This window comes from Pseudorhizobium halotolerans (assembly GCF_902153235.2).
GTDB lineage: Bacteria > Pseudomonadota > Alphaproteobacteria > Rhizobiales > Rhizobiaceae > Neorhizobium > Neorhizobium flavum.
This window is the reverse complement of the sequence record NZ_CABFWE030000005.1, coordinates 559681-614897: the sequence shown is the minus strand read 5'-3', so window position 1 is coordinate 614897 and position 55217 is coordinate 559681. Positions and strand designations below refer to the sequence as shown.

The following is a 55217-nucleotide window of genomic DNA, read 5'->3' as shown; positions in this document are numbered from 1 at the left end:
CCTGAGGAAGATCGAGGCCTATAAGCGCCAGGAGATCGAAGCCGCCAAGACCCGCACGCCTCTGGCGGAGCTGAAGGCCCAGGCCGCGGAACAGGAGGCCCCGCGGGGTTTCTACCGCGCACTGAAGGCAAGGCAGGAGAATGCTGCGTTCGGCCTGATCGCCGAGATCAAGAAGGCCAGCCCGTCCAAGGGGCTCATCCGCCCGGACTTCGATCCCCCAGCACTGGCAAAGGCCTACCAGCAGGGCGGCGCTACCTGCCTTTCGGTCCTAACGGACACGCCCAGCTTCCAGGGCGCCCCGGAATATCTCGTCGCGGCGCGTAACGCCTGTTCCTTGCCTGCGCTCCGCAAGGACTTCATGTTCGATACCTATCAGGTACACGAGGCCCGCGCCTGGGGCGCTGACTGCATCCTCCTGATCATGGCTTCGCTGACGGACGATGAGGCGCGTCGCCTCGATGACGAAGCGATGGCGCTCGGCATGGACGTTCTGGTCGAGGTCCACGATGCCGAGGAGACTGAGCGCGCACTGAAACTCTCCTCTCACCTTATCGGGATCAACAACCGGAGCCTGCGTACTTTCGAGGTGAGTCTGGAGACCTCTGAGCGCCTTGCTCCGTTGGTCCCGGAGGACCGGCTGCTGGTTGGGGAGAGCGGCATCTTCAGTCGCGGGGACTGCCTGCGTTTGGAGAAGTCGGGGATCACCACATTTCTGGTCGGAGAAAGTCTGATGCGCCAGGATGACGTCGCGAAGGCGACGCAAGCGCTGCTCAGTGGCGACAGCGCGTCGACAGCGGCGGCTGAATGATGTCGGGCGGCGGCTCCCTCACCCACATCGGCGCATCCGGTGAAGCCAAAATGGTGGATGTCGGCGACAAGGCCGATACCGAGCGATCCGCCACGGCGGAGGGCTTTGTATGCATGTTGCCGGAAACGCTGGCGCTGATCCGCGAAGGCAATGCGAAGAAGGGTGACGTGATCGGAACGGCGCGACTCGCAGGGATCATGGCCGCGAAGAAGGCGGCGGACCTCATTCCGCTCTGCCACCCGCTGATGCTCACCAAGGTCGCGGTTGATATCACCGAGGACGCATCACTGCCGGGACTTCGTGTCGCCGCAACCGCTAAGCTTACTGGCAAGACCGGCGTCGAGATGGAGGCGTTGACCGCGGTTTCCGTCGCCTGTCTCACGATCTATGATATGGCCAAGGCCGCCGACAAGGGCATGGAGATTGGTGGCATCCGCCTCATCGAGAAGACGGGTGGCAAGTCGGGCGCCTATCGGCGAAGCGGAGGCTGAGCATGAGTCTTCTGCCAGTGCCCGAGGCAAAGACGAGGCTGCTTTCGCGGGCGCGCCCGATCGAGAGGACCGAGACGGTTCCGCTCGCCAAGGCCAATGGGCGGGTTCTTGCCAAGCCGCTGACCGCGCGACTAACCCAACCGCCCTTCGATGCGTCTGCCATGGACGGCTATGCGCTCCGCGCCGAAGATGCACCGACCGTCGGCGCAACGCTTGTGGTCACAGGCATGGCGGCCGCCGGTCATCCGTTCGAGGGTGCGGTTGCCAAGGGCGAGGCGGTGCGCATCTTCACCGGCGCCCCCGTACCCCCTGGAGCAGATACTGTCCTCCTCCAGGAAGACGCCGAACTGCTTGGGGGCGACCAGGTTCGCACGACGTTCGAGGTTCTCCCGGGGCGACACATCCGCCCGCGCGGCCAGGATTTCGTCGAAGGCGAAGCGGTGCTGCCGAAGGACACGCTCCTCGACTATTCACGCCTGACCGTCGCTGCGGCCATGAACCACCCCACGGTGGAGGTCTATCGCCGTCCGCGGGTCGCCCTCCTGGCCACGGGTGATGAACTCCTGCCGCCGGGGCAGACACCTCAAGCCGGCCAGATCATCGCGTCCAACATGTTCGGGATTTCGGCGCTCATCGAAGACAATGGCGGCGAAGTCGTCGATCTGGGGATCGTGCCCGACAACCAAGACGCGATAAGGAGTGCAGTGGACGCGGCAAAGGCTGCGGGCGTGGATGTGCTGGTCACTTCGGGCGGCGCCTCGGTGGGGGACCATGACCTCGTACAATCCACGCTGAAAGCGGCCGGGATGGAGCTGGATTTCTGGCGCATCGCCATGCGGCCGGGCAAGCCGCTGATGGTTGGATCGCTTGGGGACATGCAGGTCTTGGGCCTGCCGGGGAACCCCGTCGCCAGCCTGGTCTGCGGCCTGCTGTTCCTTGAACCTTTGCTCAGAGAGCTCGGCCGCCTCCCCGAGAGGAACCGGGAGGGGCATGCCGTCGTGGCGCGTGATCTTGCCGCCAACGACCGTCGGCAGGACTACCTGCGATCACGACTGAGCAGGGATAGCGAAGGAAATCTGGTCGCCGACGCCTTCGAAAAGCAGGATTCGTCGATGATGAAGATCCTCGCCCATTCAGATGCGCTGATCGTCCGGCCCCCGCACGCACCTGCACTGACTGTCGGCACCCCCTGCCCCATCCTCCTCCTGAGACCATGATCCGGGCCCGCTGATCAAGCGTAGAGCACTGTAGATCAATCTCCGGAGTTCGCCTTGCCTGCCGAGATCCCGCCTGTCATCGTCTGGTTCCGCCGGGACTTGCGCCTTGCAGACAACGCCGCACTGTCAGCCGCCGTCGAGACTGGCGCGCCGGTTATCGCCCTGTTCATCCGCGAAGGCAGTGCCGGCGGGGGTATGCCATTCGGACCAGCCCAGGCATGGTGGCTGCATCATTCGCTCTTGGCTCTGCGACAGGCGCTGCATGATCGTGGCGGTGATCTGCTCTTTTTCACCGGGGAGGCAGCGACCGTCCTAGTCCAGGTTGCCCAGCAGACAGGCGCCAGCCAGATCTATCTCAATCGCAGCTATGAGCGCGATGATCAGGATCGGGACATCGCCCGCCGACTGAAGTCCGCGGGCGTTGCGGTCAATGCGTTCCATGGCCAGCTTCTTCACGATCCCTCCCACATCCGTACCGGAGCCGGAAAACCCTTCCGGGTCTTCACGCCGTTCTGGAAGGCACTGCAGTCACTGGGAGAACCGCCCGAACCGCTCGCCGCACCCGATGCGATTAGAGGAGCCTCGTCCACGCCGCCATGGGAACAACTGGAAGATTGGGGACTGCTTCCGACCAATCCTGACTGGGCCGCTGGATTCGGTGACATCTGGACTCCGGGCGAAGCCGGTGCCCGGTTCCGCCTTGAGGATTTCGTCGGGAATGGCTTGCGCGATTACAAGTCAGGGCGCGATTTTCCCGCTCGCGATCTCACCTCGCGCCTTTCCCCGCACCTCGCCCATGGGGAGCTCACTCCGGCCCAGGCGTGGCATGCTGCAAGCGCGCTCGATGCCGGTGACCCAGCCCAGATCACGCATTTTCGCCGGGAGCTCGCCTGGCGGGATTTCAACTATTCGCTTCTGATCGAATTTCCCCGCCTCGCCACCGACAACTGGAACGCCGATTTCAATGGCTTTGCCTGGTCATTCGACGGTGCGCTCTACCGTGCCTGGAGTAAGGGCCTCACCGGCTATCCGATCGTCGATGCCGGCATGCGCCAGCTCTGGCGGGAGGGCTACATGCACAACCGCGTACGGATGATCACCGCGTCCTTCCTGATCAAGGACCTGATGATCGATTGGCGGAAGGGCGAGGAATGGTTCCGTGAGACGCTGCTCGACGCCGATCCGGCCAACAACGCCGCAGGCTGGCAATGGGTCGCCGGCTCCGGGGCCGATGCCTCTCCCTTCTTTCGTATCTTCAATCCGACGCTACAGGGCGAGAAGTTCGACCCGGACGGGGACTATGTCCGGCGCTACGTGCCGGAACTGAGTCACCTAAACAAGAAATACATCCACCGACCCTTCGAGGCGCCGGATCACATCCTGCAGAAGGCCGGCATCAGGCTCGGGGAGAGCTATCCGCGTCCCATCGTTGATCACGGGAGTGCCCGCGCACGCGCCCTCGCCGCCTACAAGGCGACGAGATAGTGAAGGAAAGGATAGCCGGCGGTTTCACCAGCCGGCATCGCCATCAGACCAGGCGGCTCTGCTCCAGCGCAGCTTCGATGAAGCTCGCAAACAGCGGGTGCGGGTCGAGGGGGCGGCTCTTCAGTTCCGGATGGTACTGGACTCCGATGAACCAGGGATGATCCGGGTACTCGATCGTCTCGGGCAATAGGCCGTCCGGCGACATGCCGGAGAAGACGAGGCCGCAGCTTTCCAGCTTGTCCTTGTACTCGACGTTCACCTCATAGCGATGGCGGTGTCGTTCCGAGATTGCGGTCGAGCCATAGATCTCCGCGATCTTTGTTTCCTTCTTCAGCGACGCATCATAGGCACCAAGGCGCATGGTGCCGCCGAGATCGCCGGAGGCTGCGCGCTTCTCCAGCGCATTGCCCTTGACCCATTCCGTCATCAGGCCGACGACCGGCTCTTTAGCCGGACCGAACTCGGTCGAGGAGGCATCCTCGATACCTGCGAGATTGCGCGCTGCTTCCAGAACCGCCATCTGCATGCCGAAGCAGATCCCGAAGTACGGGACCTTCCGCTCTCGGGCGAAGCGGGCTGCATTGATCTTGCCCTGCGCGCCGCGCTCGCCGAAGCCGCCAGGCACGAGGATGCCGTGCACCTTTTCCAGATAGGGCGCCGGATCCTCCTTCTCGAAGACCTCCGACTCGATCCATTCCAGCTTGACCTTGACGTGGTTGGCAATTCCGCCGTGATGGAGCGCCTCGATCAGCGACTTGTAGGCATCCTTGAGGCCCGTGTACTTGCCGACGATGGCGATCGTGACCTCGCCTTCTGGCGTATGGATTCGGTTGCACACCTCTTCCCAGGCCTGAAGCCGCGGCTTCGGAGCCGGCTCTATGCCGAATGCGGCGAGCACTTCAGAATCCAGGCCTTCCTTATGATAGGCCATGGGGACGTCGTAGATATTCGCGACATCGAGCGCCTGGATGACTGCGGACGGGCGCACATTGCAGAAAAGCGACAGCTTGCGACGCTCCGCCTCCGGGATCTCGCGGTCTGCCCGGACCAGCAGGATATCCGGCGCGATGCCGAGCGCCTGCAGTTCCTTGACCGAGTGCTGCGTCGGCTTGGTCTTCAACTCGCCCGCAGCCGGGATGTAGGGCATCAGGGTCAGATGAAGGTAGACGGCCGAGCCGCGCGGCAATTCGTTGCCAAGCTGGCGGATCGCCTCGACGAAAGGCATGGCTTCGATATCGCCGACCGTACCGCCGATCTCGCAGATGACGAAGTCGTAGTCGTCATTGCCCTCGACCACGAAATCTTTGATCTCATTGGTGACGTGGGGGATCACCTGGACCGTGGCGCCGAGGTAGTCGCCACGTCGCTCCTTGTCGATGATGTTCTTGTAGATGCGGCCGGTGGTTATGTTGTCGGTCTTGGTGGCAGAGCGCCCGGTGAAACGTTCGTAGTGGCCGAGATCAAGATCGGTTTCCGCGCCGTCGTCGGTGACGAAGACCTCACCGTGCTGCGTCGGGCTCATGGTGCCCGGATCGACGTTCAGGTAGGGATCAAGCTTGCGAAGGCGTACCCGATAACCACGGGCCTGCAACAACGCTCCGAGTGCCGCGGCAGCAATTCCTTTTCCGAGGGAAGAAACCACGCCGCCTGTGATGAATACATATCGCGCCATGGGAGTCACCGGATACCTGTTCATGAGCGATTCCGCCAGCCCTATAATTCACCTTGGTGACGCTGGCCCACGGAATCTGGACAAAAGAAAACCGGCAGGCTTTTGGCCTGCCGGAGATTGTTGCAGCGAGGGCGTTTATTGGCCCGTCGGCACGCCCGTCGAATTGGCGGGAGCAGCCGGCGTCGGGGCCTGGCCTGCAGACGGCGCTGCAGCCCCACCCTGTGCAGGTGCCTCACCACCGGTCGGGACGCCATCCTGTGCGGGAGCATCAGCCGGGGCTTCGGACGTCGGTGCCGGACCGAGTGCGTCGAGAATGCCGCTACCGGTACCCTGCGTTGCCGGAATGCGATCGAGGATGTCGGTCGGCCGCGACTCGTAGCGTGCCAGGATGCCGAGGGTCATGGACGTCACGAAGAAAAGCGTCGCGAGAATGGCCGTGGTGCGGGTCAGAGCATTGGCCGTTCCGCGCGCCGACATGAAACCGGAGCCGCCGCCAACGCCCAGTCCGCCGCCTTCCGAACGCTGAATCAGCACGACGCCGACGAGCGCGAGCACGATCATGAGGTGGATGACGATCAGAACGGTTTGCATGGCAAAATCCCTGCCCTTCGCAAAGGGCAATAACATAAGGTTGGCGGCTCTTTACATGAGGCTGTTGCGCATTCCAAGCCCTTGCGGACAGGTTTACGCCATCAGTTTTTCATAGACCCGGTAGATGGCGAGGAAATCCTCCGCTTTCAAGCTGGCGCCGCCGATCAGTGCACCATCGACGTTCGGGACGGCCATCAGCTCTTTCGCATTCGATGGCTTCACCGACCCGCCATAAAGGATGCGCATGGTGCTTCCTTGCTCCCCGAACCGCTCCGACAATTCTCTGCGCATGAAGGCGTGCGCCTCCTCCACGTCGGCAGAGGTGGGGGTCAGGCCGGTGCCGATGGCCCATACCGGTTCATAGGCGATGACGGTCCGCGCCGCGTTGGCTCCATCCGGGATCGAGCCGGCCAGCTGGCGCTTCAGCACGTCGAGCGTCTCGCCCTTCCTGCGCTGCTCCTCGGTTTCGCCGATGCAGATGATGGCGGTCAGATCGGCCGCATGGGCGGCCCCGGCCTTGGCGCGAACCAGCGCGTCGTCCTCGTCGTGGTCGGTGCGGCGCTCGGAGTGCCCGACGATGACGTAGGTTCCGAAACAGTCGGCGATCATCTCTGCCGAGATGTCACCGGTATGGGCGCCGCTTGCATTCTGATGGCAATCCTGGGCACCGATCGACAATGGGCTGTCGGTGCAGAGGGCCGTGGCCACGTAGAGCAGCGTCGCGGGCGGGCAGATCAGCGCATCGACCTTGCTGGACAGCCCTCCCCTCACGCCTTCGCTGATCGCCTTGATCTGGTCCAGGGAACCCCGGGTCCCGTTCATCTTCCAGTTTCCCGCCACCAGCGGCCGTACGTCAGGCGTCATGTGTCTGCTCCTTGCCCGCGGGCCGCAGCCCGCTGTTTCCCCAAAGCGTTTTAGTTCCTCAGACGGGAAAATCCACGAAAAAGGGGATGTTCGATCAGTTGCCGTTCAACAGGAAAGTGAGGAGCTTGCGCCAGTCCGTCATGCGGATCGGCGTCCCGTGTCCACCGGTGTTGAAAACCGTAAGTCGCACCGGGTAGCCGGACTGTTGCAGCTTGCGATACACGGCCGCCTGCCCCTCCAGGGAGTAGACGCTGTCGGAACTCCCGTGGGACAGGTAGAGCGGCAGCCGACGCTTCGCCGCAGGCGTGGTGGCGTAGCCCGGGTCGGGCGGACCGCCCAGAACCGCAAGCCCGCTCAGGTAATGTACAGCTTCCCGGTCCCGGGCAATATGCGAGCAGACCGTCCCGCCCATGGAGGCACAGGCAAGCAGCACCGGCCGCCCGCGTGACTGTTCGAAAGCGTGACGGATCAGGAGCGCGATCTCCTGTGCACCGCTCCCGTCAAAGGAGGTGACGCTCGGGGCATAATAGGTGCCGCCATTCATCACGGCGAGGTTCTTCAGGCGATTGAAGTTGCCGCCGAAGCTGTAGTCGTTTGCGCCAAGGCGTCTATCGCCGCCGCGGCCGTGGACGAAGATCACCGTAAAGGCGGCGTTTTTCTGCTTCCCGACGCGGGTGACGTCGATGAGACGACCGCCGAGCTGTAGCGTCTCGTTTTGCTGGTAACGCTTGACGCCCATCGACACGTAACTCGACTTCACACGTCGTTCCGGCACCTGGTCGCGCTCGTTGATGTCGCGCAGTTCCTGGTAGTCGATCACTTCGTAAGCACCGCCGTCGGCGGTTTCCAAGACGGGGAAGCGGGAGAACAGGGCATCTTTGTACGGCTTGATCGATCCTTCCTGTGGCAAGGCCGGTGCTGCGGAGAAGGCGGTCATGACGAGGGCAAAAGCTGTGGCCAATGCGAAATGAACTGTGGACATGCACCTCTCCGGCTGCCTGATCACGCCTCGGCGCCTTGCCATTCGCGGGCGGGCGCCGCATTGCTGCCTGAGCACCGTTTCCCTGCCGCATCGCGAAAAAGCCAGCTTTCTGGCAGAATTGCCGGTGATTCGAAACAGCATGAGATGGCGATGGCCTCACCTTCAGCCCCTCGACAGGTAGTACCGACTGACCCGATGGATGACAACAACGACCTTTTCGCCGACCTGCCCCTCACCAGACCGGCGGCTCCAGAGCAGGACGCGCCAAAGGACGCAGTGCCGGCTCCAGTGCCAGTAAAACGGTCGATACCGTCTACGGATGACTATGGCGCATCCTCGATCCGGGTCCTGGAAGGACTGGAGCCCGTGCGTATGCGTCCGGGCATGTACATCGGCGGTACGGACGAGAAGGCCCTCCACCACCTGTTCGCCGAGGTCATCGACAACTCGATGGACGAAGCCGTGGCCGGCCATGCCAATTTCATCGAGGTGCATCTGGACCGCGAAGGCTTCCTGACCGTCACGGACAACGGCCGCGGCATCCCTGTCGAGAACCACCCGCAGGTACCGGGCAAGTCCACCCTCGAAGTCATCATGACCAAGCTCCATGCGGGCGGCAAGTTCGACGGCAAGGCGTACGAGACCTCCGGCGGCTTGCACGGCGTCGGCGTCTCGGTGGTCAACGCGCTTTCGGATCTGCTCGAGGTCGAAGTCGCCCGGGACCGCAAGCTCTATCGCCAACGCTTCTCACGCGGCGTGCCCCAGGGCGGGCTGGAGGAACTCGGTCCGGTGCACAACCGGCGCGGAACCCGCGTTCGCTTTCATCCGGATCCGCAGATCTTCGGAGAGCACGCGAAATTCGACCCGGGCCGCATCTTTAGAATGGCGCGCTCGAAAGCCTATCTGTTCGGTGGCGTAGAAATTCGCTGGTCTTGCGATGACGGCATGGTGCCGCCAGGCGGTGACATTCCCGAAAAGGCGGTCTTCCATTTCCCCGGCGGCCTCAAGGACTATCTCTCGGCCACGCTCGGCAAGGATTTCACCGTTACCCGCGAGATCTTCGCCGGACGGACCGAGAAGACCGGGGGGCACGGCGCCCTCGAATGGGCCATTACGTGGTATGGCGGCGATCCGCAGGTCCACTCCTACTGCAACACCATCCCAACTCCTGAAGGTGGAACGCACGAGGCAGGCTTGCGAATCGCCCTGACCAAGGGGCTGAAAAACTACGCCGACCTGACGCAGAACAAGCGCGCGGCGCAGATCACGACCGACGACGTGATGATCTCTGCCGTCGGCATGCTGTCGGTCTTCATCCGCGAGCCGGAATTCGTCGGCCAGACGAAGGACAAGCTGGCGACTGTCGAAGCACAGCGTATCGTCGAGAATGCACTCCGCGACCCGTTCGACCACTACCTGGCTGGCAATCCGGGCGAGGCGGCAAAGCTGCTGGACTGGGTGATCGAACGCGCCGAGGAACGCCTTCGCCGGCGCAAGGAAAAGGAAGTCAACCGCAAGACGGCGGTGCGCAAGTTGCGCCTGCCCGGCAAGCTCGCGGACTGCTCGCAAAGCACGGCCGAAGGCGCGGAATTGTTCATCGTCGAAGGTGACTCGGCGGGAGGCTCGGCGAAGCAGGGCAGAAACCGCTCAAACCAGGCGATCCTGCCGTTGCGCGGCAAGATTCTCAACGTCGGTAGCGCGAGCCGGGACAAGCTCTCCGCCAACCAGCAGATTGCCGATCTGATCCAGGCCCTCGGCTGCGGAACGCGGACGAAATACCGCGAGGAAGACCTTCGCTACGAGCGCGTCATCATCATGACCGACGCCGACGTCGATGGCGCACACATTGCTTCCCTGCTGATCACTTTCTTCTACCAGGAGATGCCGGAACTCATTCGCGGCAATCACCTCTATCTCGCTGTCCCGCCCCTTTATGTCCTGCGGCAGGGTGCAAAGACCGTCTATGCGCGCGATGACGCCCACCGAGCCGAGCTGATGGAGACTGTCTTCAAGGGCAAGAAGGTGGAGATCGGCCGGTTCAAGGGCCTCGGGGAGATGATGCCGGCGCAGCTCAAGGAAACAACCATGGACCCCGCCAAGCGCACGCTCTTGCGTGTCGGGATCGACGAGGTGGATTTCGAGGGTACTCGTGAGGCGGTCGACAACCTGATGGGGACAAGAGCGGACGCCCGTTTCCGCTTCATCCAGGAACGCGCCGCCTTCGCTGACAATCTGGATATCTGAACAATCGTGACGGCGGGCCGGTGCGGCACCCTAGGCGTTGCCCTGCCGGCCCGCTAGAACGCGGCCGATCGCTCGTATGAGGACGGAACTCTCATACGGCTTGCGCAGGACCGGAACGTCAAGATGTTCGGGAATCGTGGAGCGGTCACTGTAGCCAGTGGCAAACATGAACGGGATGTTGCGACGTAGCAGTTCCTGCGCCACCGGTAACGACGTGCCACTGCCGAGGTTGACATCAAGGATCGCGAGGTGCGGCGTCAGCTTTTCGAGCCGCCGAAGCGCTTCCGCCGCGGACGGTGCCGTCGTCACCTTCTGCAGGCCATGCTCGGCGAGGATCATCTCGACATCCGCCGCGATCAGCATCTGGTCCTCCACCAGCAGCAACTCGACGTCCGAGAAATCGGGCTGTCCCTGATCGTGGCGATCTGCGGCAGCCTCGACCGACTGCGCCTCCTCGTTCTCGCTCTCGGCCTGTACATGTTTCGACGGGATGCAGAAGTATCCCTGAAGCCCAGTCGGCGCATAGTCGATCCGGCTGTTCCCACCAAGTTCGTAGGAGATGCTGCGGCCGATCAAAACGCTTCCGAAGCCAGTCCGCACGGGCGCCGTCACGGCAGGCCCGCCGTTTTCGCTCCACCAGATCTCGCATTCGCCCGCTTCGTCCTTCTGCCAGCGGACAGAGAGGTTACCGCCAGACATGGAAAGACCACCGTATTTCGCGGCGTTCGTTGCCATCTCGTGAAGCACCAGCGCCATGACCGAGAAGGCCCGGGCATCAAGCCAGACAGACGGTCCCTGCAGCAGGATCTGGCGGTCGCCAGCCTGGTAAGGCTGCAGTTCCGCCTGCAAAAGGTCGCGAAGAAAGCCTCCGTCGCCGCTACGGACGATCTGGTCATGGGCCAGAGAGAGCGCCTGCACCCTGCCCTTCAACGAGGCGATGTACGTATCCAGCCCCTGCTGCGTGTCGACGGGCCTGCCAATCAGGGACTTGATTACGGACAGGATGTTCTTGACGCGATGGTTGAGCTCTTCGTTGAGCATCCTCTGCCGGACATCAGCCTTGCCACGCTCATCCGCCATGAGCTCGTTGTGGTGAAGGACGATCTCGACCAGCACGCCGCGGATGACCTCGGCAACCTCCCGATCCGCTTCCGACCACGGCTGTGCCCGGTTGTGGACTGCCTCTTTCCAGATGGCAAAGCTCTTACGCGGCGTCAGCCGGTCACCCAGCGGTCCGCTCTCGTATGATTTCTCCGGGTTTCCTGCCCAGTTCAGGGTCTGAACCAATTCCCGTCGGAAGAAATAGAGATAGTCCCGGGACCGTTGTGAGAGCGGGATGGCGAGGACCCCGCAAATATCGGCGGGGGAGATGGTCGATCCCGGCAGATCCGCCGAAATCTGATCCGTCCACCATGTCCGACCGGCGGAGGCTTCGCCGCGAAGTTCAACAAGCTCCACCGCTTGTTCCGCCGAGGGCGCGGCCCCGGTGCTTGTCCAGGCGCCACCCAGCCATAGGCCCATGCCGTCGCACGCAAGCATCTCGCCGAATTCGCCCAGCGAGGTCCGGAGCAGGTCTCGAATGTCGGCGTGGTGAGAGGCGACCTGCAGAAAACGATCCAGAGCGACCCTCACCTCACGGTTCTTCTCGACCACCTGCTTCTGCAGCAAAGCCGCAAGGTGAAGGGAAAAGAACTCGCCAAAAGTCTCTGCCGCGATACGCTGAGGCATCGAAAGCGTCTTCGGCGAATAGTGGTGGCAGGCGATCAATCCCCAAAGATCACCGTCAACGACGATCGAGATCGACATCGATGCCGCCACGCCCATGTTGCGCAGATATTCGCAGTGAACGGAGGACACGCTTCGCAGATGGGCGAATGACAGGTCGAGCGGATGATCCCTTTCCTCCAGCTCGGGAAGGATCGCGACCCTCACGTCTCTCGCGTCGGAAATAACGCGGATCGTGTTCTTCAGATAAAGGACACGCGCCTGCTTGGGGATGTCGCTTGCGGGGAAATACTGCCCCTTGAAACTCTCGAGGTCACGCCGCTTGTGCTCGCTGATGACCTGGCCCGAGCCATCTTCCTCGAAGCGATAGATCATCACCCGGTCATAGCCCAGCAGGGCGTGGATCAGGCGGCTGGAACGCTCAAGCAATTGCTCCACATTGCTGATGTTCCGTATCCGGCTGATGAGCATTCGTGCGACTTCGAGCGGCTGGTCATTCGTTGCAGTGACCGGCTCGAACTCCATGACGGCGCCCGCATCATGGACATGCACAGCGACATCGAACCTCTTGCCGCTGGGCAGCTCCATCCCATGGCGAAGCGCCGGACGCGCAGGGTCACCTGCAGTCGCGATGGCGTTTCGCAGTGTGTGCGCAAGCTCACGCCCGAATATTTCCTCCAGCCGTGCTCCAGCAGTGAGGCCAGGAATCGATAGCATCTCAGGGGCATTGGCTGAAAACCGCCTCACCTCGGCACCCGCGTGGTCGCAGGCGATCAGGCAGCCATGGGCCTGGATGCTACCGGGGATCTGGATTGGTTCACGGTCGCAATTCGTGAGGTCGACAGTCTGAAACTCACGCATCCTGCAGTCTTTCGAAGGCTCCACCGACGGCGGCAAAGACTGTTTCGGACGCTGCCACCAACCTGTCCAGATCGAGTTCCGGAGCTTCGTCAAGCAGTTTGACGAGTTGCCGCCAACGAGTGAGGCTTTCGGACTGAGCGAAAAGGTGGCGGGCTCCAAATTCGCCGGTCAATCCCAAGCCCTGCGCCCGCCGATAGAGAATACGCGCACCGAGGGAGGATCCCTCGGTGACATAAAGCGCACCGAGAAGTGTCTCCCGATCCGATACCTGCAGCGGTGATTCATGCATTGCCGGAGGCTGCAATCCCAGATCGCCCAGATCCTGGCGCAGAAGGGGCAAAAGCTGAGGAGCGTGGTCGAGCGGCGGCAGGTCGGCAGGCCAGTCAAAGCCAGCCATAGCGTCCTCGTAAGCGGAACGAAATGCGTAGGTCCCCCTCAAGTAGCGATGATAGTCTGCTATCGTGGAGAAAGATCCGACAATTGCTTCGACCCGAGCATGGGACAGCGAAGTGCGATCCCTGACGAGGAACCGACGTGAAGATAAATTCATCAGAACAGTTCTATGAGTTGAATGTCCGTCATATTTAGCTCCTACCTCATCTGCGACAAGTGCGAGTTAGTGATTTTGTGATCGTCCTGCGTGTAACCTGTGCAATAGTCATCAGATACCGCAATGCCGCGATCGGACAGAACTAGGAGCACCGGTGAGCAGACCCCCCCACCTACCAGATGGACCTCGTTGGCTGGGACCCGTGGCCCACAGCCGCTCGGCCCTGATCCCGCCGATTTCGGCCGCTCGCTGGCTTCTGGTCCTGATCGTGATCGCGGGCATCTATTTCTTCCACGGCTTCCTTGTACCGGTCCTCGCGGCGCTGGTCATCGGGTTTGCCAGCTGGCCGCTTTACCGCAAGTTGCTGCAGAACATCGGCGGCAACACGACCATCGGCGCCACACTGGCCATCATCTTCATCATTGCCTTCCTCGTCGTACCGATCGGCATCGCGATCTCCTATACGATCGGGGAAGTGCGGGACTGGGTGGGCTGGGTTCTTCAGGTCAACAATCAGGGCGCAGAGGTGCCCGCCTGGATAGCAGCTCTTCCGGGTGTGGGTGACTGGCTGACGCAGCAGTGGGACCGGCATGTCGGTTCGCCGGGAGCGATCGGAGAACTGATCCAGATCGTCAGTGGTGCAAATATCGGCAACATCTACCGGGCGGTCATCGCGGCTGGTGACGGTGCCTTCCACCTGCTCCTGACACTGCTGTTCATGTTGATCGCTCTCTTCTTCGTCTACCGTGACGGCGCATCCTTCAGCAGGCAGATCGACCTTCTCGGGGAGCGCATCCTGCCGACGCGCTGGGAGCGGATTTCTCGTGTCGTGCCGGCAACGATCAGTTCGACCGTGACAGGCATGACACTCATCGCCATCGGCGAGGGCATCGTCCTCGGCATTGCCTACTGGATCGCTGGCGTCCCCTCGCCGGTTACCCTCGGCGTTCTGACGGGAATCATGGCCCTCATCCCCGGCGGCGCGCCCCTGTCCTTCACGCTTGTCTCCGTCTACCTCGTAGCAAGCGGCTCGTATTTCGCGGGGATCGGGCTCTTCGTTTGGGGCTCGGTTGAACTCTTCATCGTCGACAAGACGATCCGTCCTCGGCTGGTCGGCGGGCCGATCAAGCTTCCCTTTCTCCCGACATTTTTTGGCCTCGTCGGCGGAGTGAAGACGATGGGCTTCCTCGGGCTGTTCATCGGACCGGTGCTCATGGCCCTGATCGTATCGATCTGGCGGGAATGGATCCGCGAAGTGAAGCTTGTGGATCCCGTGGAGGGCGAAGAGGACTTGGTGACGGACAGCAGCGGTCCCTTCGACCCGGACGTGGCTCCGATCAGAACCGTCTCGTCACCATGAGACGCCACAGCGTCGTTGACAGGAAATCAACATGAATGCCGCCATCATCGTGCTCACCATCCTCGGCTGTGACGACACCGCGACAGAGTGCCACTATGTCTCCACCTCGGAGAGACGATGGCCGACCATCGAGCTGTGCACCGCGGATTCGGAGGCGGAACTGGCAAGCCACGCCAATGCTCCCTATCCGATGGTGATCGCGGTTTGTCAGAGACCGGGTGAGAGCGAGGCCGCGGCAACGCCTCCAGACCCGACCATTACCCAAAATCCGGAAACCGATCTGACGCAGGAAGCCAAGTCCGACCTCGCATCAAGGGCTATCGAGCGCGTGCGTGCCGTGTTGCCAACCACGGAGGGAGTGCGCACCTTGATGCGGCAGCCCATCCGCCTCGTCGAGGAGAGCTATTCCTGGGTCGCAAAGAAGCTACGGGACTGAGTGCGTCAGGCCGCCAGCGCGGTCTGCTGTGCGTAGGAACGAGCCGCGGCGCGCAGTTCTGAGCGCTGAAGCCTGTCGACGATCTCCAACAGCTCAGCGACCACCGGCGACCTCGCCCCCAGCTGGCGGCATTCCGAAAGCAGTGCCTCGCATATGTCAGCGCTGGTTTCCACGATACTCGCCTGACGCCAGAGGAGCGTTCCGGCGACGAAGACAGCCGCCACGTCCCGGTGAAGACCCGCCGCCTGGAACATGGCGCGGACAGCCGGAGCCCGACCGCTCGCCAGCAGAGCTCTCACACGCGGCTCGTCGAGCCCCGAAAGCGCTGCCATGGCTTCCGACAGGAAGTCTGCCTTTCCGGTGCAGAGCGCATTGATGAGAAGCGCAGGCGTAAGCGCTCCCGATGACCGCATGTGCTCGACCAGCGCCGGCAGTTCGAATCGAGAGGCGGATCCGGCGATCGCCAATGTCGCCGTCTCGGTTGCCTCCAGCGTCAGGCGCTCCAGTCGGGAACCGGCTAGCAGGTTGGAGACTAGGCTCGACTCGGCAAGTGCCTCGCCAACTTTCGACACCAGCCGTTGGCGAACCTCGGGAGCGAGGTCGGCGCGATCGAGCAAAAGCTTTCTCACCTCACCGTCGTGACCGAATCGATCCGCGATCCGTGCCAGGCATCCGCGAGACAGTGCAGCGTCTGCATTCTCGAGGAGAAGTACAATCTCGCCCACGTCCCCGACCTCCGCAAGGGCAGCCGAGACAACCCGGGAGAGGCCGGACCGGGTTGCAATGAGCCCCCGGGTCAGGCCGTCCCCCCGCCCCACCAGATCCACCAGATCGGCATCCTTGAAAACGGGGGACTTGGCGATCACCGTGCAGGCGATCTCTGGCTGGTCCTCGGCAAGGGCAAGGATGATAGGCCGAGGTGCGCCGGGATTTGTGGCCAACGCCCGGGCGAGACCGAGGCGCACCTGCGGCGCCGGATCATCGAGGAGATGAGACATGGCAAGCAACGCCGCATGCTGCTGATCCGACTGAAGGCGCGACGCTAGATAGGCTCGCGCCAACGCATTGGCGGCCCTGGCCCTGTCACACGCGGCCGCTGTTTCGAGCCATCGAAGAAATGCCTGAATAATCACTACCAACCCCGGCTGACGGGAAGCGCCTGCCGCGCATCACCGAATGACCGAACGGTAGCCGGTAAATATTTATGATTGGTTCACCATACGGATTAACGCCTGCGCGATCCTAGGAGGCACTAGGGCGGGTCATCTGGAATACGTCCGCGCTGCCGTCGCAATAGTCGTGGTAGCCCATTCGGGCGATCGGCCGCATGATGCTCAAGTCGATGCGACCGTCGCGGATGATCTCTTCACGGATGTGGATACCAACGACCTGACCGAACACCATGTAAGCGTCTGCATGACCGCCCTCTATGGTTCGAGGCTGGATGATCTCCGTGACCCTGCACTCGAGTGCCGTGTAGGCTTCCGCGACGTATGGAGCATCGATCAGGCAGCCCATTTTCGGCGACAGCCCAGCGATCTCGAATTCGTCCCTTCCGTAAGGGACCGAGACCGACGATGCATTCACCTGCTCCGCGAGATGACGGCTCGCAAGGCTTGCAGTAAACACCCCTGTCTCCTCGGCATTGCGAAGGCTGTCCTTCCTCCCACTCGACGAGAACATTACGATCTTCGGCGTGTCGGAAACGATGTTGAAGAAGGAGTAGGGCGAAAGGTTGAGCGAACCAGCTCTCCCTTTCGTACCGATCCAACCAATCGGCCTTGGTGCGACGATCGCCTTGAATGGGTCATGCCGCAGGCCGTGGGCGTTGGTGTCGGTCGCATAGAACATCAGGATTCGCCTTCGCCCGCATAGGTGACGATGCTATCGAGGTCCGGCCGTGGACGGTCCGGAACAGGAAAATCACTCGAACCAATATGGATGAAGCCCGCCACGCGTTCTCCCTGCTTCACCCCGAGCGCGGCAAGGGCAAGATCGTCATAGGCGATCCACTCCGTGCGCCAGTTGGCTACATATCCGTGGGCATTGGCGGCCATTAGCATGTTCAGGCAAACGGCACCGGCGGACAGCACCTGCTCCCATTCCGGGATTTTCGCATGGGGTGCGGCTGTGCTGACTACCCCGACCACGACTGGAGCCCGCAGGAAGCGGTTTCGCTCGGCGTCACGTGCCGCTTCCTCCAACTCGCCGGCCTGCTGCTGGAGGGAAAGAAAGACTTCTCCAAGCCTAGCCCTCTCGTCACCGCGGTAGACGATGAAGCGCCAAGGCGCCAGTTTTCCATGATCCGGGACGCGTGATGCGAAAGCGAGAATCGATTCCAGTTCAGAGTTGGACGGACCCGGTTCGCCGATCTGCGCGACCGGGGTTGAGTGGCGGTTGCGCAGGTAGTCCACAAGCTTGATGTCAGTTTGCATACTTGAGTCGTCCTTGGGGAACAGTCATGGTAGGAAGGTCTTGAAATTGCCTCAGGATTGGTCTTGAAGTGAGGCTTAGCACCAGAAGAGTCAACCGGTTCACGATCAATGACAGGCATTTCCATCGCGGCCCGTTGTGCCATGGCCGGCGCCATGTTCCTCATGCCGGTCACGGGCGCCTCCGCGGAGGAAGCCTTCCAGACGTTCAAGCAGCTCAGCAGCACTTCGAAAATGCCAAAGCTCAGCGCGTTCTCCGCCACGGGCGGCGGACTGGCAACGGCTGCGGCGAAAGACGTCGCCTTCCGTGCCAAGCTGGTCAACAGCGAAGAGATGCTGAAGGAAGGCCTGACCTGGCGCGTCTTCAGCCCGATCTCCGGCGAGGACGGAAAGCTGCCTCTCGTCGCGAGTGCGGAGGGGGGAGACGCCTCATTCCAGCTCCTGCCCGGAGACTATTTCGTCAACGTCGCGTTCGGCCGTGCCGGGGTGACCAAGAAGCTCACCGTTCCGGCGGACGGCGAAGTTGAGCCACAGGTTCTCGTGCTGGACGCCGGCGGTGTCGTTCTTGACGCGGTCTCGGGTTCCGATGCCCCTGTGCCCGCCAGTCGTCTCAGGTTCTCGATCTACTCTTCAGAGGTTCGCGAAGACGGCGAGCGCGGACTGGTCATGGCCGATGTCCGCCCCGATACGATCGTCCGCCTCAATGCCGGCACCTATCACGTCGTTTCCGAGTACGGCGACGTCAATGCGGTTGTCCGGGCCGATATTCAGGTCGAAGCCGGCAAGCTGCTCGAGGCCACCTTGCAGCACCGCGCCGCGGAGATCACCCTTAAGCTCGTGTCCCAGCCGGGTGGCGAGGCGATTGCCGACACTGCCTGGTCGGTGCTCACGGCGGCCGGTGACATCGTCAACGAAAGCGTCAGCGCCTTCTCCACGATGGTACTCGCGGAGGGCGATTACCTGGCAATCGCCCGTAACAAGGACAGGATCTATCAGCGAGCCTTCAGCGTGAAGGCCGCCGAGAACGTAGATGTCGAGGTCCTGATGAAGGAGCAGCCCGCTGAAATGGGCCTGCTCAACGATACCGAACTGCGGAACTGACCACGGCACAACGCCCGCCTCTTTCGAGGCGGGCGCATATCTGTTCAGGCAGCAGACTTGCGGGCCTTCGCCTTGCGAAGAAGGTCTGGTGGCGTGGCTTCCAGAGCGAGCGCGCCCACCGCCTCACCGAGCGACATGGACGTCTGCGCTTGAGAGCCCAGCCGGCGGATATTGACCGAGCGTTCTTCCGCCTCCTTCTTGCCGCAGACGATGATCACCGGCACCTTGGTGACCGAGTGCTCGCGGATCTTGTAGTTGATCTTCTCGTTGCGGAAATCGGTCTCGACCACCATGCCCGCCTCGCGAAGGGCGTCAGCCACTTCGCGACCGTAATCGTCTGCATCGGAGGTGATCGTCGCGACAACGACCTGCACCGGCGCGAACCAGAGCGGCATGTGACCGGCAAAGTTCTCGATCAGGATGCCGAGGAAGCGCTCCATGGAGCCGCAGATCGCCCGGTGGATCATCACCGGCTGACGCTTCTCGGAGTTCTGGTCGATATAGAAGGCCCCAAAGCGCTCGGGCAGATTGAAGTCGACCTGAGTGGTGCCGCACTGCCACTCGCGGCCGATCGCATCCTTCAGCGTGTACTCAAACTTCGGCCCGTAGAAAGCGCCCTCGCCCGGCAGGATACCAGTCTTGATGCGACCGCCGGATTGCGCTTCGATCGTCTTCAGCACCTCCATCATCACCGATTCCGCGCGATCCCACAGTTCGTCCGAGCCGACTCGCTTCTCCGGTCGCGTGGAGAGCTTGACGACGATCTCCTTAAAGCCGAAATCCTCGTAGACGGACAGGATGAGGTCGTTGATGCGCAGGCACTCGGCCGCCATCTGCTCATCGGTGCAGAAGACATGGGCATCGTCCTGGGTAAAGGCGCGCACGCGCATCAAACCATGTAGCGCCCCGGAGGGCTCGTAGCGGTGCACAAGACCGAATTCGGCAAGGCGAATCGGCAGTTCCCGGTAAGACTTCAGACCATGCTTGAAGATCTGGACGTGCCCCGGGCAGTTCATCGGCTTCAGCGCAAACACCCGATCGTCCGCCTCCGGGTCGTCCGGGTTGGTCAGCGAATGGGCGGATTTCACCGCGAACATGTTTTCCTGGTACCAGCCCCAGTGGCCGGAGGTCTCCCAAAGGGACGTGTCCAGCACCTGCGGCGCATTGACTTCCTCATAGGCGCCGGCAAGCCGGCGGCGCATGTAGGCCACCAGCGTCTGGAACATCCGCCAGCCCTTGCCATGCCAGAAGACGACGCCCGGACCTTCTTCCTGGAAATGGAAAAGATCCATCTCCCGGCCCAGCTTGCGATGGTCGCGCTTTTCCGCCTCGGCCAGGACATGAAGGTACTGATCGAGTTCCTCCTGCGTCGCCCAGGCAGTGCCATAGATGCGGGTCAGCATCGGATTGTTGGAATCGCCCCGCCAATAGGCGCCGGCCACCTTCATCAGCTTGAAGGCAGTACCGATCTGTCCGGTCGAAGCCATGTGCGGTCCACGGCAGAGGTCGAACCAGTCGCCCTGATAGTAAATCTTGACGTCCTCGTCTTCCGGAATGGCGTCTACCAGCTCGACCTTGTAGTTCTCGCCCTTGGAAGCGAAGACCTCCTTCGCCTTGTTTCGCGGCCAGGCTTCCTTTGTGAATGGCTTGTTGCGGGCGATGATCTCCTTCATCTTCGCCTCGATCCTGGGCAGGTCCTCCGGCGTGAACGGCGTATCGCGGGCGAAATCGTAGTAGAATCCGTTCTCGATGACCGGGCCGATCGTTACCTGCGTCGATGGCCAGAGTTCCTGCACGGCCTCTGCCATCACGTGCGCGGTATCGTGGCGGATCAGTTCCAGCGCACGAGGATCGGTGCGGGTGACGATCTCGATCGCACCGTCGGTGACGGGATCGGAGAGATCGCGCAGCGTACCGTCAATGGTGACCGCGACGGCCTTCTTGACCAACGACTTCGAGATGGATTCCGCGACGTCGCGACCCGTCGTACCGGCGTCAAACGCGCGGACGGAGCCATCGGGGAAGGTAAGGGAAACGGTTTGGGACATGACTGCTCCTGGATCCAGTCCCGCCAACGAATGCGGGTGGTGGTGAATGATCGGCGCTGATCTTGCGCTGCCGAGTGCGAACGGGCCGGTTGATAGTGCTTTTCCCGTACCTATTCAAGCGCGGCCATCACGGGTGAGGACGCCAATATCGCCAGGGAAGCCACCATTGCTGACGTTGCTGGAGCGTCTCCGGCGCCGGGTCCAGGCCGGACGTGCCGCCCGGCCCGCAGCGACCGACCCGGAACAGCGTCATCCACCCGCCGGCCCAGAGCCCGTGGCGCCCGATCGCCTCGTAGCCGTACTCGGAACAGGTGGGGATATGGCGGCAGGAGTTCCCGATGAAGCCAGAGAGCGTCAGCTGATAAAGACGGATGAGCCCCATTCCCGCCAGCCGGCCCGGGGTCCTGCGAAACGGACCCTGCCAGTTGCGGGACCGCCCGACTCGCGGAGAATGCGTGCAGCCGGGTCCGTCGCACATGTCACGCGGACACCGTTTGAGGCGTCTTGGCGTCGATCTGGTCAAGCGCGTCGACCACAGCATCGAATGTCAGCATGGTCGAGGCATGCCGCGCCTTGTAGTCCTTCACGGGCCTGAGGTAGCGCATGTCTTCGAACCGGCCCGATGGTCCTTCGCCATCCGCCTTCAACATGGCCAGCATGTCTTCGCGCGCCTGACGGATCTCGACAGGCGTGGCTCCAACAACGTGGCTACCCATCACCGACGAGGATGCCTGACCAAGCGCGCAGGCACGGACCTCGTGGGCAAAGTCGGTGACGACGCCATCGCGCAGCTTCAGGTAGACGCGGACGCGCGAACCACAGAGCTTCGAGTGCTTCTCCGACGTCGCATCGGCATCCTCAAGCTGGCCGGCACGCGGGATGTTGCCTGCCAGTTCGAGGATCTTGCTATTGTAGATATCGTCCATTTGCAGATCGATCCCGCTGCGTCTCCCGGAGCGCGCCCGGCTCGCGCCGCTCCACCGATGTTAGATTTATTACGTCATCATTATATGTGACGGACCCCGGCAGGTATCAAGAAAGCGATCCTTTCTCGCCAAATGCTGGAAAATGAGACCATAATATCTTGTAAATGAAGCGCCAAGGCGTCAATTACCCGGTTTGAAGCGACCATCCGCCTCTCGCAGCGGCGGATGATGACATGGGGGCTCGATGAACGCTCCCGGGAGACAGCAATGGATGCAGTTGTGAAGAACTTCCCGGCCTCCGGCCAGACCGATAGCGCCCCAACGCAGGAACAGGCCGAGGAGGCCGTTCGCGTGCTGCTCCGCTGGGTTGGCGAAAACCCGGAGCGGGAAGGCCTGCTGGATACCCCCAAACGTGTCGCCGCTGCCTATCGCGAACTCTTCTCCGGCTACTCTCTCTCCGCCGAGGAGGTTCTCGGGCGCACCTTCGAGGAAGTCTCGGGCTATGGCGATGCGGTGCTGGTGCGCGACATTCCCTTCTTCTCCCATTGCGAGCACCACATGTTGCCGATCAGCGGCAAGGCCCATGTCGCCTATCTGCCGAATGGCCGCGTCCTGGGGCTTTCGAAGATCGCCCGCGTCGTCGACATCTTCGGCCGACGCCTGCAGACCCAGGAGAACCTGACGGCACAGATTGCCGCTGCCATCGAAAAGACGCTTGGGCCGCGCGGCGTTGCAGTCATGATCGAGGCGGAGCACATGTGCATGGCTATGCGCGGCGTGCAGAAGCAGGGCTCGACGACGCTCACCACTACCTTTACGGGCGAGTACAGGGACAATGCCGCCGAACAGGCTCGCTTCCTCACGCTCGTTCGCAACCGCTGAGCCACATATGATTCGCCAATTCCCCGAACCCTCTTCCGACAAGGCGGAGCAGGAAGGCGCTGGCCCCCTGGCACCCGCCTTCGATGCCAATGGCCTTGTTACGGCGGTCGTGACCGATTCTGCGGACGGCGAGCTTCTAATGGTCGCCCACATGGACGCCGAGGCGCTGGCACTGACCATCGACACGGGTATTGCCCACTATTACAGCCGATCCCGCCGGAAGATCTGGAAGAAGGGTGAAACCTCCGGAAACCTGCAGACCGTGCATGAGATCCGCACGGACTGTGACCAGGATGCCATCTGGCTGAAGGTCTCGGTAGCCGGACATGATGCCACATGTCACACTGGTCGACGCTCCTGCTTCTATCGTATCGTGGAGAAACAGGGGGACGAGGGTGTCCTCCGGATTGTCGACGATCATCGGCACTTCGACCCCGCCCAAGTCTATAAACCGGATGGAACTAAGTAGCGGCGCGTCGCATTCTGTAACAGGCGGGCGCAACCCTACACCATTTCGCAACTAGTCTGTGCTTTCCTGGGTGTCGGGAAATCGTTCAGCCTGGAGGTGCCGATGCTGAACTGGAGTTGGAATCGCAGTGATCACGCAGCAACGCCTGCAGATCCCGCATCCGCACGTCCCTCAGAACCACCGACAGCGATCGATGTTCCGAAGAAGGCGAAACTGGCCCTTGCGCTCGGTGGCGGGGCGGCACGCGGCTGGGCACATATCGGCGTTCTACGCGCCCTTGACGAGGCGGGCATCGAAGTCGGCATGGTCGCCGGCACATCCATTGGTGCACTGGTGGGCGGTTGCTACCTCGCCGGCAAGCTGGACGAGTTGGAGAGTTTTGCACGCTCTCTGACCATGCGCCGACTTGCAGGTCTCCTTGACCTTACCATCGGCGGTAGCGGCCTGCTCGGTGGGATGCGCTTGACCAAACGCATGCAGGAGCATCTCGAAGGCCTGTCCATCGAAGAGCTCGATCGTCCGTTCGTGGCGGTCGCAACGGAATTGCACACAGGCCATGAGGTCTGGATCGGCAACGGTTCGCTGATCACGGCGCTGCGTGCCTCCTACGCACTCCCCGGCATCTTTGAACCCGTGACCTGCAACAATCGGACCCTGGTGGACGGTGCCCTGGTAAACCCAGTCCCCACCTCGGTCTGCCGAGCCTACGAGCAGCCGCTCGTCGTGGCGGTAAACCTCAACTACGACATCTTCGGGCGATCCGCCGTCGTCAAGCACAGCGCCAGCTTCCAGACGGTCGAACAGCCCCGGACCAAGCTGAAGGAACATCACCTCGGCCTTCCGGGCGTCATGGTACAGGCATTCAACATCATCCAGGAGCGCATCTCCCGCGCAAGGCTCGCCGGCGATCCGCCTGATCTTGCCCTGCACCCGCGTCTCAGCGACATCGGCCTGTCCGAATTCCATCGTGCCGGCGAGGCGATCGATCGCGGCTACATGGAAACGATGAACCAGATCGCCGCGCTGCAACGGATGCAGGAAGTGTTCGCCCGGTAAAGCAACCGCACCGCAGTCAACCGGCGATATAGGCCTTGATCTCTTCCGCCTCCAATTCCACCTCGCGGATGCGCGACTTCACGACGTCGCCGATCGAGATGATACCGTTAAGCCGGCCGCCGTCTTCTACCGGCACGTGACGGAACCGCCCGCTGCTCATCATCTCCATCAGCGCGTTGACTGTCGTTTCCTCCCGGCATGTCTGCACATTCACAGTCATCACGGAGGAGACGGGCTGATCGAGGATCGCCGCACCCTTCTCGGCCAGTGCGCGCACCATATCGCGCTCGGTGAAGATACCGGCAATGCGCCCGTCGACGCCCGTCACGACAAGCGCACCGATCTTTCTTTCGTGAAGAATTCCCGCAACCTGCAGAAGCGACTTATCCGGGCTGACTGTGACGACATCTCGCCCCTTGGCGTCCAGCATGTTCTTGACGACGATGGCCATGGCTTTCTCCTCGCATACCAGTGCACGCGGGTAGCGCCCTCCCCCATCAGAGCGATATCCGTTCGCAGATGGTGCCCTTACATGCGAGGGATTGCAATATACCGGTGCAGCATCATCAATGGCGCGCGGACGGAAGCGGGTCGAAGAGCGCGAACAACAGGTACCCGAAGAGGAAGCCGCCGATATGCGCGTCCCAGGCGATCTGGCCCGCGCCTTGCCCCACCAGCGGCAGACCAATTGCGATCAGCATGTTGCCGGCGAACCATATGCCCACGAACACGGCGACCGTCCGGTTTCGCAGGGCGCCCAGGACCGACTGCCGTGGATAGAGATGTCCATACGTGCGGTTGAAGCCGCCACGGACGGGAAAGGCGAAGCGACATGCCGTCCCCATCAGGGCGGAAACCACACCTGACGCTCCGATCAGCACCGTTTGCTCGCCCCAATGGAGGGCCGCATGGAAGAATGCGGCAGCAGCAGCGGAGAGTACCCAGAAGACTAGGTATCTCACCGGTCCGATCCGGCGGACCACAGGCGCTCCGAAGGCTGTCAGCCACAGAATGTTGAAGGCGAGGTGCTCGATGCTCCCGTGGAGCAGCGAATAGGTCACAGGCGTGGTGAACCACTCCGGCCCTTGCTCGGCCAGCGGATAGACATACCGCAATGGCGTAAAGGCCATGTAGAACATGAAGGCACCAACCGCCTCCTCGTTCAAGAGGAATGCCTCCATGAGATAGAGCGCCACGAGCAGCAGGATCGTCAGCACGAGGGTGCGCGGCAGGTTAAAAACGGGCTGGCGCTCTGGCCGGTATTCCGCGTCGCCGTTGTCGTCCACCTGGTTCTGCCGATCCATCTACCTATCCTTCCTGCGCCATCAGTCAGTCATATAGGCGAAGCCGACCCGAGAAGCGAAGCGGTAGTCGGGAACAATCGCTATTGCACGCAATGGTAACCCGCGAAAACACGCAATCTTAACCCCCCGGGTGCTATGCTTGGGCAACCTGCGCACAGGAAAACCCGCAATGTATTCACAGCAGACACCTCACAACGTGGGCCAGAGACAGCCGCCCCCAGCGCGTGCGTTTCAGCGTGTCACGGTCAATGTCGAGGGCAGACTTATGCTGGCGGACCATGAGGAATACCCCTGCACGGCGACCGAGATGTCGCCCGGAGACGTCGAATTCTCCTGCTTCGGCCGCCCAAGGATCAACGAGCGGGTGATCGCTTACCTCGACCACCTGGGGCGGATCGAAGGGGTGGTGAATGAGGTCGGGACCAACGGCTTCTCGGTGGTCATCAATGCAACCGACCGCAAGCGCGAAAAACTTGCGGCACAGTTGACGTGGATCGCCAACAAGCATGAGCTGGGTCTTCCCGAGGATCGTCGCCACGACCGTCTCACGCCCAGGAAGTCCGCAACCGAACTCTTCCTCGAGGATGGAACCCGCTACAGCTGCCGCCTCATGGACCTTTCCCTGTCCGGCGCGGCGATCGATGTCGAGATCCGCCCGCCGCTCGGGACGCCAGTGCGCCTCGGAAGCATGCGCGGACGCGTGGTGCGGCATTTCATGGAAGGTGTCGCGATCGAGTTCGCCAGTGTGCAATCACGGGAGTCTCTGCGCGAGTTCCTTTGATCTTCGTCTCAGTATGCAGGACCAGACGGCGGCCGTGGGCCGCCGTTTCTGTTTCAGCTTCACGGACTCACCTGCGCCGAAATGGAACAGGCTCGGGTTGCATAGCGCTGGATCGCGAAAAAAAATCCATGGGGATGGGTAGAAGTGGTGCCGCCTTCCGGCTCCGCTGCGAGCCAACGAGGCCGCTTCTCTCGCCGTTCGACACGCAGCACCGGTCAAGCCTCGGACACTTGCTCCATTGTCATGGCTGATCTCCGTTAACCCTCTGCTCGTCTGAGGGCCCAGTACACGGCCGCGGGGCGACCAGCAGCCTCCTCCCGGCGTTACCTGTGTCGGGACAATTTGAATCAACAGATCGACAAATTCACAGCAAGTTTTCATCGGATTTGAGTCGACTTCAGTTCGAATTTGCGCCAACATTGAATCGATTACTGTATTGATTTTACTACGCATTTTTGCGTGCACTCAACATGCCTGTGCCATCTTGATCCTCACCACGGGGAGACAAGATCATGACCGACAGAAAACTCAGTGTCGCCATCGCCACCGCTCTTTTCGCGTTGATCGCGGCACCGACTTCATTTGCCATGCCGCTTGGCATGCAGGTTGTTGGAAAGGCCAATCCTCCTATCGGCCACTACGAGTTCTGCCGCGTTTATGCCAGCGAATGCGGGCCGGCATCGCACGACACGGGCCCCATGACCCTCACGCAGGACAGGTGGCGGACGATGCTCGACATCAACTACACCGTCAACACGGCAATCCAGCCCCTGACCGACCAGGAGATCTATGGCGTCGAAGAGCGCTGGGCCTATCCCCGCAGCGGCGGCGATTGCGAGGATTTCGTCCTGCTGAAGCGAAAGATGCTGATGGCGAAGGGATTTGATCCGTCCGACCTGCTGATCACCGTCGTGTTGCAGCCGAACGGCGAAGGGCACGCCGTCCTCACAGTGCGTACCGACCGCGGCGACTTCGTGCTCGACAACATGCGCAACACCGTCCTTCTCTGGTCGGATACAGAGTACACATTCCTGAAGCGCCAGGCCGCCGATCACGCGGGTCGCTGGGTGAAGCTGCAGGACGGGCGCGCGACCGCAGTATCGAGCGTTTCCCGATAATCGAACCGATCCTTCCCTTCCGAGGCGCCACCCGTACCTGCGGGTTGGCGCCCTTCTTGTTCCACGACCTGTGCCCGCTTCAGGCTCGCCGCTCCAAATCTGGAGGATCAGGAGGAAATAGCGGTGCGGCATCATATTCATGCCGTCATTACCGGATTTTACGAATGGACGACGGGGCCGAGCCGGGCAATCACTAAAATGCCGTTCAATCCGGGGAATTGCCGTTCACCATAAACCTCTTGGTAACGCTGCCTGTCTACATTGACCCCAACGGTTCGTGGCGGGGGCGCGTCCGGAAGGTGAGTATTCTAATGCAAGCAATGAGCGCGACAGTGTTGAAAGCAGACTTTTCGATCCTCCTCCCAAATCGGCCTGCGAATATTCTCAACCTTTTGCTTGGCCTTGCCCTCGCTCTTACCTTCCTCGTGGGGATTCCCTCCCGCGAGGCGCAGGCCGCGCCGAAATATGCAGGGATCGTCGTTGACGCCAACACGGGCAAGGTTCTCTATAGCGACGACCCTGATGGTCTTCGCTACCCCGCGTCGCTCACCAAGATGATGACCCTCTACCTGACCTTCGAGGCGCTCGAATCTGGTCGCATCCGCCTCGATTCCAGGGTGCCGATGTCGAAGAATGCAGCTGCGGAGCCGCCCTCCAAGCTTGGCGTCGGCGCTGGCAACAGCCTGACGGTCGAGCAGGCCATCAAGGCCTTGGTCACTCGCTCTGCCAACGATGTCGCCACCGCGCTCGGCGAGTTCCTTGGCGGGTCGGAATCGCGCTTCGCCCAGATCATGACGAACAAGGCGCGCGCCCTTGGTATGACCAGGACCACCTATCGCAACGCCCACGGCCTGCCCAACACCGCGCAGATGACCACCGCGCGGGACCAGGCGCGATTGGGCATGGCTCTCCGTCAGCACTTCCCGCAGTATTACGGCTACTTCTCCACACGCAGCTTCAAGTTCGGCAAGCAGACGATCGGCAATCACAATCGCCTGCTCGGTTCGGTCGAAGGCGTCGATGGTATCAAGACCGGCTACATCCGGGCCTCGGGCTTCAACCTTGTCACCTCGTTGCAGAAGGACGGTCGCTCGATTGTTGCCGTCGTGATCGGCGGGCGCACAGGCGCTAGCCGCGATGCGCAGATGCGCAAGCTCGTTGGGCAGTACCTTCCTAAGGCATCTCGCGGTGGCAAGGGCGCCCTGATTGCCCAGGCCCCGTCTGCGCCGGTTGGTGATGTCATCGCCGCAGCCGATCGCCTTGCGGCTTTCGATCTCCCGAGCAGTGGGCCGGTGCCGCAGGCGCGCTACGAGGAGCAGCAGGTGGCCTCAGCCTACTCGCCTCCCTCCTCTGCCAAACGCGGCGGCGATGCCATGCGCGCCATTGCCAATGTCGCAACGCCTACGCCGGCTCCGGAATACCTTCCGCCTGAAGACGTCGCCGTTACCGAGCAAGGCGACACCTCCGGCGAGGTCGATGTCGTAACCACCGCTTCGACCAAGGCTGCAGTTCCAGCTGATACGGTTTCGGGCTGGGTCATCCAGGTCGGCGTCTCGCCTGACGCTGGCATGGCATCGGAACTCCTGCAGAAAGCGCAGGACAAGGGCGGAAAGGTATTGCGTTCCGCCAAACCCTTCACCGTTGCCGTCAATGCGAATGGGCAGAACCTTTATCGCGCTCGCTTCGCCGGCTTCGAGAACCAGACCGCGGCCGTGAACACCTGCAAGGCGCTGAAGAAGCAGGGCGTCAACTGCTGGGCCTCGCAACAGTAACTGCGAAGGCCTGGGCACCATGAGTTAACCGGCGCCGCGTGTTATCAGCGCCGGTGGGGGGTATCCCCTCCGTAAACCTCGATTTGTAACGTGTACGAGGCAGAAATGGCAGCTTACGAGAACATCGCCAACTCCCCCTTCGCTCCGGGGGAAAAGCGGATGAAGGGCCTGGCGCTGCATCCGCTTCACGAGGCTGCAATGCGGCTGGCAGGGGCCGGGCTGAGCAAGTCGAAGGACCGCACGCGTGATCTTGTGGCACTATTGCTGAGCCATGGAGCTCGTGCGCTGCGTCATTCACAGCCGGAAGTGGGTATCCATCTCCACGTAGGCCCCTATTCGGGCCGCCTGCCCGTCCGGCTTCGCCTGCGCTAAAGTAGGTTCAAAGCAGCCCGAGGTCCGCGAGCTCACGTCGCAGATCCTCCGGCATCGCCGCCATCCCTTCGCCCAGGCTGCCGAGGTCACGCGGCGCTTCATCCACCTTGAGGTAGCGCCAACCCTGGAATGGGCGTTTCGGCTGGGGCGCCGTTTCCACGACCTCCGGTCCCAGAACGAGTTCGCATCGCTGAATGCCGTCCGAACCGGTGACGCAGCGAAGGTCGAGGAGCGGCTGGCGCGCCATGACCTGCCCCTTGATGACCCAATAGAGGGAGCCGCCGTCGAGCAGTTCTTCCCTTCGCTTCGGGACCATCCGCGTCGTGTGGACCGAATGAGGTTCGAGCCCGGCCGAGATGGCCATCAGGGCTCGTTCGCTCACCCAGTCCCTCAGGTCCTGTAGCGAGTCCGCACCGACGCAGAGCTTGATCATGTGGAGTGCCATGCCGTTCTTCAAATCCTAAAGCTGGTACAGGTCAAGCACGCAGGCGGCTTTGGTCCTCTAGGAGCTCAGCATTCCACTACATTCACGGCCAGGCCGCCCGTGGAAGTCTCTTTGTACTTTTCGCTCATGTCATTGCCGGTCTGCCGCATCGTCTCGATGCAAGCGTCGAGCGGCACGAAATGCGTCCCATCGCCCTTGATCGCCAGCGAGGCGGCAGTTACCGCCTTGACGGCGCCCAGCGCATTGCGCTCGATGCACGGGACCTGCACGAGGCCTGCGATGGGATCGCAGGTCATGCCAAGGTGGTGCTCCAAGGCGATCTCGGCTGCATTCTCGATCTGCTCGGGCGACCCACCCATCACCGCCGCCAGCCCTGCCGCCGCCATGGCCGCGGCGGAGCCGACCTCTCCCTGACAGCCGACTTCAGCGCCGGAGATGGAGGCATTGTGCTTGATGATGCCGCCAATGGCCGCCGCCGTCAGCAGGAACTCATGAATGTCTTCGCGAGTCGTCCCGTCATGGAACTGAAGAAAGTACCGTATCGAGGCCGGGATAACCCCCGCCGCGCCGTTCGTCGGAGCCGTCACCACGCGTCCGCCGGCTGCATTCTCCTCGTTCACCGCCATCGCGTAGACGCTCAGCCAGTCGTTCGCCAGCAAGGGGTTGGGCCGATTGCTCCGCCATTCCTCATTGAGTCTGTCGTGAATGGCACGCGCCCTGCGACGCACGTTCAGGCCGCCCGGCATCACGCCGTCGACCTTCAGGCCCCGGTCGATGCACCCGTTCATCGCGTCCCAGATCGCATCGAGCCCCGCATCAAGCTCGTCGCGCGAGCGGGTGACCTCTTCATTGGCCCTCTTCATCTGCGCGATGCTCATGCCGGAGCCCTGGGCCATCTGCAGCATTTCCCGAGCCGTTGCGAAAGGATAGGGCACGGAGGGACCGGATTGCTCGTTCTTCGTCGCCCGCATCCTCTGCAGTTCGGTGTCCGTCACGACGAACCCGCCACCTATGGAATAATAGATGCGCCTGACGAGCAGTCGGCCATCGGCATCGAACGCGGAGAAGGTCATCCCATTGGCATGGCCGGGCAAGGTCTGCTTGCGGTCGAAGACGAGATCATCCTTCGGCTGGAAGGCATAGGTGGGATGGCCAGGCGGCGTCACCATGCCGGTGCGCTCGACCTCGGCTATGATCTCGTCCATGCGGTCCGGATCAACCCGGTGCGGCTCCTCCCCAGCCAGACCGAGGATAACCGCCCTGCCGGTGCCGTGTCCGACGCCGGTATAGGCCAGCGATCCGTGCAGGCTGACCTTGATGGCCGCAACCCGTGCTGCGGATGGGCGAGGCCAGTCGTCCGAGAGGAGAAGATCAAGAAAGCGACGGGCAGCCGACATTGGGCCCATCGTGTGAGAACTCGACGGCCCGATCCCGATCTTGAAGACGTCGAAGACCGAAAGGAACATGCTTCACCTGATGCCGGCAACGATGCTGAGCCACGAAGATGGCTGGCCCGATATAGCAGCAACCGGAGACCACTTGCCAGCCAAGTCGCATCTGGTGGATGAAAACGAAAAGAGCGCGGTACGAATACCGCGCTCTTCTCTCAAACTTACTGTTCTTGTGGGGTCGGAAACGTCAGATCGTGCCGAAGAGATAGGCGAGCGCCATAATCCCCGCAAATCCCGCAAGCGCCTTGATGGTGACGCCCCAGCAGGACTTCTGAACGGTATCTTCCATGATGACTCCGGTAAGATGGACACTTTTTAGCGCGGCGCTGCGAAAGCGCTGCGATGGTGAATGGTATATTAACTTGGGACCGGGGCCGCAACCCGAAAAAATGGCGGAAGCAAGGCAAACCCACAACCCTGCCATTCGCGACGCGCATGCCTTTCGAACATGCCGCCTCGATATAGGAGATACGTCCGCCTGCGTCAGCCTCGTTTCGGCCGCAAGGGTTAACGTCTCCCGCCTCTTGCCCGCCAGCCACTGCTGGAGCATATCGGTCCGAGGGACGCAGCAGGAAACCACATGACGACCGCTGACTATCTGGCTCTTGGCCTCTTTCTTTTTCTCTGGCTGGGCTACTCCTGGATCAGTGCGGGCTCGGGTACGCGCTATCTTCCCCGCACCAGCCTGAACCAGGCGATGGCCGAACGTCGCCGCGAGTGGATCTACAATTCCCTCCAGCGCGACTTGAAGATGATCGATACGCAGATCATGGCGGGACTCCAGAATGGCACTGCCTTCTTTGCCTCGACATCGATCTTTGCAATCGGCGGCTGCTTCGCCCTGCTCGGCGCGACAGACCAGGTGGATGCGGTGTTCCGTGAACTGCCCTTCGTGGCCTATGGTGGCCGCACCGTCTTCGAACTCAAGGTAACCGGCCTCACCGCGATGTTCGGCTTCGCCTTCTTCAAGTTCGGCTGGTCCTACCGCCTCTTCAACTACTGCACCATTCTCTTCGGAGCGCTGCCGATGATGGATGAGACCGCCAGGGATCTGCAACACGCTCGCCGGGTTGCGGATCAGGTGGTTCGCATGAACACGATCGCGGCGAGGCACTTCAATTCCGGCCTGCGGACGATTTTCCTGTCGATCGGCTATCTCGGTTGGTTCGTAGGGCCCTATATGTTCATGCTCACCACGGCGTTCGTCATCTTCGTGCTGACGCGACGCCAGTTCTTTTCAGAGGCACGGCGCGCCATCATGGACTCACAGACTCCATAGCCGCCGCGACGAGAAAGAGCCGCCTTGACCCTTGCCGAGAACACGCCGCGGTTTCGACCGCGCATCACACTGATCGATACGCTGCGTGGCGCCGCCCTCGTCGCGATGGCCTCCTATCACTTCACCTGGGACCTCGAGTTCTTCGGTTATGTCGAGCCAGGCACGGCCACGAGCGGCTGGTGGAAGCTCTATGCGCGATCCATCGCCAGCTCGTTTCTGTTCTTGGCCGGAGTCAGCCTCGTCCTGGCCCACTATCCGGCCATCCGCTGGAACTCCTTCTGGAAGCGGTTCGGCATGGTCGCCGGCGCTGCCGCCGCAATCAGTATCGCGACGTTCTTTGCCACGCCGAATGAATGGATTTTCTTCGGCATCCTGCACAGTATCGCCCTTGGAAGCCTGATCGGCCTGGCGTTCCTCAGGGCGCCTCCGCTGCTGACCGCCGGTGTAGCGGGATTGATCGTGCTCACGCTCGTCATCGACAGTCAGATGCCCGGGACGGTGCGCTCCAGCCTGTTCGACCCAAGATTCCTGGCGTGGACAGGGTTGAGCGCGGCCCCTCCCCGTTCCAATGATTTTGTGCCGCTGTTTCCGTGGCTCGCCGCCCTGCTTTCGGGCATGGCCGTGGCGCGGATTGCGATGACGTGGAACTGGCTCGAGCCGTTGAGTAGGGTGCAGACGCGGCCCAATCTTCTGTCCCTGGCGGGTCGCCACAGCCTGCTGGTCTACCTCGTCCACCAACCGGTGCTGATCGCGATCGTCTATCTGTTCTCGACCGTCAATCCGCCTTCGCCAGTCGATCCCGTCCAGGCATATCGGGCAAGCTGCGAGCGAGGCTGTCTGTCAGAAGGAAATGATCCGGGATTATGCGTCCGGTTCTGCGCCTGCACCGCGGATTCGCTGGTGGCTCAATCGCTGCTCGAGCCGGTCCAGAACGGAACCATTGTTGCTCAGGCTGACGAGCGTGTTCAGGCGATTGCGCAGGAATGCGCCATTCGCAGCCAGTAGGCTCAGGTGCTGACGCCGATCTCGGCAAGACGCGTCAGACAGGCCTCTTCGGCATTGTCCAGTTCCTCGAGGGTCTCGTCGATGTCCTTGCGCTTCTGGCGAAGTTCGTCGCGCTTCTCGTCTATGCGCTTCATCATCAGCTTCAACTGGCCAAGCTCGCCGGGCGGTTCCTTGTAGACCTTGATGATCTCGCGGATCTCATTAATCGTGAAACCGATCCTGCGGCCCCGCAGGATCTCCTGGAGGAGGCGTCGATCCGCCGCCCGGAACAGTCGTGTCCGTCCCCGTCGCTCGGGATGCAGCAGCCCCTCGTCTTCGTAAAACCGGAGCGTGCGGGTGGAGACGCCAAATTCCCGCGTCAGTTCGGTGATCGAATAATATTTGTTCACGGTCATGTCCTGTTCCTGACCGCGAGATTATTTGACTTTTACGTAACAGTCAATTTTGCCCCGTCAAACCGCCGCGAACCACCAGGTCGCAAGGCCGAGGAAGGCGAAGAAACCGATCACGTCCGTGACGGCGGTGACAAACACCGCCGAGGACACGGCCGGGTCTGCGCCGATTCGATCAAGCACCAGGGGAATCATGATGCCGGCCAGCGCGGCGGCGATCATGTTGATCAGCATGGCTGCGGCGATGATCCCGCCGATGTTGGCGTCCTGGAACCAGAGCCCCGCCACGACGCCGATCAGGAGACCAAAGAGGACACCGTTCAACAGCCCGACCCCCGCCTCGCGACGAATGATGCGCGCGGCATTGTGAATGTCGATGCTCCGGGTCGCGAGCGCCCTCACCGTCACGGTCATCGTCTGGGAACCGGCATTCCCGCCCATGCCGGCAACGATCGGCATGAGGACGGCAAGCGCGACGATCTTCTCGATAGTGGCGTCGAAGATGCCGATGACCGAGGCGGCAAGGAAGGCGGTCACCAGATTGACCGCCAACCATGGGACGCGGGAACGGGAGGTTTCGGCGAGCGAGTCGGACAGCTCTTCGTCACCGACGCCGCCGAGGCGCATGAAGTCCTCCTCCGCCTCCTCCTGGATGACGTCCACGACGTCGTCAATCGTCAACACGCCCACCAGCCGGCCATTGTCGTCGACGACGGCCGCGGAGAGAAGGTCGTATTGCTCGAAGATCTGCGCCGCCTCTTCCTGGTCCATCTCGGCCGGAATGGGGTAGTTGGTTTCCCGCATGATGCTCTCGATGCGGACCTGTCGCTTCGTGCGCAGGATGCGGTCGAGATCAACGATGCCGAGCAGCTTGAAGGTGGGATCGATGACGAAGATCTGCGTGAACGACTCGGGCAGTTCGTCCTCTTCGCGCATGTAGTCGATCGTCTGCCCGACGGTCCAGAACGGCGGCACGGCGACGAACTCGGTCTGCATCCGCCGCCCGGCCGATTGCTCCGGATAGTCGAGCGCGCGCCGCAGCCTGACCCGCTCCGTGAACGGCAGTTGCGCGAGGATTTCCTCGCGATCGTCCTTATCGAGGTCCTCGAGGATGTAGACGGCATCGTCGGAATCGAGTTCGCCAATCGCTGCTGCGATCTGTGCGTTCGGCATCTGCTCGACGATCTCGAGGCGGATGGCCTCGTCGACCTCGGTCAGCGCCGTCAGGTCGAAATCCGCACCGAGCAGCCGGACGAGGGCGCCGCGTTGCTCCGGCTGGATCGCTTCGAGGAGGTCGCCGAGTTCCGATTCGTGCAGCCGCGCCACGTGCTGGCGCAGGAAGAGGATGTCGCGGTCGGCAATTGCTGCACCGACAAGCGCAAGAAAATCGGCACGGACCGAACCGTTTTCCGCATATATGTCGTCCGCGGGCTCTTCCGAGCGGGTGCGGGTGCGGTCTTCGTCCTCGGTATCGATCATTCGCCGCCCCTGCTTGCCTGTGCCGCCAAGAGAATGGCGGGCAGGCCATGGAAGTCAATGATGTGGTGGATCAGCGGCGAGCGCCGCTTCCTCCGTGCTAGACGAATCGCATCCCATGGTCCAGCGGGGCCGCAGGCTCTGATTTCTTCAGGCCGGAGACAACGAGAGAAGAAGCATTTAGCGAGGCAAGACATGACCCTCCGTCCCATCCTCAGATATCCGGACCCGATGCTGTCTGCGGTCTGCGAACCGGTCGTGGATTTCGGTGCCGGTCTCCGGCAACTGGCTGAGGATCTCCTTGACACGATGCGGGCAGCACCCGGGGTCGGCATCACCGCCGCCCATGTCGGGATCCTGCAGCGGGTCGTCGTTCTCGAACTGCCGGACTGGCAGGCGCCGCGGACATACGTAAACCCACAAATCCTCAGTTCATCCGCAGGGACCATGCGTCACGACGAAGGCAGCGTCTCAATGCCGGGCTTCGTCGAAGAGGTGGAGCGGTCGTCGTCGATTTCGTGCCGCTACCAGGACCTCGCGGGAGACTGGCACGAGGAAGAGGCCGAGGGCTTTCAGGCGATCTGTCTCCAGCACGAGATCGACCAGCTGAAGCGGATCTTCTGGCTGAAGCGCCTCTCGCGCCTGAAGCGGGAGCGGTTAATCCGCAGATGGCAGAAGCAGGGTGGCCGCTGATCTCCACGAACCATTCTTCGCGCCGGGCGTTAGGTGCTCGATGAATGCGAAAGGAGATCCCGATGGCGATCAAGCGCAATGCCGACAACATTACCCGTGAAGAGGACTTCCGCGATTACGACACACGCAACATCGACGATGGCTGGCCCTATGCCGATGCTGCCGGTGCCGCAACCCGGCCGGTCGACAACGCCGCCTATGGCGATCCCAATGCCAACTTCGACCGGGAGCGCAATCGCGGCTATCACGTGGACAGCGTCGACGCGGACGGCCTGGAGGAACAGAGCCCGGACAACGTGCTGCCCGGCACTGACGGCTTCGAGCTTTCCGATGACATCGAGGAACGTGTGACGGAAGCCCTCGATGATCTCGGTGACGTGCCGATGGAGAGCATCGACGTCCATGCCGAAAACGGCGTCGTCACCATCGAGGGAGTTGTGGATGATCGCTCTATGGCCTCACGGGTCGGTCGGACAGCCCAAACGATCAGGGGAGTAAGCCGCGTCGTCAATAATCTTCGCCTCGCCGGCGTCGACACGCACATCCCCACGGACGACTGATCAGTTCTCCTGCACCGTGATGAACATGGCGGGGCTTTGCCTCAAGGTATTGCTCACGGTGCAGATTTCCTCCGCCCGTTTCACAATCTGCGCAAGCTGGGCGGGGTCAAAATTACCTTTTACGGTGAGTTCGCAGAAGATTTCCCCAATTCGACCGGGTCCATCCTCGGCCTTATCTCCGGCCACTTGGACCGTGACCACCTCAAGCCGATCCAGAAGCCGCAACTCGCTGGCCGCAATCCGCGCGCTGATGGCAAGACAGCTCGCCAGAGACGAATAGAGAAGATCTATCGGTGTGAAACCTGGGTCGAGACCGGCCGGGGCAACGTCAATTGTCTTGCCGCCGCCGCTCGTGACAACTGGACGACCTGTTCGGCCGAGCCTTGCGGTTGCACTGGCTGCGCGCCGCTGCGGATGGAGTTCTACCATCGCCCAACCTCTCCGGTTTAGAAAACCGACTGCCTAGACAGCAAAAAACCCGCCGGAGCGGGTTTTAATGGTGCGGTCGAGAAGACTCGAACTTCCACGGGTTGCCCCACAGCGACCTCAACGCTGCGCGTCTACCAATTCCGCCACGACCGCATCGTGGTAGGCCGACTTGCGCCGGCGGGGCAGCATGTAGCAAAACGATCTGAACGGCACAAGGGCGCCGTGACAGAATTTTGAATGATATAAATCGGCCGCGAAAATCCCTATATGCAGGGCCGCGTCATCCCGCCGGATTGCCGATGTGGCGGCGGTCTGGCAAACGGACCTAGAACGAGGACCAACCATGCTCGCGCGCACCGAACTAGACCACTCCATGCATCCTCTGCCGGGCTCGCCGCCGGTGCGCTGGCGCATCTCCGACGGCCTCGTCCCTTACGAAGAAGCAGTGGCGACGATGGAAGCGGAGGTGGCGGCGATTGCCGACGGCCGGGCCGACGAACTCGTCTGGCTGCTCGAGCACCCACCGCTCTACACGGCCGGCACCAGTGCCGATGCCTCCGACCTTATCGATCCCGATCGCTTTCCCGTCTTTGCTACCGGGCGGGGGGGAGAATATACCTATCACGGTCCGGGCCAGCGGGTCGCCTATGTGATGCTGGACCTGAAACGCCGCCGCCAGGACGTGCGGGCCTATGTGGCAGCCCTGGAGGAAACCGTTATCCGCACCCTCGAATCGATGAATGTCCGGGGCGAGCGGCGCGAGGACCGCGTTGGCGTCTGGGTTCGCCGGCCCGACAAGCCGCGCCTGCCCGACGGTTCAGTGACGGAAGACAAGATCGCGGCACTCGGAATCAGGCTTCGGCGCTGGGTGAGCTTTCATGGGCTGTCGCTGAACGTCGACCCGGATCTGACACACTTCTCCGGGATCGTGCCCTGCGGAATCAGCGCCTATGGCGTCACCAGCCTCGTTGATCTCGGTTTGCCTGTCATGATGACGGATGTCGACATGCGGCTGCGCGAGGCATTCGAGGATGTGTTCGGCCAGACCGCCTCGGCATAGCAACCGTTCCGACCCGACTGACATCAAGCGCGGACAGGGACCACCAGAGGGTCCCCTCTCCCCACCAGTGTCTCGAATTGGTACGTCGATCAAATCGTAAGGATCACTCGCATGCGGCGTTAAGAGCGTCCGTTGGCAGTCCGTCAAGACGTGAAGCTTATTCCTTCCATCCCAGTTTCATGATGAAACGGAGATGAAAGATGAGCGACCTGCGCTTTTCTTTTCCGGCATGTGTCATCGCCGGAAAGGGTGAGATAACGCCCGACGATGTCGGGCTGATGCGCCACCACATGTGGCCTGATGGAATCACCAGTCGTTATCAGGCCAGCATGGCCCTTGCGTTACACGACTGCTGCACAACCCACTGCCCGGAATGGACGGCCTATCTGGTCGAGGCGATCGCCGAATTCGTCGTCTGGCGCGATTCGGCCGACGGAGATGTGACGGGCGAGACCGCCGGCTGGCTGCTGGAGAAGGTTGCCTCCGCTGGCGCGGTTCATTCGCCCGCAGGGCTGGAAATCATCCTTCACGTCCTGGACATCGCGCGCAACGTCCCGGGTTTTCTCTCCGCCGCGGCACTGAACCAGCTGCGCCTCGCCCTGCTGCCGGAACCGCGCGGTGCATATGCCCGGCGGCGTTTGGACAGCCGCGGCGTGACCAAGGCCGACCTCGCCTATCTTTGGCGCATCCTGCGGAGCGCCGTTGATCGCGGCTCCATACGGCTTGCGCGCGCGGAGCAGTTGATCCTCGGACAGATAGACATGCTGGCCGATGAGGCGGAGAATCATTCAGGATGGCGCGATGTCATGTTGCTCACAGAGATCGCCTCCCGCTCCGACGACATCAGGGCTACGGAGTGGCTTCTGCTGGATGAAGATATTCCCGTCACGGAACACGCGGCAGCCTGAAGCCGTCCGCCCACCTATCGAGCAGATGGAACGACAGGGCTTCTCTTGAGAGATCAGCTGCCGCATGCGACAGTCCGGCGGATTCGAAAAGATGGAGAAAGACCATGGACGTTCGCGCCGCCGTTGCCGTTCAAGCCGGCAAGCCGTTGGAGATCATGACGGTTCAGCTCGAGGGGCCTCGGGCGGGCGAGGTGCTGGTGGAGGTGAAGGCGACCGGCATCTGCCATACCGACGACTTCACGCTGTCGGGCGCCGACCCCGAGGGGCTGTTTCCGGCGATCCTCGGGCACGAGGGTGCAGGCGTGGTGGTCGACGTCGGCCCGGGTGTCACCTCGGTCAAGAAGGGCGATCACGTCATCCCGCTCTACACCCCCGAATGCCGCGAATGCCCCTCCTGCCTCTCGCGCAAGACGAACCTGTGCACCGCCATCCGCTCCACCCAGGGCCAGGGCGTCATGCCGGACGGCACATCGCGCTTTTCCATCAACGGCGAGAAGCTGCACCACTACATGGGCTGCTCGACCTTCGCCAACTACACCGTCCTGCCGGAAATCGCCGTCGCCAAGGTCAATCCCGACGCTCCCTTCGACAAGATCTGCTATATCGGCTGCGGCGTGACGACCGGCATCGGCGCCGTGATCAACACCGCCAAGGTGGAGATCGGTTCGACCGCGATCGTCTTCGGGCTTGGTGGCATAGGCCTGAACGTCATCCAGGGCCTGCGCCTTGCCGGCGCCGACATGATCATCGGCGTCGACCTCAACAACGACAAGAAGGAGTGGGGCGAGCGCTTCGGCATGACCCATTTCGTCAACCCGAAGGAGGTGGGCGACGACATCGTCCCTCACCTCGTCAACATGACGAAGCGCGGCGCCGACCAGATCGGCGGTGCCGACTACACCTTCGACTGCACCGGCAATACGAAGGTCATGCGCCAGGCGCTGGAGGCCTCGCATCGCGGCTGGGGCAAGTCGGTCATCATCGGGGTGGCCGGTGCCGGCCAGGAGATCTCCACCCGACCCTTCCAGCTCGTCACCGGCCGTACCTGGATGGGCACGGCCTTCGGTGGCGCGCGCGGGCGCACCGACGTGCCGAAGATCGTCGACTGGTACATGGAGGGCAAGATCGAGATCGACCCGATGATCACCCACACCATGGGGCTGGAAGACATCAACAAGGGCTTCGAGCTCATGCATGGCGGACAGAGCATCAGGAGCGTCGTCGTCTATTGATGCCCGCGAGATGCTTGCATTCGCCCATCGCTGGAATATCATTTGATATGTTCCAACCAACGGGGGAGTGGCATGTACAGGTTCGAGGTCTACAAGGACAAGAAAGGCGAGTTCCGATTCCGGTTCAAAGCATCCAACGGCGAGACGATGTTCCTGTCGGAAGGTTACAAGGCCAAGGCTTCGGCGCTCTCCGCCATCGAATCCATCAAGAGGAACGCGCCAGGCGCAAGTACTGTCGACGAGACAGCTACGGCAACGGCCTGAACCGAAGGTACGGCATCGGCGGGAACACGGAGTGGGTTCGGTCGGTTCTTCCGGCCCGAAGCCCAAGGATTGAGCTGTGATTTACGTCGATGCCGATGCCTGCCCCGTGAAGCCGGAGATCCTCAAGGTCGCCGAACGGCACGGGCTGGAGGTGACGCTCGTGGCGAATTCCGGTATTCGCCCTTCGCGCGATCCGATGGTGACTAATGTCATCGTATCGGGCGCCTTCGACGCTGCTGACGACTGGATAGCCGAGCGGGCGGGAAGCGGCGACATCGTGGTTACGGCCGACGTGCCGCTCGCCGGACGCTGCGTCGGCAACGGCGCCCTTGTCACCGGTCCCACGGGCCGCATCTTTGACCAGACGAACATCGGCATGGCGACGGCCATGCGCGATCTCGGCCAGCATCTGAGAGAGACCGGCGAGAGCAAGGGCTACAATGCCGCCTTCAGCCCACGGGATCGATCGCAGTTCCTGGAAACCCTCGACCGGCTCTGCCGCCGTGCCAAGACCTACGCGCCACCTGGAGATCAACCATGAAAGTCATTTCCCAGAACACGGCCTTCGACGGCATGCAGGGCGTCTACGCCCATGAGTCCGACGCGTGCAAATGCGAGATGACCTTCGCGGTCTTCGTGCCGCCGCAGGCGATCAGCGAGCCTCGCCCCGTCCTTTGGTACCTGTCCGGCCTCACCTGCACCCATGCCAATGTCATGGAAAAGGGCGAATACCGCCGCCTCGCCTCGGAACTCGGCCTCATCATCGTCTGCCCGGACACCAGCCCGCGCGGCAATGACGTGCCGGACGAACTGACCAACTGGCAGATGGGAAAGGGCGCCGGTTTCTATCTCGACGCCACCGAGAAGCCTTGGGCCGAGCACTACCAGATGTACAGCTACATCACGGAGGAACTGCCCTCTCTGATCAGCCAGCACTTCCGCGCCGACATGAGCCGGCAGGGGATCTTCGGACACTCAATGGGTGGGCACGGAGCGATGACGATCGCGCTCAAGAACCCTGATCGCTTCAAGAGCTGCTCCGCCTTCGCCCCGATCGTGCAACCTTCGACGGCCGACTGGTCCGCCCCGGCGCTCGAAAAATATCTCGGAGCCGACCGGAGCGCATGGCGCCGATATGATGCCTGCGCCCTCGTGGAGGATGGTGCCCGCTTTCCCGAATTCCTGATCGACCAGGGCAAGGCGGACAGTTTCCTGGAGGACGGGCTGCGTCCCTGGCTGTTCGAAGACGCCATCAAGGGAACGGACATCGCCCTGACGCTGCGCATGCATGAACGCTATGACCACTCCTATTACTTCATTTCGACGTTCATGGATGATCACCTCACGTGGCACGCAAAGAGGCTGGGCTGTCTCTAGGCATGGCTCCCATGCCGTACGGGCGGTTGCCGCCACCCGCGAAGGTCACCATATATCGAGCAGGCAGACGACTGCCGCCGGGCTGGCCCGGTCATCTCCGCGGGGACGGCCTCGCTCCTTCAAACGGAGTAAGGCAATGGCCTGGATACTTCTGACACTTGCTGGACTTTTCGAGATCGGCTGGGCGATCGGCCTCAAATATACCGAAGGCTTCACCCGGCCACTCCCCACGCTTCTCACCCTCGCTGCCATGGTGGTGTCGGTGGTGCTCCTTGGACTTGCCATCCGCTCCCTTCCCGTCGGCACCGCCTATGCCGTCTGGACCGGCATCGGGACCGTCGGCACCGTCATTCTCGGCATCGTCCTGTTTGCGGAACCTGCCTCGGCGCTTCGCCTGGGCTGCATCGCCATGATCATTGCAGGAATCGTCGGGCTGAAGGTCGCGTCCGGCTAGGGGGCGGCAAAGAGCGCCGTCGCAAGTGTGACCGGCCCTTCACGAGTCAGGCGAAACTCGCTCGCGATGCGAGCCGCGATCTTCTCCGCCAGCAGCAGTTCAAGGGATTCACGCCGGAGGGAGAAGACGGACGTGGTGAACGTCCCCTCGGCAATCGCCTCTCCGTTCGCAACCGCGACTGCTTCGACCGTGATTGTCGCCTCGCGCCTTCCGCCAAGCAAGGCCGGGACCGCTTTGTGGTGTTCGACGCGAATCGCCAGGATGGTGCGGGGGAGAACGCGGCCGCGGATTGTTGTCAGGATCGCGTCGTTCATCAGCCTGTCCGTCTCCGTCACCAGCAGCGCCGGGACATCTTCCCTCGCCGTCACGAAGGCCGCCCGCACGTCGTAGAGCAGCGCCTCGCGCTCGGCCGCCGCCGGCTGCAGCCGGAACGACATCAGCAGCGGCAGGGTCACCAGAAGAATGCAGAGCGCAAGTGGGCGGACAGACATGGATGATCCCGGGAAAACTCCCCGGATCATCCGTGGCCGTAGTTAGCGAAGGCTTAAGCCGGCTGCCGAAGGCTCTTGAAGGCTGCTACAGACGCGCTGAATTCTTCATGGCGCCGCTCGCGACGCAGCCTGGCCTCCGCATCGACGCCCCAGTGCTCTTCCGTCCAGTCCTCGTCGAGATGGGCGAGCGACCAGGCCTCTTCTGGGGAAAGACGACCTTCTGCGAAGGCGAGGGCAATTATCGCAGAGCCGGTCAGGGTGGTCACCGTATGGAGACAGGCGAGTTCGATCGGCGAGTCGTACTTTCGCAGCGTGACCGCGAACGCACTGGTCGCTTCGCGTGGCTGCTCCTGCGGCATGACACCCTCGATCAGGATGAAGCGTGCTCCGAGCTCGCTGGCCGCCCAGTCGATCAGCGGATCCCAGCGCTCGCATTGCCGCGCCACCAACTCCTCTGGAGCATCGGCGCGGTAGCACAGAAGGTCGCTGGCCGAAAAACGCAGGATATCCTCAAAAACCGCCTGCGGATCGAGTGCCACACCGTCAATCGCGGTATTCACCAATTTCGTGACCGGCATGGTCTGCGGATCAACCGACTCGCCCTGTGCGTCCCATTCGGCCCGCATCAGTTCGGCAAGCCCTGCAGTGGGTGCGGTCAGCGGGTTCTTCGCCGGCGTCCGCACCGGCCGGCCGTCGAGCAGAATCGCATAGCCACCCTCATCCTCGCCGACGGACACCTGCTTGTAGAAGCGCTTCGGCAAGGGCCGCTTCATCTGGATCTGCGCACGCCGGGTCGGATCCGGATGGCTCGTCTCTTCAAGATCTTTAAACTCGTCTCGCATCAGAAACCTCAGCCGATATGCGCCAGCAACTCGCTCGGGTGGTCAACGACCGCATCTGCTCCGGCGTTCCAGAGATCCTCGACGGACGCGTAGCCCCAGGAGACCCCGATCGCCGTCGCACCGGCCGTTTTCGCCATCTGCATGTCGTAGACGGCATCACCGATGACAATCGTCACGCTCGGTACCATCCCCGTCTCGTCGCAGCATTCCGTCACCATTGCGGGATGCGGCTTTGAGGGGCAGTCGTCTGCCGTTCGGGATACGACGAAGTACTTGCCGAACCCGTGCGTCTCCATGATGAGATCCAGTCCGCGGCGAGACTTGCCCGTGACGGCCCCGATGAGCAGATCGTCTCGCGGCCCGATCTTATCGACCAACTCCCGGATGCCCGGGAACAACGGTTCGCGGAAATCAAGGTCCCGTCGCACCTCGGAAAACAGCGACTTGTAATAGGCCATCATCGCCACTTCCTCGTCGCCCGCATGCGGGCGCCCCAGCATGCGTGCAATGGCAATATCGAGAGTCAGGCCGATGATCGCCTTCGTCGCCTCCACCTTCGGCTCCGGCTTGTCGAAATGCAGGAAGGTTCGACGCATCGTCTCGTGGATCAGCGACACGCTGTCGACCAGAGTGCCGTCGCAGTCAAAGAGGATGAGTTTCATTCGTCGGCACTCCTGCCGCTCTCCAGGTCGAAGCCGAGCAGGTTCCAGCTCTGGACCATGTGCGGCGGCAGCGGCGCCGTCACCTTCAGGCGGCCACCAGAGGGATGCGGGATGTCGATATGACGGGCATGCAGATGCAGCCGCTTCTGGATGCCGCCGGGGAACGCCCAGTTGATGTCGTCATCGAAATATTTCGGATCGCCGATGATCGGGTGCCCGATATGCAGGGCATGGACGCGCAACTGGTGCGTTCTGCCGGTGTAGGGCTCCATCTCCAGCCAGGCCATGGTCTGTGCGGCCGTTTCCAGAACGCGGTAGAAGGAAACCGCATGGTCGGCGCCGGCCTCCCCGTGCTTGGCGATGCGCATCCGATCGCCGTCCGGCGTCTGCTCCTTGACGAGCCAGGTCGAAATCTTGTCCTCGTGCTTGCGCGGCACGCCCTTCACCAGCGACCAATAGGTCTTCTTCGTGTCGCGCTCGCGAAACGCCGCCGTCAGCTTCTGAGCGGCCCCGCGGGTGCGGGCAATCACCAGCACGCCGGACGTGTCACGATCCAGGCGATGGACGAGGCGCGGCTTCTCCCCCTTCGGACTGATCCAGGCATCCAGCATCTGATCGATGTGACGCGTGACGCCGGAACCACCCTGGACCGCCAACCCCGCCGGCTTGTTGAGGACGATCACCTTGTCATCCTCGTGCAACACCATGCGCTGCAACAGCTCGTAGTCGCTGGAATGCTTCAGATCCTTGCCGGCGATGGGCCCGGCCTTCTTCGTATCGACATCCAGCGGGGGGACCCGCACCGTCTGCCCGGGCTGGACACGGGCGTCGGATTTCACCCGCCCCCCATCGACACGCACCTGGCCCGAGCGCAGCAGTTTCTGCAGCGCGCCAAAGCCGAGACCGGGATAATGGACCTTGAACCAACGGTCCAGGCGCATGCCCGCTTCGTCCGCCTCAACGCGGATGTGCTCGATGCCTGCCATGATGTTCTTTCGTTCTTCTTCGGTTTGACCGGTCTTTAGAACATCGACCGACCAAGCGCCAGCCCGCCCATCACCGCCGCCAGCGAGATCCCGACGCTGCCGAGGATATAGGCGACGGCCGCTCCCGTCGCACCGCGCTCGAAAAGTACGAGGACATCAAGCGAGAAGGCGGAAAAGGTGGTGAAGCCGCCAAGGAAGCCCGTCACGAGCAACAGCCGCATCTCCAAGGAGGCGTCCAGCTTTCGGGCGACCAGTTCGGCCAGGAGACCGATGGCAAAAGAGCCCAACACGTTCACGATCAGGGTGCCCCACGGAAACGACGGGCCCAGCAGGCGAAGGCTCCAGTGTCCGACCAGGTAGCGGAGAACGGAGCCGGTGGCGCCGCCAGCGGCGACGAGAAGCAGATGCAGCATCAACAGGCGATCCGAAAAAGGACAGAAAAACGAGCAATGATTAAAACCCTAACGAATTCCTTAACAGGGAACCAAGCCGCCCCCCGTTAGATTCTAGGCTGGAGCAGTGGATAAACTCACATGACCCTGGTTGTTTCAGTCTCGGCGAACACGGCGGCTTACGCAGCAGATGCGTTGAAGCCTGCGCGCCGTCTGTCGGCCAAGGACGAGGCCCAGGACGCCAGGGTGATCGCTGATCGGGGAAATCTCCGTGCCAAGACGGGTGACGCAACGGTCGACCAGCTCATCCCAGCCTCCACTGTCGATTTCGATTTGCTCGCTCCCAATTATCGCATGGGTCAGCAGGCAACACTTACGCAGGTCCAGGCCGCTTATCGCAGCCTCGAGGACTGAGGCTCCGCCCGATCGCTCAATTCAGATACTGGCGCCGCCCGCAGATCGCCGAGGCGTTGACAGTTGCTGCTTACAGTTGATGCGCCTTGGGCGGTCCACCCCAAGGCTCGCCGGTCACATGACGCGCAGCGACCACTCGACGATCTCCGCGCCGACCTTGGCGAATGCCCGGTCAAGAGCGGCGATGAAGTCTCGGTTTTCTGATCCCGACACCGGCACGCTTCCCGCAAAGACCTGCTGAGCCCGTACGGTGCCGTTGCGATCGTTGAGGATCTTCACCGAGATCTCGACCTTCGCCACATCGGTGCCGCTGGTATCGACTTCGAAGGTGCGGATATCGGTGACGATCTGGTAGTCGATGGCAAGGCCCTGCCCCGGCTTGCCGACGCCGCCCAGCCGGCCGCTGTTCTCGAAGGCTTCCACCAGCTTGGACTGGACCATACGTGGCAGACGATCGCCCCATTGCGACTTCGCAAGGTACTGGATCTCTGCCTGGGAGACACGAACCACCACCTGCTCGCTGTCCAGCGATTTCAGCGCCGTCGGCTCGGGAACAAGGATCTGGCGCCCGCGCGCCGCCGGGCCCGTGCTTGCCGGGGTGATCGAAAGGTCGAAGGTGTCATTGCTGGCCTTCGATCCGCAGCCGGCGGCGAGAAGCGCCACCAGTGGCAGGACCGCCCAATGCTTCCAGGTCATGCGAACTCTGCTCCTATCGACGCGTCCTGCCGTCATATTGCTTCACCGTTTCCCCGCCGAAGATGATCCTCTGCGGGTTCTCGTCGAAATTGCTGATGGTATCGTTCAGGCTGCGGACTGTCCGTCTGGTGTCATCCACCAGGGTCTGGATATCGCGCAAACCCGAGGCGGAGAACCGCTGGAGGTTGTCGGCAATCGGCCCCACCCGCGCGTTGATGTTGTCCGCAACAGTGCGGAACGACTCGAGCGTGCGCCGCGCCTCGGCGAACAGTGATTCTGAATCGTCGCTCGTCAGGAGGCCATCCACCTTGGTGAGGATACCATCGACCCGGTTCGACGCATTGTTGAGCTTCTGGGCAAGATCGGTGAAATCGCCGATCGCCCGGTCGATATCCTCCCGGCGGGCGGCGACATCATCGACGATGCCGCGGGCGGACGAGATCGCCGTTCTAGCATCCTCGCTGGCGGCGGTGATGTTGTTGACGGCGGTGCCGATGTTCTGCGTGTCGATCGCCGCCATCAGTTGGTCCGCGCGTCTCAGAACCGACTGGGCATCCTCGGTGGCGCGCTGGAAACCGGACGCGGCTTCACGGACGCTCTGGGCGATCTCATCAAGATTGTCCGATGCGTCGGCGATATTCCGCGTGGTCCGCTCGGCGTTCGAGACGACCTGATTGACCTTCTCCGCATCGACGGCTCGCACCAGTTCCTCCGCCGCCTCAAGCGTCGAGTCCAGCCGCTCGGAAACGCGGTTGAATGTGCCCGAAAGTGTCGACATGCTGCCCAGGAACTCGTCGATCGCACCGGAATTGTTGCTGAGCGAGGCGGTGAATGTCTCCGCGTTTCGGATCGTCTGGGTGAGCGGTCCGCGAGAATCGGCGACGAAACCCTGGATGTCGCCGATCGCCTGGTTCGCCCGGTCGAGGATCTTGTCGGCGGTCGCGAGCAGATTGGTCACGCTCGACTGATCGGCGATGAGGACGGCCGGACGCTCGGTCTCCATCGCCTTCTGCAGGATGTTCTCCTCGCCCTTGTTGCCGCCTGATAGCTCGATGTAGGCAGCCCCCGTGAGGCCCTGCACTTCGAGAACCGCGCGTGTCGAGGGGTAGACCGGCGCGTCGGCGCGGACTTCCGTGAAGGCGATGGAATACTGGGGATCGTCCGGATCGATCGAAAGGTTGCGCACCGAGCCGACCGGGATGCCGTTGAAGCGGACCGGCGAGCCTACCGACAAGCCGTTCGCGGAGCCGGGAATGCGGATAGCCAACTCGGCCATCGGCCCGCCGCGCCCCGATTGCGCCATCCAGTAGACAAATCCGAAGGCGGCGGCGATCACCAGAAGGGTGAAGAACCCGACGATCGCATAGTTGGCTTTGGTTTCCATGACCTCAGATCACTTCTTTTCTGGATGCGCCGAAGGTGCGTCCGGTCTCACGACCGAGCGAGCACGCTTGCCGCGGAAGTAGGATTGAACCCACGGATCGTCGAATGCGAACATGTCCTCCAGCGTCCCTTCCACCAATACCCGCTTCTGTCCGAGGACTGCAATACGGTCGCACACGGAAAAAAGGCTGTCGAGATCATGGGTTACCATGTAGACGGTGAGGCCGAGCGTATCGCGCAGCCGGGCAATCAGCATGTCGAAATCCGCGGCCCCGATCGGATCGAGGCCTGACGTGGGCTCGTCCAGGAAAACGAGATCCGGATCAAGCGCCAGCGCCCGCGCCAATGCTGCTCTCTTGATCATGCCACCGGAGAGTTCGGACGGATATTTGTCGGCGGCGTCCGGAGCAAGCCCCACCATCTCGATCTTCAGGTAGGCGAGCTCATCCATCAGCGCCTGCGGCAGGTCGAGGTATTCGCGCATCGGCAACTGGATGTTTTCCTTGACCGTCAGCGAGGAGAACAGGGCGCCATGCTGGAAAAGCACGCCAAGCCGCGTGTCGAGGGCCATCCGCTGCTGCTCGTCGGCCTTGTCGTAGTCCGTTCCGAGGATTTCTATGCTGCCCGAGCGGCGCGGCAGAAGCCGCAGGACGGTGCGCATCAGCACGGACTTGCCCGTCCCGGAGGCTCCGACGAACCCCAGGATCTCGCCGCGATAGATGTCGAGGTTCAGGTTGTCGAGCACGATGTTGGAGCCGAAGCCGACGGTCACGTCGCGGACAGACAGTACCACCTGCCTGCCGTGTCGATCCTGTTGCTGCAAATCCGTTTCCCTCACTCCGCCGCTCCTAGAAGTCGATCGCGGAGTAGAAGATCGCGAAGAAGGCATCCATGACGATCACCGCGAAGATCGACTTCACCACCGACGCGGTGACGTGGCGGCCGAGCGACTCGGCGCTGCCCCCTACCTTCATGCCTTCGACGGCGGCGACGATCCCGATCGCCAGCGCCATGAACGGCGCCTTGATCATGCCAGACGCCACCGAGGTATGGTCGATCGCCTCGTGCAGGCGCGACAGGAAGGTGTCGAACGTGATGCCCGAGTAGGTGAACGCGACCACCGCGGCGCCGTACAACGCAGAGAAATTCGCGATGATCGTCAGCAGCGGCAGCACGATCGTCAGCGCGACCAGGCGGGGAAAGATCAGGACGCCGACGGGGTTGAGCCCGATGACCGTCAGCGCATCGATCTCCTCGCGCATCTTCATCGAGCCGATTTCGGCGGTGATCGCGCTGCCGGAGCGGCCCGCGATCATGATCGCCGTGAGAAGCACGCCGATCTCGCGCAGTTGCAGGATTCCCACAAGGTCGACGACAAAGATCTCTGCACCGAAATAACGTAGCTGGAAGGCGCCCTGCTGCGCGATGATGGCACCGATCAGGAACGACATCAGCATGATGATCGGCACCGCTCGGACGCCCATGTGGTCGATCTGGTTGACGACAGATGCAGGGGAAACGCCGCCACCGCGACCAAGCTTCATCTGAGCACCCCGGACCGCTGATCCGAGGATGTGCATGGCGGCTACCGCGTCGCCGGCCAGTTCGCTCACGAGCTTGCCAATCGGCGCAAAGATGCGTTCGAAGAGAGAGGCGCGCGGACCGGGTGATGCAGTTGGCGCCGGAGCCTTTTCAGGCAGGACTGCAATCAGTTCGTCGATGGCACCGTGCGCCCCCGACAGCGAGACCTCGCGTCCCTGCTCCTGCTTGGCACTGATGAGGCGACGGATCAGCCAGGCGCCGGCGGTATCGATCGCCTGTACGCCGGAAACGTCGATATCCACCCTTCCGCGCCCGGATGCCTTCTCGAGCCGCTCAAGCGTGCCGAGCACATCGGAGATGCTGTGGTTGCGCCAGTCACCTCGCGCCACGAATCGCTCGCCATCACCCCCGGGCATCGCTTCGGCTGCCATCTCGGCGATGCTGATTTCGAGGGACTGGGGCGGCACTGGCTTCTTTCGTCAATTGGCGCGGCAATGCCGATGACAGGTTGATCGGGTGAGACGAGCGGCAATATAACGTGGCCGTCTGGAAATACCACTTATGGGACGTTCAAAAGCATGCGCCGTAACCTTGAGGCCACAATAGAAGCCTTCCCGATTGCCGGCCTCTTCACGATCTCCCGCGGATCCAAGACCGAAGCCGAGGTCATCACCTGCTCGATCTCGGCCGACGGCTTGTCCGGCCGGGGCGAATGCGTCCCTTACCGGCGCTACGGCGAGACGGTAGAGCAGGTCCTCGCTGACATCCTTGCGGTCAGGCCCGCGATCGCTGCGGGCGCGAACCGAATCGAGATCCAGTCGCTGATGAAGCCTGGCGCGGCGCGCAACGCCGTCGATTGCGCACTTTGGGACCTGGAGGCCAAGCTGACTGGAACCCCGGTCGCCGAAAGGCTCGGCGTCGTGCCGCATCCGATCACGACGGCCTTCACGCTGTCGCTCGCCGAACCGGATGCCATGGCCGCGGCGGCTGCGCACAACGGCCAGCGGCCTCTGCTCAAGGTCAAGCTGGGGACGACTGACGACACGTCCCGGATGCGGGCGGTGCGGGAGGCGGCACCGGCATGCCGCATCATCGTCGATGCCAACGAGGGATGGACGGAGCAGAACCTCGAGGAGCATCTCCACGTCGCCCGGGAGATGCAAATCGACCTGATCGAACAACCCCTGCCTGCTGGAGAAGATGCGTTGCTGGCACGGACCCAAAGGCTGGTGCCCATCTGTGCCGACGAGAGCGTCCACGCCACCGCGGACCTTGTCGGCCTTCGCGACCGATACGATGCGGTGAACATCAAGCTCGACAAGACCGGGGGACTGACCGAGGCGCTGCACATGAAGGCGGAAGCCAGGCGGCTCGGTCTTGGGATCATGGTTGGCTGCATGGTCGGTACGTCGCTTGCAATGGCGCCGGCGGCACTGCTGGCGCAGGACGTCGACTATGCCGATCTCGACGGTCCGCTTCTGCTGGCCCGCGACCGGCAACCCGGTCTTGACTACGAAGGGTCGACGCTCTTTCCGCCGCCCTCGGCACTCTGGGGCTGAAGGCGCGCCGCCAACGCAAGCAGCAACAGGCCGAGCGCAGCGGTCAGGGACATCGCCGGGTAACTCGACACTCCATAGCTGCGGTAAAGGGCGCCGGAGAGAAATGTAGCCAGCGCGAGGAAGGCGCCATTGTAGAAGAAATAGGTTCCCTGCATCGACGATTCCTGCTCCTCGCGGACGATCTCGACCAGCTTCTGCTGAACACCGATATGCAGGAAGGTGAACGTGAAGGCGTGCGCCGACTGCAAAAGCAGATACGCCCAGAAACCGAGGGGCATTGGGAAGATCGCCCATCTGGCCACTGCGACAGCGCAGCCCAGGCGCATCATGGTCCAGGGCGACAGGTGCCTTGCAATGAAGGCGGACGCGAAGAAAACTGCGATCTCGGCAATCACTGCCGCGCTCCAGAGGATGCCGATCTCCATGCCATCGAAGCCGACCTGCTGCCAGTGGATGGCGCCGAAGGCATAGAACATGGCGTGGCTTGCCTGCGCCACGGAGGCACCGATCATCAGCATGTGCAGGTCGAGCCGTCCCATCGCTCCGAGGCGCCAATTGCGCAGGCCCGCAGAAGGGCGCCGCTTCCGGCCGATCCGGGGAGCAGCAAAGGCGGCCGCGATTGTCATCGCAAAGGCAAGGCAGGCGACGGTCGGAAGGACTCCTCCGCCCCAGATGCCGATGAGTTGCCCCATCAGCAGGCTCATGGCGACAAACCCGACCGATCCCCATACCCGCAGAGCCCCATACTGGAACCCCCAGCGCCGCACGCCGCTCACCGCAATCGAATCGACCACCGGGACATAGGCGGCGAAGAAGGCCGCCTGGAGAGCATAGACGATGAGGACGGGCCAGAACCCGGTGACGGCAAACAGGGCAAGCGCCGTCATGAAGGAGAGCATGCCTGACCACATCAGTACCTTCGACCGTTCCTGGAGGCGGTCGGCAATGGCACCAACGATCGGAGCCGTGACGATGCGGACAATCATCGGGATCGCGAGGATCATGCCGATCTCGAACTCGCTGAACCTCAGCGTGTCGAGCCACACCGGAAAATACGGGAGGATGATGCCGTTGACGCCGATCGGCGCCGCGAATGCGAGCGCGCAGCGCAGTTGGAAGTGCCGAGGCGGCGGCTCGGTCGCAGTGCCAGTGATCACGGGAGCAACAGGGAATCAGGTCCGGGATCACGACCGTAGCACGCGGCCGCGTTCGAGCCTGTGGCAGAAAGGCAATGCCCGACCAGAATGTCGCAAGCGTCAGGCGGCCTTCATGTCGTTGAGGATTTCCGCCGGTACGGGCGAAGGCGCCGGGACGGTTTCGAGCCCGTGCCACTCGATCATCTCCATGGTCCCGTCCCGGTGCTCGGCGACGGCCGTACAGCTTTCCACCCAGTCGCCGGTGTTGATGTAATGAATGCCGTCAATGTCCTCCATCACCGCATGATGGATGTGGCCGCAGATCACACCGTCGACATTGTTGCGCCGCGCCTCGTCCGCCACCACGCGCTGGAACTCGCCGATGAAGTTGACGGCCTGCTTGACCTGCAGCTTTGCCCAGGCAGAAAAGGACCAGTAGGGCATGCCGAGCCGCCGGCGGATGGCGGACAGGCCGATGTTGATCACGATCGCCGCATCATAGGCCCAGTCCCCGAGATAGGCGAGAAGCCGCGCATTGCGGACCACCACGTCGAACTCGTCGCCATGCAGCACCAGGTAGCGCTTTCCATCGCCCGCCTCGTGGATCAAACGCTCGGCCACCTCGATGCCGCCGAAATGGCTGCCGGGGAAGTCGCGCAGGAACTCGTCGTGATTGCCGGGGATGTAGACAATCCGCGTTCCCTTGCGGGCCTTGCGGAGCAGCTTCTGCACCACATCGTTGCACCCCTGCGGCCAGTGCCAACTCCGCTTCAGGCGCCAACCGTCGACGATGTCACCGACCAGGATGATCGTATCGGCCTCATGGTGGCGAAGGAAGTCGAGGAGCAGATCGGTACGTGCCGCCTTGGAGCCGAGGTGGACGTCCGAAAGAAAGATGGTGCGGAAATGCCTTGCATTCGCCATCGCGGTCGATGTCCCCTGTCGTTGCGATCCGTGGCTCGCCCCTCAAAACCAGACTCGTGTTTCAGGAACATGACACCTCCCCGCGCCATCTCGCCCTCCTCCCTGCCTGCGGAAATTACTGCTGTTCCGCCGCAACGATTGTTGTAAGGAATGCCTCACAACGCATTGGACTAAAGACGAATCCCGGAGGCGCCAGAGATGCAGGACGACGTAAAGGTGAACGGTACGAGCAAATCGGGCGACCTCGACGAGCAGGCCCTCTTCTTCCACCGTTACCCGCGCCCCGGCAAACTCGAGATCCAGCCGACCAAGCCGCTCGGCAACCAGCGCGACCTTGCGCTCGCCTATTCGCCCGGCGTCGCCGCCCCCTGTCTTGCCATCCGCGACGATCCGAACACCGCAGCCGACTATACGGCCCGATCCAACCTCGTCGCCGTCATCTCCAACGGCACGGCGGTTCTCGGCCTCGGCAATATCGGGCCGCTGGCGTCCAAGCCGGTGATGGAGGGCAAGGCCGTCCTCTTCAAGAAGTTCGCCGGCATCGACGTCTTCGACATCGAGATCGATGCCAACGAGATCGACCGCATGGTCTCGACCATCTCGGCGCTCGAGCCGACCTTTGGCGGCATCAATCTCGAGGACATCAAGTCGCCGGAGTGTTTCGAGGTAGAGCGCCAGCTTCGCGAAAAGATGAACATACCGGTCTTCCACGATGACCAGCACGGCACCGCCATCATCGTCGCCGCGGCCATCCTGAACGGCCTGGAACTTGCCGGCAAGAACATCGCCGACGTGAAGATCGTCGCCTCCGGTGCCGGTGCGGCGGCTCTTGCGTGCCTCAACCTGCTCGTCTTGCTTGGCGCCCGCAAGGAGAACATCTGGGTCCACGACATCGAAGGCCTCGTCTATCTCGGCCGCGAGACGCTGATGGACCAGTGGAAGGCGATCTATTGCCAGGAGAGCGATAAGCGCAGCCTGCACGAGAGCATCGAGGGTGCCGACGTGTTCCTCGGCCTCTCCGCCGCCGGCGTTCTGAAGCCGGAGCTCTTGGCCAAGATGGCCGAGAAGCCGCTCATCATGGCGCTCGCCAACCCGACCCCGGAGATCATGCCGCAGCTCGCACGGGAAGCGCGTCCTGATGCGATGATCTGCACCGGGCGCTCGGACTTCCCGAACCAGGTGAACAACGTCATCTGCTTCCCCTATATTTTCCGGGGTGCGCTCGACTGCGGCGCCCGCACCATCAACGAGGAGATGAAGATGGCCGCCGTGCAGGCCATTGCCGCGCTGGCCCGCGAGGAGGTCTCGGACGTCGCGGCCCGCGCCTATAGCGGCGAGACCCCTGTCTTCGGCCCCGACTATCTCATCCCCTCGCCCTTCGACCCGCGTCTCATCCTGCGCATCGCGCCGGCCGTCGCGAAGGCTGCGGCTGAAACGGGCGTGGCCTCTCGGCCGATCCAGGATTTCGACGCCTATCTCGACCAGTTGAACCGCTTCGTCTGGCGCTCCGGTTTCGTGATGAAGCCGATCTTCAGCGCCGCAAAGAGCGCCGAGAAGAACCGCGTCATCTTTGCCGAGGGCGAGGATGAGCGCGTGCTGCGCGCCGCGCAGGTTCTGC

The 55217-nt window shown here is 62.3% G+C and carries 59 protein-coding genes and 1 tRNA gene (2 of these 60 only partly in view); 29 read left to right on the top strand and 31 right to left on the bottom strand.

Going from position 1 to position 55217, the window contains the following annotated elements; genetic code table 11:
- The 4 genes in view from trpC to FN060_RS07925 are tightly spaced (at most 54 nt apart) and all read left to right on the top strand, a layout consistent with a single transcriptional unit that may run on beyond the window.
- Nucleotides 1-808, top strand: the 3' portion of a protein-coding gene (trpC, locus tag FN060_RS07940) for an indole-3-glycerol phosphate synthase TrpC (protein WP_142587592.1). 11 nt of this gene lie to the left of the window's left edge; only the last 808 of its 819 coding nucleotides appear in the window; its start codon lies off the left edge, out of view; it ends in the stop codon at nt 806-808.
- Nucleotides 808-1299: a cyclic pyranopterin monophosphate synthase MoaC gene (gene moaC, locus FN060_RS07935; RefSeq protein WP_142588438.1), complete on the top strand. Its 492-nt coding sequence runs from the start codon at nt 808-810 to the stop codon at nt 1297-1299. Before trpC ends, moaC begins: the two co-directional genes overlap by 1 nt.
- A gap of 2 nt (nt 1300-1301) precedes the next feature.
- A complete protein-coding gene (locus FN060_RS07930; RefSeq protein WP_142587591.1) occupies nt 1302-2516 on the top strand; it encodes a molybdopterin molybdotransferase MoeA in 1215 nt (404 codons plus the stop codon).
- 54 nt (nt 2517-2570) lie between these two features.
- Complete coding sequence (locus tag FN060_RS07925) at nt 2571-4001, top strand: cryptochrome/photolyase family protein (RefSeq protein ID WP_142587590.1); 1431 nt, start codon at nt 2571-2573, stop codon at nt 3999-4001.
- Nucleotides 4002-4044: 43 nt separating this feature from the next.
- Here FN060_RS07925 and FN060_RS07920 read toward each other — a convergent pair whose 3' ends face one another.
- From FN060_RS07920 to FN060_RS07905, 4 genes are all read right to left on the bottom strand, one after another.
- Nucleotides 4045-5682 carry a CTP synthase gene (locus FN060_RS07920; RefSeq protein WP_280514326.1) on the bottom strand — a complete coding sequence of 546 codons (1638 nt, stop codon included), beginning with the start codon at nt 5680-5682 and terminating at the stop codon, nt 4045-4047.
- Nucleotides 5683-5808: 126 nt separating this feature from the next.
- Nucleotides 5809-6264: a preprotein translocase subunit SecG gene (gene secG, locus FN060_RS07915; protein WP_142587589.1), complete on the bottom strand. Its 456-nt coding sequence runs from the start codon at nt 6262-6264 to the stop codon at nt 5809-5811.
- Between the two features lie 93 nt (nt 6265-6357).
- Nucleotides 6358-7128, bottom strand: a complete 771-nt coding sequence (tpiA, locus tag FN060_RS07910) for a triose-phosphate isomerase (RefSeq protein WP_142587588.1) — start codon at nt 7126-7128, stop codon at nt 6358-6360.
- A 94-nt stretch (nt 7129-7222) separates the two neighbouring features.
- Nucleotides 7223-8110 (bottom strand): alpha/beta hydrolase, encoded by an 888-nt coding sequence (locus FN060_RS07905; protein WP_142587587.1) that lies wholly within the window; start codon nt 8108-8110, stop codon nt 7223-7225.
- Between the two features lie 195 nt (nt 8111-8305).
- Here FN060_RS07905 and parE point away from each other — a divergent pair, with 195 nt between their 5' ends.
- Nucleotides 8306-10354, top strand: a complete 2049-nt coding sequence (parE, locus tag FN060_RS07900) for a DNA topoisomerase IV subunit B (protein WP_142587586.1) — start codon at nt 8306-8308, stop codon at nt 10352-10354.
- Nucleotides 10355-10384: 30 nt separating this feature from the next.
- Here the strand turns inward: parE and FN060_RS07895 are convergent, their stop codons facing one another.
- Nucleotides 10385-12940 (bottom strand): HWE histidine kinase domain-containing protein, encoded by a 2556-nt coding sequence (locus tag FN060_RS07895; protein ID WP_142587585.1) that lies wholly within the window; start codon nt 12938-12940, stop codon nt 10385-10387.
- Nucleotides 12933-13337 (bottom strand): biliverdin-producing heme oxygenase, encoded by a 405-nt coding sequence (locus FN060_RS07890; RefSeq protein WP_142587584.1) that lies wholly within the window; start codon nt 13335-13337, stop codon nt 12933-12935. The genes FN060_RS07895 and FN060_RS07890 overlap by 8 nt, the downstream gene beginning before the upstream one ends.
- Before the next feature lie 307 nt (nt 13338-13644).
- On the opposite strand from FN060_RS07890, the gene FN060_RS07885 reads away from it, so the two are divergent.
- Complete coding sequence (locus FN060_RS07885) at nt 13645-14850, top strand: AI-2E family transporter (protein WP_142587583.1); 1206 nt, start codon at nt 13645-13647, stop codon at nt 14848-14850.
- Between the two features lie 31 nt (nt 14851-14881).
- Nucleotides 14882-15286 carry a hypothetical protein gene (locus FN060_RS07880; RefSeq protein ID WP_142587582.1) on the top strand — a complete coding sequence of 135 codons (405 nt, stop codon included), beginning with the start codon at nt 14882-14884 and terminating at the stop codon, nt 15284-15286.
- Between the two features lie 5 nt (nt 15287-15291).
- On the opposite strand, the gene FN060_RS07875 is transcribed toward FN060_RS07880, so the two are convergent.
- From FN060_RS07875 to FN060_RS07865, 3 genes are all read right to left on the bottom strand, one after another.
- On the bottom strand, nt 15292-16419 hold the full coding sequence (locus FN060_RS07875) for a DUF2336 domain-containing protein (RefSeq protein ID WP_142587581.1): 1128 nt from the start codon (nt 16417-16419) through the stop codon (nt 15292-15294).
- A gap of 109 nt (nt 16420-16528) precedes the next feature.
- Nucleotides 16529-17137 carry a flavin reductase family protein gene (locus tag FN060_RS07870; protein WP_142587580.1) on the bottom strand — a complete coding sequence of 203 codons (609 nt, stop codon included), beginning with the start codon at nt 17135-17137 and terminating at the stop codon, nt 16529-16531.
- A complete protein-coding gene (locus FN060_RS07865; RefSeq protein ID WP_142587579.1) occupies nt 17137-17721 on the bottom strand; it encodes a nitroreductase family protein in 585 nt (194 codons plus the stop codon). The genes FN060_RS07870 and FN060_RS07865 overlap by 1 nt, the downstream gene beginning before the upstream one ends.
- A gap of 108 nt (nt 17722-17829) precedes the next feature.
- Between FN060_RS07865 and FN060_RS07860 the strand changes: the two genes are divergently transcribed.
- Nucleotides 17830-18819: a hypothetical protein gene (locus FN060_RS07860; RefSeq protein ID WP_142587578.1), complete on the top strand. Its 990-nt coding sequence runs from the start codon at nt 17830-17832 to the stop codon at nt 18817-18819.
- A gap of 44 nt (nt 18820-18863) precedes the next feature.
- On the opposite strand, the gene thrS is transcribed toward FN060_RS07860, so the two are convergent.
- The 3 genes from thrS to FN060_RS07845 form a co-directional block, all read right to left on the bottom strand.
- The gene (gene thrS, locus FN060_RS07855; protein WP_142587577.1) at nt 18864-20867 is read right to left on the bottom strand and encodes a threonine--tRNA ligase; all 2004 of its coding nucleotides are present in this window, start codon (nt 20865-20867) and stop codon (nt 18864-18866) included.
- Between the two features lie 127 nt (nt 20868-20994).
- Nucleotides 20995-21345: a membrane protein insertion efficiency factor YidD gene (yidD, locus tag FN060_RS07850; RefSeq protein ID WP_142587576.1), complete on the bottom strand. Its 351-nt coding sequence runs from the start codon at nt 21343-21345 to the stop codon at nt 20995-20997.
- A gap of 1 nt (nt 21346) precedes the next feature.
- A complete protein-coding gene (locus FN060_RS07845) occupies nt 21347-21793 on the bottom strand; it encodes an iron-sulfur cluster assembly scaffold protein (RefSeq protein ID WP_142587575.1) in 447 nt (148 codons plus the stop codon).
- Between the two features lie 267 nt (nt 21794-22060).
- Between FN060_RS07845 and folE the strand changes: the two genes are divergently transcribed.
- The 3 genes from folE to FN060_RS07830 all read left to right on the top strand — a co-directional run bounded on the left by folE (nt 22061) and on the right by FN060_RS07830 (nt 24200).
- Nucleotides 22061-22675, top strand: coding sequence for a GTP cyclohydrolase I FolE (gene folE, locus FN060_RS07840; RefSeq protein ID WP_142587574.1), 615 nt, complete (start codon nt 22061-22063; stop codon nt 22673-22675).
- A gap of 7 nt (nt 22676-22682) precedes the next feature.
- Entirely contained in the window at nt 22683-23144 is a 462-nt protein-coding gene (hisI, locus tag FN060_RS07835) for a phosphoribosyl-AMP cyclohydrolase (RefSeq protein WP_142587573.1), read from the top strand.
- Nucleotides 23145-23246: 102 nt separating this feature from the next.
- Nucleotides 23247-24200 carry a patatin-like phospholipase family protein gene (locus FN060_RS07830; RefSeq protein ID WP_142587572.1) on the top strand — a complete coding sequence of 318 codons (954 nt, stop codon included), beginning with the start codon at nt 23247-23249 and terminating at the stop codon, nt 24198-24200.
- 16 nt (nt 24201-24216) lie between these two features.
- On the opposite strand, the gene FN060_RS07825 is transcribed toward FN060_RS07830, so the two are convergent.
- Nucleotides 24217-24651, bottom strand: a complete 435-nt coding sequence (locus FN060_RS07825; RefSeq protein WP_142587571.1) for a CBS domain-containing protein — start codon at nt 24649-24651, stop codon at nt 24217-24219.
- Between the two features lie 115 nt (nt 24652-24766).
- Nucleotides 24767-25504: a rhomboid family intramembrane serine protease gene (locus FN060_RS07820; RefSeq protein ID WP_142587570.1), complete on the bottom strand. Its 738-nt coding sequence runs from the start codon at nt 25502-25504 to the stop codon at nt 24767-24769.
- 169 nt (nt 25505-25673) lie between these two features.
- Here FN060_RS07820 and FN060_RS07815 point away from each other — a divergent pair, with 169 nt between their 5' ends.
- The 4 genes from FN060_RS07815 (at nt 25674) to FN060_RS07800 (ending at nt 29547) form a co-directional block, all read left to right on the top strand.
- Complete coding sequence (locus tag FN060_RS07815; protein WP_077546013.1) at nt 25674-26285, top strand: PilZ domain-containing protein; 612 nt, start codon at nt 25674-25676, stop codon at nt 26283-26285.
- A 512-nt stretch (nt 26286-26797) separates the two neighbouring features.
- Nucleotides 26798-27403 carry a transglutaminase-like cysteine peptidase gene (locus FN060_RS07810; protein WP_142587569.1) on the top strand — a complete coding sequence of 202 codons (606 nt, stop codon included), beginning with the start codon at nt 26798-26800 and terminating at the stop codon, nt 27401-27403.
- 311 nt (nt 27404-27714) lie between these two features.
- Nucleotides 27715-29175, top strand: coding sequence for a D-alanyl-D-alanine carboxypeptidase (locus FN060_RS07805; RefSeq protein ID WP_142587568.1), 1461 nt, complete (start codon nt 27715-27717; stop codon nt 29173-29175).
- A 105-nt stretch (nt 29176-29280) separates the two neighbouring features.
- Nucleotides 29281-29547: a hypothetical protein gene (locus tag FN060_RS07800; RefSeq protein ID WP_052638342.1), complete on the top strand. Its 267-nt coding sequence runs from the start codon at nt 29281-29283 to the stop codon at nt 29545-29547.
- 7 nt (nt 29548-29554) lie between these two features.
- On the opposite strand, the gene FN060_RS07795 is transcribed toward FN060_RS07800, so the two are convergent.
- Nucleotides 29555-29992, bottom strand: a complete 438-nt coding sequence (locus tag FN060_RS07795) for a DUF1489 family protein (protein WP_142587567.1) — start codon at nt 29990-29992, stop codon at nt 29555-29557.
- A 65-nt stretch (nt 29993-30057) separates the two neighbouring features.
- Complete coding sequence (locus FN060_RS07790; RefSeq protein ID WP_142587566.1) at nt 30058-31458, bottom strand: L-serine ammonia-lyase; 1401 nt, start codon at nt 31456-31458, stop codon at nt 30058-30060.
- A gap of 565 nt (nt 31459-32023) precedes the next feature.
- Here FN060_RS07790 and FN060_RS07785 point away from each other — a divergent pair.
- Together FN060_RS07785 and FN060_RS07780 are read left to right on the top strand one after the other, a co-directional pair.
- Nucleotides 32024-32722 (top strand): DUF599 domain-containing protein, encoded by a 699-nt coding sequence (locus tag FN060_RS07785; RefSeq protein ID WP_142587565.1) that lies wholly within the window; start codon nt 32024-32026, stop codon nt 32720-32722.
- Between the two features lie 24 nt (nt 32723-32746).
- Nucleotides 32747-33727 carry a heparan-alpha-glucosaminide N-acetyltransferase gene (locus FN060_RS07780; protein ID WP_244665720.1) on the top strand — a complete coding sequence of 327 codons (981 nt, stop codon included), beginning with the start codon at nt 32747-32749 and terminating at the stop codon, nt 33725-33727.
- A gap of 2 nt (nt 33728-33729) precedes the next feature.
- On the opposite strand, the gene FN060_RS07775 is transcribed toward FN060_RS07780, so the two are convergent.
- Together FN060_RS07775 and mgtE are read right to left on the bottom strand one after the other, a co-directional pair.
- Nucleotides 33730-34122 (bottom strand): MerR family transcriptional regulator, encoded by a 393-nt coding sequence (locus FN060_RS07775; RefSeq protein WP_052638337.1) that lies wholly within the window; start codon nt 34120-34122, stop codon nt 33730-33732.
- A 57-nt stretch (nt 34123-34179) separates the two neighbouring features.
- Nucleotides 34180-35598 (bottom strand): magnesium transporter, encoded by a 1419-nt coding sequence (mgtE, locus tag FN060_RS07770; protein WP_142587564.1) that lies wholly within the window; start codon nt 35596-35598, stop codon nt 34180-34182.
- A gap of 192 nt (nt 35599-35790) precedes the next feature.
- On the opposite strand from mgtE, the gene FN060_RS07765 reads away from it, so the two are divergent.
- Both FN060_RS07765 and FN060_RS07760 read left to right on the top strand, forming a co-directional pair.
- Nucleotides 35791-36288 carry a peptide deformylase gene (locus FN060_RS07765; protein WP_142587563.1) on the top strand — a complete coding sequence of 166 codons (498 nt, stop codon included), beginning with the start codon at nt 35791-35793 and terminating at the stop codon, nt 36286-36288.
- Nucleotides 36289-36350: 62 nt separating this feature from the next.
- Entirely contained in the window at nt 36351-36848 is a 498-nt protein-coding gene (locus FN060_RS07760) for a BON domain-containing protein (protein WP_142587562.1), read from the top strand.
- Here FN060_RS07760 and FN060_RS07755 read toward each other — a convergent pair whose 3' ends face one another.
- The gene (locus FN060_RS07755) at nt 36849-37277 is read right to left on the bottom strand and encodes an OsmC family protein (protein WP_142587561.1); all 429 of its coding nucleotides are present in this window, start codon (nt 37275-37277) and stop codon (nt 36849-36851) included.
- A gap of 68 nt (nt 37278-37345) precedes the next feature.
- Nucleotides 37346-37430, bottom strand: a tRNA-Leu gene (locus FN060_RS07750).
- Nucleotides 37431-37620: 190 nt separating this feature from the next.
- Between FN060_RS07750 and lipB the strand changes: the two genes are divergently transcribed.
- From lipB to sugE, 7 genes are all read left to right on the top strand, one after another.
- The gene (gene lipB, locus FN060_RS07745) at nt 37621-38337 is read left to right on the top strand and encodes a lipoyl(octanoyl) transferase LipB (RefSeq protein WP_077546024.1); all 717 of its coding nucleotides are present in this window, start codon (nt 37621-37623) and stop codon (nt 38335-38337) included.
- Between the two features lie 200 nt (nt 38338-38537).
- Complete coding sequence (locus tag FN060_RS07740; RefSeq protein WP_077546025.1) at nt 38538-39245, top strand: hypothetical protein; 708 nt, start codon at nt 38538-38540, stop codon at nt 39243-39245.
- 104 nt (nt 39246-39349) lie between these two features.
- Nucleotides 39350-40477: an S-(hydroxymethyl)glutathione dehydrogenase/class III alcohol dehydrogenase gene (locus tag FN060_RS07735; protein ID WP_142587560.1), complete on the top strand. Its 1128-nt coding sequence runs from the start codon at nt 39350-39352 to the stop codon at nt 40475-40477.
- 72 nt (nt 40478-40549) lie between these two features.
- The gene (locus FN060_RS07730; RefSeq protein ID WP_142587559.1) at nt 40550-40741 is read left to right on the top strand and encodes a YegP family protein; all 192 of its coding nucleotides are present in this window, start codon (nt 40550-40552) and stop codon (nt 40739-40741) included.
- A 76-nt stretch (nt 40742-40817) separates the two neighbouring features.
- Nucleotides 40818-41282 (top strand): YaiI/YqxD family protein, encoded by a 465-nt coding sequence (locus FN060_RS07725; protein WP_142587558.1) that lies wholly within the window; start codon nt 40818-40820, stop codon nt 41280-41282.
- The gene (gene fghA, locus FN060_RS07720; protein WP_142587557.1) at nt 41279-42118 is read left to right on the top strand and encodes an S-formylglutathione hydrolase; all 840 of its coding nucleotides are present in this window, start codon (nt 41279-41281) and stop codon (nt 42116-42118) included. The genes FN060_RS07725 and fghA overlap by 4 nt, the downstream gene beginning before the upstream one ends.
- 136 nt (nt 42119-42254) lie before the next feature.
- Nucleotides 42255-42572: a quaternary ammonium compound efflux SMR transporter SugE gene (gene sugE / locus FN060_RS07715; protein ID WP_142587556.1), complete on the top strand. Its 318-nt coding sequence runs from the start codon at nt 42255-42257 to the stop codon at nt 42570-42572.
- On the opposite strand, the gene FN060_RS07710 is transcribed toward sugE, so the two are convergent.
- Genes FN060_RS07710 through crcB form a run of 5 tightly spaced genes read right to left on the bottom strand, consistent with a single transcriptional unit; the run spans nt 42569 to nt 45966 of the window.
- Nucleotides 42569-43063: a hypothetical protein gene (locus FN060_RS07710; protein ID WP_244665719.1), complete on the bottom strand. Its 495-nt coding sequence runs from the start codon at nt 43061-43063 to the stop codon at nt 42569-42571. The two genes, sugE and FN060_RS07710, sit on opposite strands and share 4 nt — an antisense overlap.
- A 53-nt stretch (nt 43064-43116) precedes the next feature.
- Nucleotides 43117-43905, bottom strand: coding sequence for an ATP12 family chaperone protein (locus FN060_RS07705; RefSeq protein WP_142587555.1), 789 nt, complete (start codon nt 43903-43905; stop codon nt 43117-43119).
- 8 nt (nt 43906-43913) lie between these two features.
- Nucleotides 43914-44567, bottom strand: coding sequence for an HAD family hydrolase (locus tag FN060_RS07700; RefSeq protein WP_142587554.1), 654 nt, complete (start codon nt 44565-44567; stop codon nt 43914-43916).
- Entirely contained in the window at nt 44564-45553 is a 990-nt protein-coding gene (locus FN060_RS07695) for an RluA family pseudouridine synthase (protein WP_142587553.1), read from the bottom strand. The genes FN060_RS07700 and FN060_RS07695 overlap by 4 nt, the downstream gene beginning before the upstream one ends.
- A 35-nt stretch (nt 45554-45588) precedes the next feature.
- Nucleotides 45589-45966, bottom strand: a complete 378-nt coding sequence (gene crcB, locus FN060_RS07690) for a fluoride efflux transporter CrcB (protein WP_142587552.1) — start codon at nt 45964-45966, stop codon at nt 45589-45591.
- 120 nt (nt 45967-46086) lie between these two features.
- Here crcB and FN060_RS07685 point away from each other — a divergent pair, with 120 nt between their 5' ends.
- Nucleotides 46087-46359 (top strand): hypothetical protein, encoded by a 273-nt coding sequence (locus FN060_RS07685; RefSeq protein ID WP_142587551.1) that lies wholly within the window; start codon nt 46087-46089, stop codon nt 46357-46359.
- Nucleotides 46360-46473: 114 nt separating this feature from the next.
- On the opposite strand, the gene FN060_RS07680 is transcribed toward FN060_RS07685, so the two are convergent.
- Genes FN060_RS07680 through FN060_RS07665 form a run of 4 tightly spaced genes read right to left on the bottom strand, consistent with a single transcriptional unit; the run spans nt 46474 to nt 50411 of the window.
- A complete protein-coding gene (locus FN060_RS07680) occupies nt 46474-47055 on the bottom strand; it encodes an ABC-type transport auxiliary lipoprotein family protein (protein ID WP_142587550.1) in 582 nt (193 codons plus the stop codon).
- A gap of 13 nt (nt 47056-47068) precedes the next feature.
- Entirely contained in the window at nt 47069-48439 is a 1371-nt protein-coding gene (locus tag FN060_RS07675) for an MlaD family protein (protein WP_142587549.1), read from the bottom strand.
- Between the two features lie 9 nt (nt 48440-48448).
- Complete coding sequence (locus FN060_RS07670) at nt 48449-49276, bottom strand: ABC transporter ATP-binding protein (protein ID WP_244665718.1); 828 nt, start codon at nt 49274-49276, stop codon at nt 48449-48451.
- Nucleotides 49277-49286: 10 nt separating this feature from the next.
- Nucleotides 49287-50411, bottom strand: a complete 1125-nt coding sequence (locus FN060_RS07665; RefSeq protein WP_244665779.1) for an ABC transporter permease — start codon at nt 50409-50411, stop codon at nt 49287-49289.
- Between the two features lie 147 nt (nt 50412-50558).
- On the opposite strand from FN060_RS07665, the gene dgcA reads away from it, so the two are divergent.
- A complete protein-coding gene (gene dgcA, locus FN060_RS07660; RefSeq protein ID WP_142587547.1) occupies nt 50559-51539 on the top strand; it encodes an N-acetyl-D-Glu racemase DgcA in 981 nt (326 codons plus the stop codon).
- Here dgcA and FN060_RS07655 read toward each other — a convergent pair.
- Both FN060_RS07655 and FN060_RS07650 read right to left on the bottom strand, forming a co-directional pair.
- Nucleotides 51491-52696 (bottom strand): MFS transporter, encoded by a 1206-nt coding sequence (locus FN060_RS07655; protein WP_142587546.1) that lies wholly within the window; start codon nt 52694-52696, stop codon nt 51491-51493. The genes dgcA and FN060_RS07655 overlap by 49 nt on opposite strands.
- A gap of 99 nt (nt 52697-52795) precedes the next feature.
- Nucleotides 52796-53599: a UDP-2,3-diacylglucosamine diphosphatase gene (locus FN060_RS07650; RefSeq protein ID WP_142587545.1), complete on the bottom strand. Its 804-nt coding sequence runs from the start codon at nt 53597-53599 to the stop codon at nt 52796-52798.
- Between the two features lie 198 nt (nt 53600-53797).
- On the opposite strand from FN060_RS07650, the gene FN060_RS07645 reads away from it, so the two are divergent.
- On the top strand, nt 53798-55217 hold the 5' portion of the coding sequence (locus tag FN060_RS07645) for an NADP-dependent malic enzyme (protein WP_142587544.1). It continues 884 nt past the right edge of the window; the window shows 1420 of its 2304 coding nt (coding positions 1-1420); its start codon is at nt 53798-53800; its stop codon lies beyond the right edge, outside the window.

Bases quoted from the DNA above. Each gene is read 5' to 3' on its own strand.
- FN060_RS07730 (WP_142587559.1), top strand. From the start codon at position 40,550: ATGTACAGGTTCGAGGTCTACAAGGACAAGAAAGGCGAGTTCCGATTC.
- FN060_RS07675 (WP_142587549.1), bottom strand. From the start codon at position 48,439: ATGGAAACCAAAGCCAACTATGCGATCGTCGGGTTCTTCACCCTTCTG.
- FN060_RS07700 (WP_142587554.1), bottom strand. From the start codon at position 44,567: ATGAAACTCATCCTCTTTGACTGCGACGGCACTCTGGTCGACAGCGTG.
- yidD (WP_142587576.1), bottom strand. From the start codon at position 21,345: ATGTGCGACGGACCCGGCTGCACGCATTCTCCGCGAGTCGGGCGGTCC.
- FN060_RS07795 (WP_142587567.1), bottom strand. From the start codon at position 29,992: ATGGCACTCCACATGATCAAGCTCTGCGTCGGTGCGGACTCGCTACAG.
- FN060_RS07860 (WP_142587578.1), top strand. From the start codon at position 17,830: ATGACAGGCATTTCCATCGCGGCCCGTTGTGCCATGGCCGGCGCCATG.
- secG (WP_142587589.1), bottom strand. From the start codon at position 6,264: ATGCAAACCGTTCTGATCGTCATCCACCTCATGATCGTGCTCGCGCTC.
- moaC (WP_142588438.1), top strand. From the start codon at position 808: ATGTCGGGCGGCGGCTCCCTCACCCACATCGGCGCATCCGGTGAAGCC.
- FN060_RS07705 (WP_142587555.1), bottom strand. From the start codon at position 43,905: ATGCGAGACGAGTTTAAAGATCTTGAAGAGACGAGCCATCCGGATCCG.
- FN060_RS07805 (WP_142587568.1), top strand. From the start codon at position 27,715: ATGCAAGCAATGAGCGCGACAGTGTTGAAAGCAGACTTTTCGATCCTC.
- FN060_RS07650 (WP_142587545.1), bottom strand. From the start codon at position 53,599: ATGGCGAATGCAAGGCATTTCCGCACCATCTTTCTTTCGGACGTCCAC.
- FN060_RS07930 (WP_142587591.1), top strand. From the start codon at position 1,302: ATGAGTCTTCTGCCAGTGCCCGAGGCAAAGACGAGGCTGCTTTCGCGG.
- FN060_RS07815 (WP_077546013.1), top strand. From the start codon at position 25,674: ATGTATTCACAGCAGACACCTCACAACGTGGGCCAGAGACAGCCGCCC.
- FN060_RS07890 (WP_142587584.1), bottom strand. From the start codon at position 13,337: ATGGCTGGCTTTGACTGGCCTGCCGACCTGCCGCCGCTCGACCACGCT.
- FN060_RS07800 (WP_052638342.1), top strand. From the start codon at position 29,281: ATGGCAGCTTACGAGAACATCGCCAACTCCCCCTTCGCTCCGGGGGAA.
- fghA (WP_142587557.1), top strand. From the start codon at position 41,279: ATGAAAGTCATTTCCCAGAACACGGCCTTCGACGGCATGCAGGGCGTC.
- FN060_RS07785 (WP_142587565.1), top strand. From the start codon at position 32,024: ATGACGACCGCTGACTATCTGGCTCTTGGCCTCTTTCTTTTTCTCTGG.
- FN060_RS07765 (WP_142587563.1), top strand. From the start codon at position 35,791: ATGACCCTCCGTCCCATCCTCAGATATCCGGACCCGATGCTGTCTGCG.
- FN060_RS07810 (WP_142587569.1), top strand. From the start codon at position 26,798: ATGACCGACAGAAAACTCAGTGTCGCCATCGCCACCGCTCTTTTCGCG.
- FN060_RS07775 (WP_052638337.1), bottom strand. From the start codon at position 34,122: ATGACCGTGAACAAATATTATTCGATCACCGAACTGACGCGGGAATTT.
- dgcA (WP_142587547.1), top strand. From the start codon at position 50,559: ATGCGCCGTAACCTTGAGGCCACAATAGAAGCCTTCCCGATTGCCGGC.
- FN060_RS07880 (WP_142587582.1), top strand. From the start codon at position 14,882: ATGAATGCCGCCATCATCGTGCTCACCATCCTCGGCTGTGACGACACC.
- FN060_RS07865 (WP_142587579.1), bottom strand. From the start codon at position 17,721: ATGCAAACTGACATCAAGCTTGTGGACTACCTGCGCAACCGCCACTCA.
- FN060_RS07695 (WP_142587553.1), bottom strand. From the start codon at position 45,553: ATGGCAGGCATCGAGCACATCCGCGTTGAGGCGGACGAAGCGGGCATG.
- FN060_RS07685 (WP_142587551.1), top strand. From the start codon at position 46,087: ATGACCCTGGTTGTTTCAGTCTCGGCGAACACGGCGGCTTACGCAGCA.
- FN060_RS07845 (WP_142587575.1), bottom strand. From the start codon at position 21,793: ATGGACGATATCTACAATAGCAAGATCCTCGAACTGGCAGGCAACATC.
- FN060_RS07830 (WP_142587572.1), top strand. From the start codon at position 23,247: ATGCTGAACTGGAGTTGGAATCGCAGTGATCACGCAGCAACGCCTGCA.
- FN060_RS07755 (WP_142587561.1), bottom strand. From the start codon at position 37,277: ATGGTAGAACTCCATCCGCAGCGGCGCGCAGCCAGTGCAACCGCAAGG.
- FN060_RS07760 (WP_142587562.1), top strand. From the start codon at position 36,351: ATGGCGATCAAGCGCAATGCCGACAACATTACCCGTGAAGAGGACTTC.
- sugE (WP_142587556.1), top strand. From the start codon at position 42,255: ATGGCCTGGATACTTCTGACACTTGCTGGACTTTTCGAGATCGGCTGG.
- FN060_RS07740 (WP_077546025.1), top strand. From the start codon at position 38,538: ATGAGCGACCTGCGCTTTTCTTTTCCGGCATGTGTCATCGCCGGAAAG.
- thrS (WP_142587577.1), bottom strand. From the start codon at position 20,867: ATGTCCCAAACCGTTTCCCTTACCTTCCCCGATGGCTCCGTCCGCGCG.
- FN060_RS07820 (WP_142587570.1), bottom strand. From the start codon at position 25,504: ATGGATCGGCAGAACCAGGTGGACGACAACGGCGACGCGGAATACCGG.
- parE (WP_142587586.1), top strand. From the start codon at position 8,306: ATGGATGACAACAACGACCTTTTCGCCGACCTGCCCCTCACCAGACCG.
- crcB (WP_142587552.1), bottom strand. From the start codon at position 45,966: ATGCTGCATCTGCTTCTCGTCGCCGCTGGCGGCGCCACCGGCTCCGTT.
- hisI (WP_142587573.1), top strand. From the start codon at position 22,683: ATGATTCGCCAATTCCCCGAACCCTCTTCCGACAAGGCGGAGCAGGAA.
- FN060_RS07870 (WP_142587580.1), bottom strand. From the start codon at position 17,137: ATGTTCTATGCGACCGACACCAACGCCCACGGCCTGCGGCATGACCCA.
- lipB (WP_077546024.1), top strand. From the start codon at position 37,621: ATGCTCGCGCGCACCGAACTAGACCACTCCATGCATCCTCTGCCGGGC.
- FN060_RS07665 (WP_244665779.1), bottom strand. From the start codon at position 50,411: ATGGCAGCCGAAGCGATGCCCGGGGGTGATGGCGAGCGATTCGTGGCG.
- FN060_RS07895 (WP_142587585.1), bottom strand. From the start codon at position 12,940: ATGCGTGAGTTTCAGACTGTCGACCTCACGAATTGCGACCGTGAACCA.
- FN060_RS07735 (WP_142587560.1), top strand. From the start codon at position 39,350: ATGGACGTTCGCGCCGCCGTTGCCGTTCAAGCCGGCAAGCCGTTGGAG.
- FN060_RS07825 (WP_142587571.1), bottom strand. From the start codon at position 24,651: ATGGCCATCGTCGTCAAGAACATGCTGGACGCCAAGGGGCGAGATGTC.
- FN060_RS07710 (WP_244665719.1), bottom strand. From the start codon at position 43,063: ATGTCTGTCCGCCCACTTGCGCTCTGCATTCTTCTGGTGACCCTGCCG.
- FN060_RS07680 (WP_142587550.1), bottom strand. From the start codon at position 47,055: ATGACCTGGAAGCATTGGGCGGTCCTGCCACTGGTGGCGCTTCTCGCC.
- folE (WP_142587574.1), top strand. From the start codon at position 22,061: ATGGATGCAGTTGTGAAGAACTTCCCGGCCTCCGGCCAGACCGATAGC.
- mgtE (WP_142587564.1), bottom strand. From the start codon at position 35,598: ATGATCGATACCGAGGACGAAGACCGCACCCGCACCCGCTCGGAAGAG.
- FN060_RS07905 (WP_142587587.1), bottom strand. From the start codon at position 8,110: ATGTCCACAGTTCATTTCGCATTGGCCACAGCTTTTGCCCTCGTCATG.
- tpiA (WP_142587588.1), bottom strand. From the start codon at position 7,128: ATGACGCCTGACGTACGGCCGCTGGTGGCGGGAAACTGGAAGATGAAC.
- FN060_RS07790 (WP_142587566.1), bottom strand. From the start codon at position 31,458: ATGTTCCTTTCGGTCTTCGACGTCTTCAAGATCGGGATCGGGCCGTCG.